The sequence below is a fragment of the Streptomyces sp. NPDC043812 genome (assembly GCF_056436245.1).
This window is the reverse complement of record NZ_JBWKCY010000001.1, coordinates 195,951-253,621: the sequence shown is the minus strand read 5'-3', so window position 1 is coordinate 253,621 and position 57,671 is coordinate 195,951. Positions and strand designations below refer to the sequence as shown.

The 57,671-nt window shown below is 70.4% G+C and carries 45 protein-coding genes and 1 tRNA gene (2 of these 46 cut by a window edge); 25 read left to right on the top strand and 21 right to left on the bottom strand.

The window, feature by feature from the left end:
• The 3 genes from AC067Z_RS01195 to AC067Z_RS01185 all read right to left on the bottom strand — a co-directional run.
• A protein-coding gene (locus AC067Z_RS01195; protein WP_478787304.1) for an ADP-ribosylglycohydrolase family protein crosses the window boundary here: on the bottom strand, positions 1-1,028 show its 5' portion. The gene continues 169 nt to the left of window position 1, outside the view; 1,028 of the gene's 1,197 nt are visible here — the first part of the coding sequence; it begins with the start codon at positions 1,026-1,028; the stop codon falls past the left edge of the window.
• A 75-nt stretch (positions 1,029-1,103) separates the two neighbouring features.
• Entirely contained in the window at positions 1,104-2,273 is a 1,170-nt protein-coding gene (locus tag AC067Z_RS01190; RefSeq protein WP_478787303.1) for an ADP-ribosylglycohydrolase family protein, read from the bottom strand.
• Positions 2,270-3,322, bottom strand: a complete 1,053-nt coding sequence (locus AC067Z_RS01185; RefSeq protein ID WP_478787302.1) for an ADP-ribosylglycohydrolase family protein — start codon at positions 3,320-3,322, stop codon at positions 2,270-2,272. Before AC067Z_RS01185 ends, AC067Z_RS01190 begins: the two co-directional genes overlap by 4 nt.
• Before the next feature lie 215 nt (positions 3,323-3,537).
• Between AC067Z_RS01185 and AC067Z_RS01180 the strand changes: the two genes are divergently transcribed.
• The 10 genes from AC067Z_RS01180 (at position 3,538) to AC067Z_RS01135 (ending at position 15,898) form a co-directional block, all read left to right on the top strand.
• Positions 3,538-4,266 (top strand): VIT1/CCC1 transporter family protein, encoded by a 729-nt coding sequence (locus AC067Z_RS01180; RefSeq protein WP_478787301.1) that lies wholly within the window; start codon positions 3,538-3,540, stop codon positions 4,264-4,266.
• 424 nt (positions 4,267-4,690) lie between these two features.
• Positions 4,691-9,265, top strand: coding sequence for a glutamate synthase large subunit (gltB, locus tag AC067Z_RS01175; protein ID WP_478787300.1), 4,575 nt, complete (start codon positions 4,691-4,693; stop codon positions 9,263-9,265).
• Positions 9,258-10,718 carry a glutamate synthase subunit beta gene (locus AC067Z_RS01170; protein WP_478787299.1) on the top strand — a complete coding sequence of 487 codons (1,461 nt, stop codon included), beginning with the start codon at positions 9,258-9,260 and terminating at the stop codon, positions 10,716-10,718. Before gltB ends, AC067Z_RS01170 begins: the two co-directional genes overlap by 8 nt.
• Before the next feature lie 247 nt (positions 10,719-10,965).
• Positions 10,966-11,682: a vWA domain-containing protein gene (locus AC067Z_RS01165; RefSeq protein ID WP_478787298.1), complete on the top strand. Its 717-nt coding sequence runs from the start codon at positions 10,966-10,968 to the stop codon at positions 11,680-11,682.
• On the top strand, positions 11,679-12,242 hold the full coding sequence (locus AC067Z_RS01160) for a HutD/Ves family protein (RefSeq protein ID WP_478787297.1): 564 nt from the start codon (positions 11,679-11,681) through the stop codon (positions 12,240-12,242). The genes AC067Z_RS01165 and AC067Z_RS01160 overlap by 4 nt, the downstream gene beginning before the upstream one ends.
• Positions 12,243-12,376: 134 nt before the next feature.
• Positions 12,377-12,850, top strand: a complete 474-nt coding sequence (locus AC067Z_RS01155) for a pyridoxamine 5'-phosphate oxidase family protein (protein WP_478787296.1) — start codon at positions 12,377-12,379, stop codon at positions 12,848-12,850.
• A gap of 236 nt (positions 12,851-13,086) precedes the next feature.
• The gene (locus AC067Z_RS01150; RefSeq protein ID WP_004985680.1) at positions 13,087-13,290 is read left to right on the top strand and encodes a cold-shock protein; all 204 of its coding nucleotides are present in this window, start codon (positions 13,087-13,089) and stop codon (positions 13,288-13,290) included.
• Positions 13,291-13,379: 89 nt separating this feature from the next.
• On the top strand, positions 13,380-14,915 hold the full coding sequence (locus AC067Z_RS01145; protein ID WP_478787295.1) for a DEAD/DEAH box helicase: 1,536 nt from the start codon (positions 13,380-13,382) through the stop codon (positions 14,913-14,915).
• Positions 14,916-15,080: 165 nt separating this feature from the next.
• Complete coding sequence (locus AC067Z_RS01140; RefSeq protein ID WP_478787294.1) at positions 15,081-15,473, top strand: guanyl-specific ribonuclease; 393 nt, start codon at positions 15,081-15,083, stop codon at positions 15,471-15,473.
• A gap of 38 nt (positions 15,474-15,511) precedes the next feature.
• On the top strand, positions 15,512-15,898 hold the full coding sequence (locus AC067Z_RS01135) for a barstar family protein (RefSeq protein ID WP_478787293.1): 387 nt from the start codon (positions 15,512-15,514) through the stop codon (positions 15,896-15,898).
• A gap of 11 nt (positions 15,899-15,909) precedes the next feature.
• On the opposite strand, the gene AC067Z_RS01130 is transcribed toward AC067Z_RS01135, so the two are convergent.
• Positions 15,910-17,472 carry an ankyrin repeat domain-containing protein gene (locus tag AC067Z_RS01130; RefSeq protein WP_478787292.1) on the bottom strand — a complete coding sequence of 521 codons (1,563 nt, stop codon included), beginning with the start codon at positions 17,470-17,472 and terminating at the stop codon, positions 15,910-15,912.
• Between the two features lie 23 nt (positions 17,473-17,495).
• Entirely contained in the window at positions 17,496-18,404 is a 909-nt protein-coding gene (locus AC067Z_RS01125) for a hypothetical protein (RefSeq protein ID WP_478787291.1), read from the bottom strand.
• Between the two features lie 247 nt (positions 18,405-18,651).
• Here AC067Z_RS01125 and AC067Z_RS01120 point away from each other — a divergent pair, with 247 nt between their 5' ends.
• On the top strand, positions 18,652-19,374 hold the full coding sequence (locus tag AC067Z_RS01120; RefSeq protein WP_478787582.1) for a S1 family peptidase: 723 nt from the start codon (positions 18,652-18,654) through the stop codon (positions 19,372-19,374).
• Positions 19,375-19,431: 57 nt separating this feature from the next.
• On the opposite strand, the gene AC067Z_RS01115 is transcribed toward AC067Z_RS01120, so the two are convergent.
• On the bottom strand, positions 19,432-21,195 hold the full coding sequence (locus tag AC067Z_RS01115; RefSeq protein ID WP_478787290.1) for a glycoside hydrolase family 35 protein: 1,764 nt from the start codon (positions 21,193-21,195) through the stop codon (positions 19,432-19,434).
• A gap of 116 nt (positions 21,196-21,311) precedes the next feature.
• Between AC067Z_RS01115 and AC067Z_RS01110 the strand changes: the two genes are divergently transcribed.
• The 6 genes from AC067Z_RS01110 (at position 21,312) to AC067Z_RS01085 (ending at position 29,348) form a co-directional block, all read left to right on the top strand.
• A complete protein-coding gene (locus tag AC067Z_RS01110) occupies positions 21,312-22,199 on the top strand; it encodes a helix-turn-helix domain-containing protein (RefSeq protein WP_478787289.1) in 888 nt (295 codons plus the stop codon).
• Between the two features lie 11 nt (positions 22,200-22,210).
• Positions 22,211-22,540: a chorismate mutase gene (locus AC067Z_RS01105; protein ID WP_478787288.1), complete on the top strand. Its 330-nt coding sequence runs from the start codon at positions 22,211-22,213 to the stop codon at positions 22,538-22,540.
• Positions 22,541-22,728: 188 nt separating this feature from the next.
• On the top strand, positions 22,729-25,218 hold the full coding sequence (pepN, locus tag AC067Z_RS01100; RefSeq protein WP_478787287.1) for an aminopeptidase N: 2,490 nt from the start codon (positions 22,729-22,731) through the stop codon (positions 25,216-25,218).
• 427 nt (positions 25,219-25,645) lie between these two features.
• Positions 25,646-27,025, top strand: coding sequence for a pyridoxal phosphate-dependent decarboxylase family protein (locus AC067Z_RS01095; RefSeq protein WP_478787286.1), 1,380 nt, complete (start codon positions 25,646-25,648; stop codon positions 27,023-27,025).
• The gene (locus AC067Z_RS01090) at positions 27,022-28,479 is read left to right on the top strand and encodes a lysine N(6)-hydroxylase/L-ornithine N(5)-oxygenase family protein (protein WP_478787285.1); all 1,458 of its coding nucleotides are present in this window, start codon (positions 27,022-27,024) and stop codon (positions 28,477-28,479) included. The genes AC067Z_RS01095 and AC067Z_RS01090 overlap by 4 nt, the downstream gene beginning before the upstream one ends.
• A 200-nt stretch (positions 28,480-28,679) precedes the next feature.
• The gene (locus AC067Z_RS01085) at positions 28,680-29,348 is read left to right on the top strand and encodes a hypothetical protein (protein ID WP_478787284.1); all 669 of its coding nucleotides are present in this window, start codon (positions 28,680-28,682) and stop codon (positions 29,346-29,348) included.
• Positions 29,349-29,408: 60 nt separating this feature from the next.
• Here AC067Z_RS01085 and AC067Z_RS01080 read toward each other — a convergent pair whose 3' ends face one another.
• Positions 29,409-31,214, bottom strand: coding sequence for a bifunctional metallophosphatase/5'-nucleotidase (locus AC067Z_RS01080; RefSeq protein WP_478787283.1), 1,806 nt, complete (start codon positions 31,212-31,214; stop codon positions 29,409-29,411).
• 156 nt (positions 31,215-31,370) lie between these two features.
• Between AC067Z_RS01080 and AC067Z_RS01075 the strand changes: the two genes are divergently transcribed.
• Complete coding sequence (locus AC067Z_RS01075; RefSeq protein ID WP_478787282.1) at positions 31,371-32,084, top strand: SIMPL domain-containing protein; 714 nt, start codon at positions 31,371-31,373, stop codon at positions 32,082-32,084.
• A 148-nt stretch (positions 32,085-32,232) separates the two neighbouring features.
• Positions 32,233-33,666 (top strand): pyruvate kinase, encoded by a 1,434-nt coding sequence (pyk, locus tag AC067Z_RS01070; RefSeq protein WP_478787281.1) that lies wholly within the window; start codon positions 32,233-32,235, stop codon positions 33,664-33,666.
• A gap of 10 nt (positions 33,667-33,676) precedes the next feature.
• On the opposite strand, the gene AC067Z_RS01065 is transcribed toward pyk, so the two are convergent.
• Together AC067Z_RS01065 and AC067Z_RS01060 are read right to left on the bottom strand one after the other, a co-directional pair.
• Positions 33,677-34,462, bottom strand: a complete 786-nt coding sequence (locus tag AC067Z_RS01065) for a helix-turn-helix domain-containing protein (protein WP_478787280.1) — start codon at positions 34,460-34,462, stop codon at positions 33,677-33,679.
• Between the two features lie 84 nt (positions 34,463-34,546).
• A tRNA-Leu gene (locus AC067Z_RS01060) sits at positions 34,547-34,629 on the bottom strand.
• A gap of 92 nt (positions 34,630-34,721) precedes the next feature.
• On the opposite strand from AC067Z_RS01060, the gene AC067Z_RS01055 reads away from it, so the two are divergent.
• Complete coding sequence (locus AC067Z_RS01055; RefSeq protein WP_478787279.1) at positions 34,722-35,378, top strand: ANTAR domain-containing response regulator; 657 nt, start codon at positions 34,722-34,724, stop codon at positions 35,376-35,378.
• 65 nt (positions 35,379-35,443) lie between these two features.
• On the opposite strand, the gene AC067Z_RS01050 is transcribed toward AC067Z_RS01055, so the two are convergent.
• The 9 genes from AC067Z_RS01050 to AC067Z_RS01010 form a co-directional block, all read right to left on the bottom strand.
• On the bottom strand, positions 35,444-36,160 hold the full coding sequence (locus tag AC067Z_RS01050; protein WP_478787278.1) for an ABC transporter ATP-binding protein: 717 nt from the start codon (positions 36,158-36,160) through the stop codon (positions 35,444-35,446).
• The gene (locus AC067Z_RS01045; RefSeq protein WP_478787277.1) at positions 36,157-37,179 is read right to left on the bottom strand and encodes an ABC transporter ATP-binding protein; all 1,023 of its coding nucleotides are present in this window, start codon (positions 37,177-37,179) and stop codon (positions 36,157-36,159) included. The genes AC067Z_RS01050 and AC067Z_RS01045 overlap by 4 nt, the downstream gene beginning before the upstream one ends.
• A gap of 3 nt (positions 37,180-37,182) precedes the next feature.
• Positions 37,183-39,009: a branched-chain amino acid ABC transporter permease gene (locus AC067Z_RS01040; protein WP_478787276.1), complete on the bottom strand. Its 1,827-nt coding sequence runs from the start codon at positions 39,007-39,009 to the stop codon at positions 37,183-37,185.
• A gap of 5 nt (positions 39,010-39,014) precedes the next feature.
• Positions 39,015-39,944 carry a branched-chain amino acid ABC transporter permease gene (locus tag AC067Z_RS01035; protein ID WP_478787275.1) on the bottom strand — a complete coding sequence of 310 codons (930 nt, stop codon included), beginning with the start codon at positions 39,942-39,944 and terminating at the stop codon, positions 39,015-39,017.
• Between the two features lie 91 nt (positions 39,945-40,035).
• Positions 40,036-41,268 (bottom strand): branched-chain amino acid ABC transporter substrate-binding protein, encoded by a 1,233-nt coding sequence (locus AC067Z_RS01030; RefSeq protein ID WP_478787274.1) that lies wholly within the window; start codon positions 41,266-41,268, stop codon positions 40,036-40,038.
• A gap of 280 nt (positions 41,269-41,548) precedes the next feature.
• A complete protein-coding gene (locus AC067Z_RS01025; RefSeq protein ID WP_478787273.1) occupies positions 41,549-42,142 on the bottom strand; it encodes a Tat pathway signal sequence domain protein in 594 nt (197 codons plus the stop codon).
• Positions 42,139-42,546: a hypothetical protein gene (locus AC067Z_RS01020; RefSeq protein ID WP_478787272.1), complete on the bottom strand. Its 408-nt coding sequence runs from the start codon at positions 42,544-42,546 to the stop codon at positions 42,139-42,141. The genes AC067Z_RS01025 and AC067Z_RS01020 overlap by 4 nt, the downstream gene beginning before the upstream one ends.
• Before the next feature lie 77 nt (positions 42,547-42,623).
• Positions 42,624-43,082, bottom strand: a complete 459-nt coding sequence (locus AC067Z_RS01015) for a PaaI family thioesterase (RefSeq protein ID WP_478787271.1) — start codon at positions 43,080-43,082, stop codon at positions 42,624-42,626.
• 51 nt (positions 43,083-43,133) lie between these two features.
• Complete coding sequence (locus tag AC067Z_RS01010; protein WP_478787270.1) at positions 43,134-45,413, bottom strand: FdhF/YdeP family oxidoreductase; 2,280 nt, start codon at positions 45,411-45,413, stop codon at positions 43,134-43,136.
• Positions 45,414-45,535: 122 nt separating this feature from the next.
• Between AC067Z_RS01010 and polA the strand changes: the two genes are divergently transcribed.
• Positions 45,536-48,247: a DNA polymerase I gene (gene polA / locus AC067Z_RS01005; RefSeq protein WP_478787269.1), complete on the top strand. Its 2,712-nt coding sequence runs from the start codon at positions 45,536-45,538 to the stop codon at positions 48,245-48,247.
• A gap of 65 nt (positions 48,248-48,312) precedes the next feature.
• On the opposite strand, the gene AC067Z_RS01000 is transcribed toward polA, so the two are convergent.
• On the bottom strand, positions 48,313-49,131 hold the full coding sequence (locus AC067Z_RS01000; RefSeq protein WP_478787581.1) for a DUF4184 family protein: 819 nt from the start codon (positions 49,129-49,131) through the stop codon (positions 48,313-48,315).
• Positions 49,132-49,423: 292 nt separating this feature from the next.
• On the opposite strand from AC067Z_RS01000, the gene AC067Z_RS00995 reads away from it, so the two are divergent.
• The 3 genes from AC067Z_RS00995 to pgfA all read left to right on the top strand — a co-directional run bounded on the left by AC067Z_RS00995 (position 49,424) and on the right by pgfA (position 52,436).
• Entirely contained in the window at positions 49,424-51,112 is a 1,689-nt protein-coding gene (locus AC067Z_RS00995; protein ID WP_478787268.1) for a lytic transglycosylase domain-containing protein, read from the top strand.
• Between the two features lie 145 nt (positions 51,113-51,257).
• A complete protein-coding gene (locus AC067Z_RS00990) occupies positions 51,258-51,395 on the top strand; it encodes an SPW_0924 family protein (RefSeq protein ID WP_478787267.1) in 138 nt (45 codons plus the stop codon).
• 12 nt (positions 51,396-51,407) lie between these two features.
• The gene (gene pgfA / locus AC067Z_RS00985) at positions 51,408-52,436 is read left to right on the top strand and encodes a cell envelope lipid trafficking protein PgfA (protein ID WP_478787266.1); all 1,029 of its coding nucleotides are present in this window, start codon (positions 51,408-51,410) and stop codon (positions 52,434-52,436) included.
• A 78-nt stretch (positions 52,437-52,514) separates the two neighbouring features.
• Here the strand turns inward: pgfA and AC067Z_RS00980 are convergent, their stop codons facing one another.
• Together AC067Z_RS00980 and AC067Z_RS00975 are read right to left on the bottom strand one after the other, a co-directional pair.
• Positions 52,515-55,229 carry an ATP-dependent RNA helicase gene (locus AC067Z_RS00980; protein WP_478787265.1) on the bottom strand — a complete coding sequence of 905 codons (2,715 nt, stop codon included), beginning with the start codon at positions 55,227-55,229 and terminating at the stop codon, positions 52,515-52,517.
• 172 nt (positions 55,230-55,401) lie between these two features.
• Entirely contained in the window at positions 55,402-56,205 is an 804-nt protein-coding gene (locus AC067Z_RS00975; RefSeq protein WP_478787264.1) for a class I SAM-dependent methyltransferase, read from the bottom strand.
• 354 nt (positions 56,206-56,559) lie between these two features.
• On the opposite strand from AC067Z_RS00975, the gene rpsA reads away from it, so the two are divergent.
• Positions 56,560-57,671: the 5' portion of a 30S ribosomal protein S1 gene (rpsA, locus tag AC067Z_RS00970; RefSeq protein WP_478787263.1), read on the top strand. 391 nt of this gene lie beyond the right edge of the window; the window shows 1,112 of its 1,503 coding nt (coding positions 1-1,112); it begins with the start codon at positions 56,560-56,562; its stop codon lies off the right edge, out of view.

Genomic DNA, 57,671 nt, shown 5'->3' with positions numbered 1-57,671 from the left:
TCACCGTGCAGCGCACCGACGATCGCCCCGGCCATCGTCGCGATCGAGTCGCAGTCACGGCCGTAGTTGACGCAGGACAGGACGGTGCGGCGGAAGTCGCCGTCGCCGACGATCAGCATGCCGAGTGCGATCGGCAACTCCTCGATCGCGTGCAGGCGTGAGGGGCGACGTGCGCCGAGCGAGGGTGTGCGGTAGTCGGGGCCGACCGTGTCGAACGGCGCCACCGCCGCGCGCAGCGGGCCGAGCGCGGACTCGAAGTCCGAGTGGCGGGCGGCGGTTTCGGCGACCGCCTCGATCGCCGCCTGTGTGCCGTCCTTGGCCAGCGTGAGTGCCGCGTCCACGACGGTCGTCGGTGTGGCCTCCGGCAGGCACGCGGCCGCGACCGCCGCCGCGAAGACGCCCGCCGCCTCCCGTCCGTACGAGGACTGGTGGGCGCCCGCGATGTCCAGGGCCTCGTGGTAGGCGGCGGTCGGGTCGGCCGCGTTGACCAGGCCGACCGGTGCCATGTACATCGCCGCGCCGCAGTTGACGATGTTGCCGACGCCCGCCTCGCGCGGGTCGTTGTGCCCGTAGTGCAGCCTGTGGACGATCCACTTCTCGGCCAGGAAGACCCGGTGCAGCGGGAGTGTCTCCGCCTCCAGCTCGGGGATCCAGCGGGGCGTGGAGATCAGGTCGGGTACGAGGTGGTCGGCGACGGCGTAGGCGTCGAGGTGGTCGCGCACGGTGGTGTAGACACGGACCAGCGCGTGCGTCATCAGGGTGTCGTCGGTGATGTGGCCATGGCCCTTGTGGTACGGGGCGATGGGGCGCGCGGTGCGCCACTCGTCCCCGTTCCAGGGGCCGACGATGCCGTCGATCCGGCCACCGTGCCGTTCGACGATCTGCTCCGGGGTGTAGCCCTCGACGGGTCCGCCGAGTGCGTCGCCGACCGCGGCGCCGACGAGGCTGCCCGTGAACCTGTCGTCGAGCGTGGGGCCCGGGGGAGTGGGTCGTGCTGCCATCGTTGCGTGTGCCGTCGCAGTCGTCATGTCCGGATTGTCCACCTGGTGTGGTCGTTGACGGAGTACCTTCCGCCCGGATGCGGCCGTTACCCCTCGGCTGCCCTACAGCGTGTTCGCCGCGAGCAGCGCGGCGAGTTCCACGAGGTCCGTGCCGGCGAGATGGGGAAGAGCGCAGCCCGCAAGGGTGCGGCACGCGTCGCGCCACGTGGCGGGTACGGAGTCGCCACCGCCGAGGACCCCGGTCAGCGCGCCTGCCAGGGCCGGGGCCGAATCGGCGACCCGGGAGAGGCACGCCGCCGCGGGCACCGCCTCGGCGACCCGGCCGCGGGCGGCGACGGTGAGGGCGAGGGCGACGGGGACGGTCTCGGCGGCTGCGATGCCGTAGCTGTAGACGTGGTCGACGATCTGATGCTCCAGCAGGGGCACGAGCTCGAAGGCTCCGGTGGCGTCGCGGGCGAGCTTCACCGCGTGGCGGGCGTTGCGGCCGATCTCGGTGGAGTCGGGAAGCAGGCCCAGCGCGGCGTCGACGGTCTCGTCGACGGACGCGCCGCCGAGGGCAGCGGCGACGGCTGCCGCCATCGCGCGGGCGCCGTGCACTCCGTCGCCGTCCTGGGTGTAACGGGCGTCGAACTCGGCGAGTTCGGCCGCTGCGGCCGGGTCCCCGGGATGCATGACGGCGAGCACTGCGGCCCGTACGCAGGCGGCGTCGTCGAAGTAGTGCGGATTGTCGTGGCCGGTGGCGGGCGGCCGCAGCCCGGTGGCGAGATTGCCGAGCCCGGCGCGTACGGAGATCCGGGCACGCAGGGGCAGGATGGCGGACTCGACCTCGGGCGCGCGGTCGGCGGCCGCGGCGACCTGGCTGGCGAGGGAGTTCCAGGCGAGGTCGACGGCGGCACGGATCCGGCGGCCGGGTGTGAGCCCGCGGAAGTGGTCCCCGCAGGCGGTGAGTACGGTCCCGGCGGCGAACGCGGCCCACTCGGCGTCGTCGGACGGGCCGAGGCGGAGCGGCTCCGGAGGCTGGTTGAGGGCGACGGGGACGGGGAGCGTGGTGGTGGCGTTGTGCTCGGCGAAGGTGTCGAGCTCGCGGGTGAGCCGGCGGGTCCACTCCGGCATGCGGCTCGCGCGGTGCCGGGCGGCGGGCCAGCCGGCGGCGTCGCCGGCGGCGAGGCCGAGGAGCAGGCCCTCCAGGGGCCGGGCGCATGTCCCCGCGGGGGGCAGGCCGAGGTGGCCTCCCGAAACGGGCACGGCACCCGCTGCGCGCGGGGGCGTCATCGGGGGGTGTCCGTCAGGAGGGCCGCCACGTCCAGGACGTGGTGGCCGCGCATCGACGGGAGGCAGCTGCCGCGGACCGGGCCGATCGCCGCGGCCCATTCCTCGGGGATCGCCCCGGCGCCGGAGACCGCCCCCGCCAGCGCTCCCGCGACCGCCGCCGTCGTGTCGGCGTCGCGGCCCATGTTGACCGCCGTGAGCACCGAGCCGCAGAACTCGCCGCGCGCCGCGGCGAACGCGCCGAAGGCGAGGCCCACCGCCTCCGGTGCCAGGTCCGTCCACGGGTAGCCGCCGATGACCACCGTGGAGCGGATGCCGCGTTCCATGGACAGGACGTCCGGGTACGTGCGGCCCGCGGCCACCACCGCGCGACGCATCGAACGGGCGGTCCAGGAGTCCATCGGGACCACCGACAGCGCCGCGCCGATCACGCCCGCGGGCCCTGCGCCGCCCATCGCCGCGGCAACCCCGGCCGCCACCGCCCGGCCCCCGTGGATGCCCTCACCGTCGTGGCTGACGCTGCCGTCGATGGTCACGAGACGGGCCGCTTCCGCCGGCCGCCCGGCCGCGAAGACGCCGAAGGGTGCCGCCCGCATCGCCAGGCCGTCGCTCCAGGCGTGCCGGTGCTGGGCCGAGACCGGCGCCGCGAGGCCGCGGCGCAGGTTCTCCAGGGTGCCGCGCTCGCTGAAGCCCGCCCCGCGGAAGGGGCCTTCGTCCAGATCGGCGATCCATTCGTGCCATGCCGCCTCGACGTGGCCGACGGTCAGTTCCGAGCCGTGCCGGGCGAGCAGCAGGCCCGAGAAGATCGCGTACTCGGTGTCGTCCGTGCCTGCGGGGTCCTCGCTCACGAAGCCCTCGATGCGGCCCCAGCGGCGACGGATCTCCGAGGGCCGCATGTTTTCCGCGGGGGCGCCGAGCGCGTCGCCGACGGCGAGGCCGAGCAGTGCGCCCCGGGCGCGGTCGCGGAGGTCCGCGGGCCGGGGGCAGGAGGCGGGGCCGGACGCCGGTGCCGAGGACGCCGGGGCTGTGTACGACTCGGTCAGCAACTCCATGAGGGGCCCTTTCGCGCGCGCGAGCCTGCTCCGGCATGTGTGCCACGTGCCGCCGGGCACGAGTCAAAGAAACGTTTCTGTCACCCGACTTGCCGCATCTTCCACGCCAGGTAAGTAAAGCCTGCCTTGCTGGCGCGCCCCTTACATCGCGCGTATTTTCGTGGGTGTCGAGGGGGAGCGGAGCACGAAGGCCCGCTGCTGGAGAGGGGAGAGCTGTGTCCATCATCGAAACCGAGGCCACGCTTCACGAGGCGCACCGTGACAACCACACGCACCGTGACGTGAACGGTGGTTGGCTGCGCCCGGCCGTGTTCGGCGCGATGGACGGACTCGTCTCCAACCTGGCGCTGATGACCGGTGTCGCCGGCGGTGCCGTCTCGCAGCAGACGATCGTCATCACGGGTCTCGCCGGTCTTGCCGCGGGAGCCTTCTCGATGGCGGCCGGCGAGTACACCTCGGTCGCCTCCCAGCGCGAGCTGGTCCAGGCCGAACTGGACGTCGAGCGGCGGGAGTTGCGCAAGCATCCGGTCGACGAGATGGAGGAGCTGGCCGCGCTCTACGTCGCCCGTGGCGTGGAACCCCCGCTCGCCCGCGAAGTGGCGATGCAGCTGTCGAGGGACCCCGAGCAGGCGCTGGAGATCCACGCCCGCGAGGAACTGGGCATCGACCCCGACGACCTTCCGTCGCCCACCGTCGCCGCGATCTCGTCCTTCTCCTCGTTCGCGCTGGGTGCGCTGCTGCCGTTGCTGCCGTATCTGCTCGGCGCGAGCGCCCTGTGGCCCGCGGTGCTGCTCGCGCTCCTCGGGCTGTTCGCCTGCGGCGCGCTGGTGGCGCGGGTCACCGCTCGCGGCTGGTGGTTCAGCGGGCTGCGCCAGCTCGTCCTGGGCGGTGCGGCGGCCGCGGTCACGTATGGGCTCGGCATGCTCATCGGCGCCGCGGTCTGACGACATCGCCGGGCGCCCACACCATCGCACCGGTCCCGGTCAAGGGGTCGGTGCGATGGCTTTTTCGCGCTTCGTGCCCGACCCTGTGATGAACGTCCCCTCCGCGGACCCGAGCCGGAGTGAGACACTATGCACGGCACAACATAAGTAGCCGTTACTCGGCGGTTTCAATCCGGCAATCGCCGGGCATGAGCCGTAAACGCTGTGGGCAACGTGGCCTGCTCTGCGACGGTCCTCCGGATACCGATATGTCTGGTCTGTTCGGTTGTGACCCCACCTTCACCGCCTTCGGCGGTGTCCGCATGCTGGAATGACCTATCCGCTTTTCGAGAAGCACTCCATCATGTAACCTGCACGAAATTTCGCGGAGGGCCAACGTCGTCCCTCGGCACTGCTAGATGCCACGACGACGACGGGAGAGCCGATGCGTTCCGACGCCTGGTCGCCCATGGACGGTCGCCCCGCCCCCCAGGGGATGTACGACCCCCGTAACGAACACGACGCCTGCGGTGTCGGGTTCGTGGCCACCCTCACCGGTGTTGCCAGCCATGAGCTGGTCGAGCAGGCGCTGACCGTACTGCGGAACCTCGAGCACCGCGGCGCCACCGGCTCCGAGCCCGACTCCGGCGACGGTGCGGGCATCCTCATGCAGGTGCCCGACGCGTTCCTGCGCGAGGTCGCCGGATTCGAGCTTCCCGAGGCCGGCTCGTACGCCGTCGGCATCGCCTTCCTCCCGGCCGACGACCAGGAGGAGACCGCCGAGGCCGTCTCACAGATCGAGACGATCGCGGCCGAGGAGGGACTGAACGTCCTCGGCTGGCGCGAGGTCCCCGTCACCCCCGACCTCCTCGGCAACGGCGCCCGCGCCACCATGCCCGTCTTCCGTCAGCTCTTCGTCGCCGACGGCAGCAGTGAGGGCATCGCGCTGGACCGCAAGGCCTTCGTGCTGCGCAAGCGCTCCGAGCGCGAGGCCGGGGTGTACTTCCCCTCGCTCTCCGCCCGCACGATCGTCTACAAGGGCATGCTGACCACCGGCCAGCTGGAGCCCTTCTTCCCGGACCTGTCCGACCGGCGCTGCGCCACCGCCGTCGCGCTCGTCCACTCCCGGTTCTCCACGAACACCTTCCCGAGCTGGCCGCTGGCCCACCCGTACCGCTTTGTCGCGCACAACGGCGAGATCAACACGGTCAAGGGCAACCGCAACTGGATGCGCGCCCGTGAGTCGCAGCTCGCCTCCAAGCTCTTCAACTCCGGCGCCGGCAAGATCGACCGGATCTTCCCCGTCTGTACGCCCGACGCCTCCGACTCCGCGTCCTTCGACGAGGTCCTGGAGCTGCTCCACCTCGGCGGCCGCTCGCTGCCGCACGCGGTGCTGATGATGGTCCCCGAGGCGTGGGAGAACCACGACTCCATGGACCCGGCCCGGCGCGCCTTCTACCAGTACCACTCCACGATGATGGAGCCCTGGGACGGCCCGGCCTGTGTCACCTTCACCGACGGCACCCAGGTCGGCGCGGTCCTCGACCGCAACGGGCTGCGCCCCGGCCGCTACTGGGTCACCGACGACGGCCTCGTCGTCCTCTCCTCCGAGGTCGGCGTACTCGACATCGACCCCGCGAAGGTCGTCCGCAAGGGCCGCCTGCAGCCGGGCAGGATGTTCCTCGTCGACACCGCCGAGCACCGCATCATCGAGGACGACGAGATCAAGTCGGCCCTCGCCGCCGAGCAGCCCTACCAGGAGTGGCTGGAGACCGGTGAGATCGAGCTCGAGGACCTCCCCGAGCGCGAGCACATCGTCCACACCCACGCCTCGGTCACCCGCCGCCAGCAGACCTTCGGCTACACCGAGGAAGAGCTGCGCGTCATCCTCGCGCCGATGGCCCGCACCGCCGGCGAGCCGCTCGGCTCGATGGGCACCGACTCGCCGATCGCCGCGCTGTCCGAGCGCCCGCGGCTGCTCTTCGACTACTTCACCCAGCTGTTCGCGCAGGTCACCAACCCGCCGCTGGACGCCATCCGCGAGGAGCTCGTCACCTCGCTGCACTCCTCGCTCGGCCCTCAGGGCAACCTGCTGGAGCCGACGGCCGCGTCCTGCCGCAGCGTCACCCTGCCGTTCCCGGTGATCGACAACGACGAGCTGGCCAAGCTCATCCACATCAACGCCGACGGCGACATGCCGGGCATGAAGGCCGCCACCCTCGCCGGCCTGTACCGGGTCTCCGGCGGCGGCGACGCCCTGGCCGCCCGTATCGAGGAGATCTGCCACGAGGCCGACGCCGCCATAGAGAACGGCGCCCGGCTCATCGTCCTCTCCGACCGGCACTCGGACGCCGAGCACGCGCCGATCCCGTCGCTGCTGCTCACCTCCGCCGTGCACCACCACCTCATCCGCACCAAGCAGCGCACCCAGGTCGGCCTGCTGGTCGAGGCCGGCGACGTCCGCGAGGTGCACCACGTCGCGCTGCTCATCGGCTACGGCGCCGCCGCGGTCAACCCGTACCTGGCGATGGAGTCGGTCGAGGACCTGGTCCGCGCCGGCACCTTCATCGAGGGCCTCGAGCCCGAGAAGGCCATCCGCAACCTGATCTACGCGCTCGGCAAGGGCGTCCTCAAGGTCATGTCCAAGATGGGCATCTCCACCGTCGCCTCCTACCGCGGCGCGCAGGTCTTCGAGGCCGTCGGCCTGGACGACGCGTTCGTCGACAAGTACTTCAACGGCACCGCCACCAAGATCGGCGGCGCCGGCCTGGAGGTCGTCGCCAAGGAGGTCGCCGCCCGGCACGCCAAGGCGTACCCGGCCTCCGGCATCCCCTCCGCGCACCGCGCGCTGGACATCGGCGGCGAGTACCAGTGGCGCCGCGAGGGCGAGCCGCACCTGTTCGACCCGGAGACGGTCTTCCGCCTCCAGCACGCCACGCGCAACAAGCGGTACGACACCTTCAAGAAGTACACGGACCGGGTCAACGAGCAGTCCGAGCGCCTGATGACCCTCCGCGGCATGTTCGGCTTCACCTCCGACCGCGAGCCGATCTCCATCGACGAGGTCGAGCCGGTCTCCGAGATCGTCAAGCGCTTCTCCACCGGCGCCATGTCGTACGGCTCCATCTCCAAGGAGGCGCACGAGACCCTCGCCATCGCCATGAACCAGCTGGGCGGCAAGTCCAACACCGGTGAGGGCGGCGAGGACCCGGAGCGCCTGTACGACCCGCAGCGCCGCTCCTCCATCAAGCAGGTCGCCTCCGGCCGCTTCGGTGTGACCTCCGAGTACCTGGTCAACGCGGACGACATCCAGATCAAGATGGCGCAGGGCGCCAAGCCCGGCGAGGGCGGCCAGCTGCCCGGCCACAAGGTCTACCCGTGGGTAGCCAAGACCCGGCACTCCACCCCGGGTGTGGGTCTGATCTCCCCGCCGCCGCACCACGACATCTACTCCATCGAGGACCTGGCCCAGCTGATCCACGACCTCAAGAACGCCAACCCCGCGGCACGTATCCACGTGAAGCTGGTGTCGGAGGTCGGGGTCGGCACGGTCGCCGCAGGTGTCTCCAAGGCGCACGCGGACGTCGTCCTCATCTCCGGCCACGACGGCGGTACGGGCGCCTCCCCGCTGACCTCGCTGAAGCACGCGGGCGGCCCCTGGGAGCTCGGCCTCGCCGAAACCCAGCAGACCCTGCTGCTCAACGGACTGCGCGACCGCATCGTCGTGCAGACCGACGGCCAGCTGAAGACCGGCCGCGACGTCGTCATCGCCGCGCTGCTCGGCGCCGAGGAGTTCGGTTTCGCGACCGCGCCGCTCGTCGTCTCCGGCTGCGTCATGATGCGCGTCTGCCACCTGGACACCTGCCCGGTCGGCATCGCCACGCAGAACCCGGTGCTGCGCGAGCGGTTCTCCGGCAAGGCCGAGTTCGTCGTCAACTTCTTCGAGTTCATCGCCGAGGAGGTCCGCGAGCTCCTCGCCGAGCTGGGCTTCCGCAGCATCGAGGAGGCCGTCGGCCACGCCGAGCTGCTGGACACCGACCGGGCCATCGACCACTGGAAGGCACAGGGCCTCGACCTCGCCCCGCTCTTCCACGTGCCCGAGCTGCCCGACGGCGCGGTGCGCCACCAGCTCATCGAGCAGGACCACGGCCTGGAGAAGGCCCTCGACAAGGAGCTGATCGAGCTCGCCGCCGAGGCGCTGGGCGCGGCGACCGTCGAGGACGCCCGGCCGGTGCGTGCCCAGGTCGCGATCCGCAACATCAACCGCACCGTCGGCACCATGCTGGGCCACGAGGTGACGAAGAAGTTCGGCGGCGCGGGACTGCCCGACGACACCATCGACATCACCTTCACCGGCTCCGCCGGCCAGTCCTTCGGCGCCTTCGTGCCGCGCGGCATCACTCTCCGGCTGGAGGGCGACGCCAACGACTACGTCGGCAAGGGCCTCTCCGGCGGCCGCGTGATCGTCCGTCCGGACCGCGGCGCGGACCACCTCGCCGAGTACTCCACCATCGCGGGCAACACCATCGGCTACGGCGCGACCGGCGGCGAGATGTTCCTGCGGGGCCGCACCGGCGAGCGGTTCTGCGTCCGCAACTCGGGCGCCACGGTCGTCTCCGAAGGCGTGGGCGACCACGGCTGCGAGTACATGACCGGCGGCCACGCGGTCGTCCTCGGCGAGACGGGCCGCAACTTCGCGGCCGGTATGTCCGGCGGCGTCGCGTACGTCGTCGACCTCGACCGGGACAACGTCAACCCCGGGAACCTGGGGGCGATCGAGGCCCTGTCCGACGCCGACGAGCAGTGGCTGCACGATGTCGTGCGCCGTCACTTCGAGGAGACCGGCTCGACCGTCGCCGAGAAGCTGCTCGCCGACTGGTCCGTGAACGTGCAGCGGTTCAGCAAGATCATCCCGACCACGTACAAGGCAGTGCTCGCCGCCAAGGACGCCGCTGAGCTCGCCGGTCTCTCCGAGCAGGAGACCACCGAGAAGATGATGGAGGCGGCGACCAATGGCTGACCCCAAGGGCTTCCTGACCACCGGGCGCGAGGTCGCCGAGACCCGTCCCGCGGCCGAGCGCGTCAAGGACTGGAACGAGGTCTACGTTCCCGGTTCCCTGCTGCCGATCATCAGCAAGCAGGCCGGCCGCTGCATGGACTGCGGCATCCCGTTCTGCCACAACGGCTGTCCGCTCGGGAACCTCATCCCCGAGTGGAACGACTACGCCTACCGCGAGGACTGGTCCGCCGCGTCCGAGCGGCTGCACGCCACCAACAACTTCCCGGAGTTCACCGGGCGGCTGTGCCCGGCGCCCTGCGAGGCCGCGTGCGTGCTCGGCATCAACCAGCCGGCCGTCACCATCAAGAACGTCGAAGTCTCCATCATCGACAAGGCATGGGACTCCGGCGACGTGACCCCGCAGCCGCCGGAGCGCCTGTCCGGCAAGACGGTCGCGGTCATCGGCTCGGGCCCCGCGGGCCTGGCCGCCGCGCAGCAGCTCACCCGGGCCGGCCACACGGTCGCGGTGTACGAGCGCGCCGACCGCATCGGCGGGCTGCTGCGGTACGGCATCCCCGAGTTCAAGATGGAGAAGGTGCACATCAACCGGCGCATCGAGCAGATGCGCGCGGAGGGCACCAAGTTCCGTACCGAGGTCGAGATCGGCCGTGACCTCGACGCGACGAAGCTGCGCCGGCGCTACGACGCGGTCGTCATCGCGGCGGGTTCCACCGTCTCGCGTGACCTGCCGGCCCCCGGCCGCGAGCTGAACGGCATCCACTTCGCGATGGAGTACCTGCCGCTCGCCAACAAGGTGCAGGAGGGCGACTTCGTGGCGCCCCCCATCACCGCCGAGGGCAAGCATGTCGTCGTCATCGGCGGCGGCGACACCGGCGCGGACTGTGTCGGCACGGCCCACCGCCAGGGCGCGGCATCCGTCACGCAGCTGGAGATCATGCCGCGGCCGGGCGACGAGCGGAACGCCAACCAGCCCTGGCCGACCTTCCCGATGCTCTACAAGGTCACCTCGGCCCACGAGGAGGGCGGCGAGCGGGTCTACTCCGTCTCCACGACCCACTTCGAGGGCGACGAGGACGGGAACGTGCAGTTCCTGCACCTCGTCGAGGTGGAGTTCAAGGACGGCAAGCTGGAGCAGAAGCCGGGCACGGAGCGGAAGATTCCCGCTCAGCTGGTCACCCTGGCCATGGGCTTCACCGGCATCGACCGGTCCAACGGCCTGGTCGAGCAGTTCGGCCTCGAGCTCGACGACCGCGGCAACGTGGCGCGCGACGCGGACTTCGCGACGAACGTCGACGGTGTCTTCGTGGCCGGTGACGCGGGCCGCGGCCAGTCGTTGATCGTCTGGGCGATCGCCGAGGGCCGCTCGGCGGCACGCGGTGTCGACCGCTTCCTGACGGGCGCGAGCGCGCTGCCGGCCCCGATCCGCCCGACGGACCGTGCGCTGACCGTCTGACCGCGCACGACAAAGACGTCCCGTACAACGGCGTACGGAACTGAACACGGCGCCTGCCTCGTCCCCGACCGGACCTGGGCAGGCGCCGTGGCATGTGCGCGCCCTCAGTGGCGCCGAGGCACGTGCGGGCCCGCAGTGCGAAACCGGTGGCCCCGAGCGCCCCGAACCCGCTCCCGCACCCCGGTGTTGCGCCCCGCCCGCGGGATATCGTCGGACCGATCCACCCCGTCCGACGAACGGAACGCGTATGCCCGTCAGCCTCTCGAAGCTCCAGCAGCGCGCCCCCGCGCTCGTCAGCCTCTACAAGAGCGCGGGCGTCTCCCTCAAGAAGCACGGTCTGCACGGGCAGCGGGCCGCCGTCTATCTCGTGGTCGACTACTCGGGGTCGATGAAGGAGTACTACAAGGACGGCAGCGTGCAGGCCCTCGCCGACCGGGTCCTGGGCCTGTCGGCCAACCTCGACGACGACGGCACCGTGCCCGTCGTGTTCTTCTCCACCGACGTGGACGCCGTCACCGACATCGCCCTGGAGAACCACCACGGCCGGATAGACGAGATCGTCTCGGGCCTCGGACACATGGGCAAAACCAGCTACCACCTGGCCATGGACGCCGTCATCGACCACTACATCGACAGCGGGTCCACCGCGCCCGCGCTCGTCGTCTTCCAGACCGACGGCGGACCGATCAGCAAGCACGCCGCCGAGCGCTATCTGTGCAAGGCCGCACGGCTGCCCCTCTTCTGGCAGTTCGTCGGCTTCGGCAACAAGCGCAGCTCGCAGTTCGACTTCCTGCACAAGCTCGACGAGCTCGCCGTCCCCGCCAAACGCCCCGTCGACAACGCAGGGTTCTTCCACGCGGGGCTCGACCCCCGTCAGGTCCCCGACTCCGAGCTGTACGACCGGCTGGTCGGAGAGTTCCCCCAGTGGCTGGCGGCAGCCCGCGCCCAGGGCATCGTGCAGTGACCGCACAGGTGCTGCGTGCGGCGGACCGCATCGCCGTGCCGTGGAAGAACGGCGGCGGCGTGACCAGGGAGATCGCCGCTTCCCCCGAGGGCGCGCCGATGGACGCCTTCGACTGGAGGATCAGCCTCGCGGATGTCGCAGCGGACGGTCCGTTCTCCGCGTTCCCCGGAGTCGACCGCACCCTCACGGTCGTCGAGGGAGCGGGTATGGACCTCACCGTCGGGGACGAACGGGTGCTGGTCGACGAGCGGTTCCTGCCACGTGACTTCCCCGGTGACCGCGAGACCCACGGCCGGCTGCTCGGCGGCCCGGTCGTCAACTTCAATGTGATGCACCGTCGGGGCCGTGCGGCGGTCATCACCTCGATCGTCCGGGGCAGCCTGCCCGTCGTCGTCCCGCACCGCTCGCTCGTGGTGATCGTCGCCCTGCGCGGCACCACCGCCCTCCCGTCGGAGGGCATCACACTCGGCCGCTACGACGCTGCCGTCGTGGACGACTGGCCGGGCATCCTGCGGACGGACGGGGACGCGGCGATGGTCACGATCCGCGTGCCGGCCTGAGCACAGCCGCGCCGCGGCCCAGGGTGGTCCGGCGCTGCAGGGGAGCCGGGTCCGCTTCCGGGCTTCCCCGCCGACCTGTCCTCCTCGTGGAAAACCGGACAGCAGATGTCGGGATGACGCAGTTGGATGAGGTCATGACCTCATCCTCATGGGACGCGTTCCACGCCTCGGAGCCCGAGTTCGCGGAGATCGTCCGGCGCCGCTTCGAGAAGTACCGGCACCATGTCCTCGCCACGCTCCGCAAGGACGGATCGCCCCGCGTGACCGGCCTGGAGGTGACCTTCCGCTTCGGCGAGCTGTGGCTCGGCATGATGCCGTACTCCCGCAAGGCGCAGGACCTGCTCCGTGACCCGCGCTTCGCCCTGCACACGAACCCGGGCGCCGACGACTCCATGGACGGGGGCGACGTGCGGATCTCCGGACGTGCCGTCGAGGTGACCGATCCGGAGCAGGTGGCCCGTTTCGTCGCGGACATCGAGCCGCCGGAGCCGTTCCACCTCTTCCGCGTCGAGCTGGGGGAGGTCGTGCGGACGTACGTCGACGGGGACGAGCTGGTCGTACGGTCCTGGCGGCCCGGGGCGGCCGTCCGCACCCAGCGCCGACGCTGACACGCGCGAGATCCTGCCCCCGGCTCGCAGGCCGTGGCGTGGAACACACGCATCCGTGGTCATTCGTGCTACGGTGACTGCGTTGCAGTTTTGGTACCCATGAACTTTGTGTGCGCCTGACGGAAATGCTTCGTCAGGTGCACGTTTTGTTTCCGGACTCTCCGGATGGGGTCAATGCAGCGACAGGGAATTCACGCAGTGTGGATTCTCGGCTTGCCCCGTTTTAGGAGAATGACATGGCAACTGGCACCGTGAAGTGGTTCAACTCGGAAAAGGGTTTCGGCTTCATCGAGCAGGACGGCGGCGGCGCTGACGTCTTCGCCCACTACTCGAACATCGCCACCTCCGGCTTCCGTGAGCTGCAGGAAGGCCAGAAGGTCACCTTCGACGTCACGCAGGGCCAGAAGGGCCCGCAGGCGGAGAACATCGTCCCGGCCTGATCGCTGGACGCACTTTTCAACGGCCGGGGTCCGCACCTTCACGGTGCGGGCCCCGGTTCGTTCCGTCCGCAGGCCAGGAAGGCTTCCGAATGAACCGCTCCGAACGTCCGGCACGAAAGCGCCCGGCGAGTTCCCGCGCCCAGGCCCCCGGCAAGGCCCCCAACAGGTCCGGCAAGGGGTCCGCCAAGGCCGGTGCGAACCGGTCGGCGCCGCCGCAGGAATTCACCCTGCCGGAAACGATCACGCCGGCGCTGCCCGCCGTCGAGGCGTTCGCAGAGTTGGACATGCCGGCCGCCCTGCTGAAGACCCTCGCGGCGCAGGGCGTCACCGACCCCTTCCCGATCCAGGGCGCGACACTTCCGAACTCACTCGCCGGACGCGACCTCCTCGGCCGCGGCCGCACCGGCTCGGGCAAGACGCTGGCCTTCGGCCTCGCGCTGCTCGCCCGCACCGCCGGCCGTCGCGCCGAGCCGAAGGCGCCGCTCGCCCTCGTACTCGTACCGACGCGCGAACTGGCCCAGCAGGTCACCGACGCGCTCGCCCCGTACGCGACCTCCGTGCAGCTGCGCCTCGCCACGGTCGTCGGCGGACTGTCGATCAACAAGCAGTCGGGCACGCTGCGGCGCGGCGCCGAGGTACTCGTCGCCACGCCCGGCCGGCTGAAGGACCTCATCGAGCGCGGGGACTGCCGGCTGGACGACGTCGCGATCACCGTTCTGGACGAGGCCGACCAGATGGCCGACATGGGCTTCATGCCGCAGGTCACCGCGCTGCTTAAGCAGGTCAGGGCGGACGGCCAGCGGATGCTGTTCTCGGCGACCCTGGACAAGAACATCGACCGGCTCGTCCGGATGTTCCTCACGGACCCCGTCGTGCACTCCGTCGACCCGTCGGCGGGCGCCGTCACGACGATGGAGCACCACGTGCTGCACGTCGCGGACGAGACCGACAAGAAGGCCGTCGCCGTCCGTATCGCCGCCCGCGACGGGCGCGTGATCCTCTTCGTCGACACCAAGCGCACGGCCGACCGCTTCGCCAAGCGGCTGCTCGCCAGCGGCGTACGGGCCGCGGCCCTGCACGGCGGGCGTTCCCAGCCGCAGCGCAACCGCACCCTGGACCAGTTCAAGAACGGGCAGGTCACCGCGCTGGTCGCGACCAATGTCGCGGCTCGCGGCATCCACGTCGACGACCTCGACCTCGTCGTCAACGTGGACCCGCCCGTGGACCACAAGGACTATCTGCACCGCGGCGGGCGCACGGCCCGCGCGGGCGAGTCCGGCAGCGTCGTCACGCTCGTGCTGCCCGAGCAGCGTCGTGAGATGACGCGGCTGATGACGGACGCCGGGATACAGCCCCGAACGGCGCGCATCAAGTCCAGCGACGAGGAGCTGGCCCGCCTCACCGGCGCGCGCGAGCCCTCGGGCGTCGCCGTGACCATCGAGGTGCCGCAGCCGCAGATCCCGCAGCAGCGGACGTCCCGCGGCCGTGACCGGACCCCTGGACGCCGCGGCACGGGCCGCCGTGGCCAGAGCGCCGCCTCCCGCGGCGAGTCCGGCGCGCCGAAGGCCGCGCCCGCGGCCGCCACCCGCCGCCGCGGAGCGGGCGGGCGCCGCACGGCGGCATGACGCGATGACGCCCCGGCCGCGTGGCCGCACCGATGGTGTGCGGCTCGCGGCGGGGGAGCGGAGAGCGGGTGAAGATGCGCGGGGCGTGCCCGGAGGCGGTTAACTTCCGGGGAATTCCCCTTGATTGACGTTGACGCGTCAAGTTCTACGCGCATCAATGGGTGTATGCGATTCCCCCCACGAATAGCCGCCGTCGCCGGCGCCGCAGCCCTTCTGTCGACGCTCGTCATCGGCGGCCAGGCCGCCACCGCCGCCCCCGCGTCCCTTCTCGCGGTCGGTGACATCTGCTACTCCGACCTCCCGTCCCAGGCGCACGACACCCTCGACCTGATCGAGCAGGGCGGGCCGTTCCCGTACGAGCAGGACGGCACCGTCTTCCAGAACCGCGAGGGTCTGCTGCCACCGCACTCGACCGGCTACTACCACGAGTACACCGTCATCACGCCGGGTTCCCCCACACGCGGCGCACGACGGATCGTCACCGGTGACTCGGCGCAGGAGGACTACTACACCGCCGACCACTACGAGTCGTTCGACCTCGTCGACCACACCTGCTGATCCGCCGACCCGCAACCCCGACAGGTATCCTCCGCCCCGTGACGACCACCTATGTGATCGACGGGGCGGAGGTCACCGACCTGGAGAGCTTCTGGACGGTGATCGGCGCAGCCGTCAACGGTCCCGGCGGCTACTTCGGCAGCAACCTCGACGCCCTCGCCGACTGCCTCGGCGGCGGCATGGGCACGCCCGACGACGGCGACTTCGTCTTCGAGTGGCGCGACCACGACCTCTCCCGCAGTGCGCTCGGCCGCGAGGAGACCGTACGGCAGCTGAGCCTGCGGGCGCAGCGCGTGCACCCGGACAACCGTGCGGAGATCCTGGACCGTCTGGCGCGTGTCCGCGCCGGGGAGGGCCCCACCGTCTTCGACTGGCTCGTGGACGTCTTCGAGCAGCGCGTACCGGGCAGGCTGCGGCTCGTGTGACCCCGCTGTCCCTACGGCCTGCGCGGCACCGTTCCCTCCAGGCGCCGCCGCATCCGCTCGTCGTCGAGGTACCGCACGGCGTCCGCCGCCGTGTCGTGTGCCGGGCTCTGCGGGTCCTCGTCCGCCAGAAGCCTGGTCAACACCCTCTCCGCCCGGGGATCCTGACGGATCGCCAGACCACGCGCCGCCTCGGCCGCGGTGTCCGCGTCGGGATCGTCCAGCCGCGCGGCGAGCGCCGCTCGGATCTCCGGGGTGTCGGCGTCCGTACCGGCCAGCGCGGTCGTCGCCCAGTCCCTGACCTCACTTTCCACATCCCGGCTGAGCGCGATGAGCGCCTTCGTGCCCGCGGTGTGGTCGCCGGGGACCAGCCCGCACAGTGCGAGAGCCACCCGATGGCGGACCGACGCGTCCGGATGACCGGCGTGCCGCACGATGTCGTCCAGCGCCGACGGGTCCCCGTGGTGGCCGAGCCCCAGGACCGCCGACTGGATGAGCTCGGGATCCTTCGCCTCCCGCGAGAGTTCCCGCAGCAACGGCAGGGCGCGCGCCGCGAACGGCCGGACGATCCCGTCGCCGCGCCGCACCTCCGCGTCACCCTCCCGCGCCTGCCCGCCCTCCTCCGGCTCACCGCCGTAGGTGAAGCCCAGCTGCGCCAGCACGTCCGCGGCGAACGCCTGGCGCAGCGGATCGTCGCTACTGCACCAGGCGGCCGCGGCCTGGAACGTCTCCTCGTCGCCGCGCCGCCACAGCACACCCACCGACTCGATCCAGTCGTCCCGCTCCGGGTCGCCGCCGCGCAGCGCCCTTTCGGCCAGGTCCGCGTACGCGGTACGAATGCCCAGTTCCTCCTCCAGGAGCGTGGCGATCGCGCCGTGCCCGGTCTGCTGCTCGTTGCCCGCTGCGGGCCGGCCGTCGCGCAGCACCTCGACGACGACCGTCACCCCGCCGTCCTCCTCGATGAGCCGCGAGACGGTCTCCGCCCCCGGCTCGAACGCGAGCAGCGCGTCGCGCAGATGCTGCTCGACATCCATGGTCAGCCAGGTGCGCGCCTCGTCCAGCGCCTCGGCCCGTGCGCTCGCGCCGTGCCGCAGCAGCGCCCTGACCGTCGAGGGCGAACCCCGGCGGGCCGCCACCACGAGCGGCGGCTCCCCGCTCGGGGAGGCGAGATCGGGGTCGGCGCCGTGCTCGAGCAGCGCCTCCACGGTGTCCGTGTGGCCCTGCTTCACCGCCCAGGACAGCGCGGTGAAGCCGAGCATCTCCGGTTCGTCCGGGCGGGCGCCGGCGGCGAGCAGGGCACGCACCACCTCGGTGTGGCCGCCGACCGCGGCGCCGCACAGCGGCAGATCGCCGCCCTCGGGACCGGACGCCCGGCCTGGGTCGGCACCCGCGGCCAGCAGGAGCCGTACGATGCCGGGCTCGCCCTCGACGGCTGCCAGATACAGCGGTGTCTGGCCGTCCTCGTCCGTGCTCTCGGCCGGTGCACCCGCGCGCAGCTGCTGCACGACGCTGTCCTCCGCGCCGGTGTACACCGCATCGAACAGCTCCTGCACGGTGGCCGCGTGTTCTTCGCTCATGGAACGACCCTACGGACGACCGGTCAGGTGTCGCATTCGAGAATCGTCCGGCACAGGCCGCAGCGGGCCCGCACCCTGCCCCGGACGGGGAGCCGGATGCGCTGGTGGCAGGTGGTGCACGGGAACGACACCCGCAGACCGCCGTCGCCGTGCTCGAAGGTGTAGGCGCCCCGGCCCGGGTGCTGCTGCCCGGGGTTCTCCAGGGCGTGGCGGCGGTCCTTGGCGTAGCGGTGGCGGCCGATGCGGCCCGCTGTGGTGAGCGGGGGCTGCCGGGCGTCGTGCAGTGCCTGGGTGCGGCCGGCGGTGTACGCGCGGTAGCCCTGCACGGAGGTGAACCACGGCGACGGGTCCTCGTCGAAGGCCAGCGACCGCTCCGCCAGGACGTAGCCGAACTCCTCGGGCGTGAGATAGCCCAGCTTCTGGCTCGACACCCCGTCCTCGCGGAACGCGTCCAGCAGCAGCCAGCCCGCGCCGAGGTAGGTCGTCACGGTGTCGGTGAGAATCTCGTTGTCGCGGGTGCCGGGGAAGGCGAGCCCGAGCCGGTGCAGCAGCACATGCGTGATCTCGTGGGCGAGGGCGGCGCCGATGTCGCGCCGGTGGGTGCGGAAGCGGTCGTTCAGCTCGATGAAGTACTCGGGTCCCGCCGTCAGTTCCACGCTCGCCGCGTGCTTCATCTCGCGGAAACTCACGATCATCCGGGCGTCGGGCAGATGCAGATGCTGGACCAGGGCGCGAGCCACGCGCTGGGCGCCAAGGTGCAGGTCGTCCGCGTCGGCGAAGGCGACATCGGCGGGCAGCACGCTCGGGGCGTAGGAGTGGACGCCTTCGGGGGAGAGCCGACGGTACAGGGCCGTCACCGCCGAGCGCACCGTGTCGAGGTGCGGGAATCCGTGCACCACCTCGCTGCCGTTCGCCACGTCCCGTACCCCCATGCACGACAGTCGGCCGCTCCCACTCTACGGCGGTACCCGTGGCGCCCCGCGTCAGGAATGGCCGAAAGGCGCTCCTTGTGGCGCCCCTGACCCGCTGTCCATAATCCGGACCACGCCTTTGTCGAGCGCATGTCATCACCCGAACTGCCGCGTGCGTCCGGCACGGCGAACGAAGCAACCCCCCACGAAAGGCAGTCCGTTGAAGCTTCTCCGTGTGCTCCAGAGATGCGCCGCGGCCGGCGCCGTCATGCTGGCCGCGATCAGCCTCCAGCCCAGCTCCGCATCGGCCGCCACCCCGCCCGTCGTCGGCGGCACCCGCGCCGCCCAGGGCGAGTTCCCCTTCATGGTCCGGCTCTCCATGGGCTGCGGCGGCTCGCTGTACGCCAAGGACATCGTCCTGACCGCCGCGCACTGTGTGAACGGCTCCGGCAACAACACCAGCATCACCGCCACCGCCGGCGTCGTGGACCTGCAGAGTTCCAGCGCCGTCAAGGTCCGCTCCACCAAGGTCCTGCAGGCTCCCGGCTACAACGGCAAGGGCAAGGACTGGGCGCTCATCAAGCTCGCCAAGCCGATCGACCTGCCGACCCTGAAGATCGCCGACACCACCGCGTACAACAGCGGCACCTTCACCGTCGCCGGCTGGGGCGCGGCCCGCGAGGGCGGCGCGCAGCAGCGCTACCTGCTCAAGGCCCAGGTCCCCTTCGTCTCGGACGCCAGCTGCCGGCAGTCCTACGGAAACGACCTCGTCCCCGCCGAGGAGATCTGCGCCGGACTGCCCCAGGGCGGCGTCGACACCTGCCAGGGCGACTCCGGCGGCCCGATGTTCCGCCGGGACAACGCGGGCGCCTGGATCCAGATAGGCATCGTCAGCTGGGGCGAGGGCTGCGCACGGCCCAACTACCCCGGCGTCTACACCGAGGTGTCCACCTTCGCCTCCGCCATCAGGTCCGCGGCCTCCTCGCTCTGACCTCACCACAGCAATAGGGAGGGGCGGGCCGCACGGCCCGCCCCTCCCGCCGCGTCCTCAGCGCAGCACGACCGCCCGGTCCGCCCCGCTGCCCTCCAGCTCCAGCACCCACACGTCGTTCGTCCCCGCGTGCAGTACCGGACCCGGGACATACAGCGCCTGCTGCGGCCCGGCCGACCAGTAACGGCCCAGGCCGAAACCGTTCACCCAGACGAACCCCCTGGTCCAGCCGGGCAGTTCCAGCCGGCCGTCACCCGCATCCCGCACCTCGGCAACGCCCCGGAAGAGCCCTGTGCCCCCCGCGGCCGCAGCTTCCCCGGGCGCCTCCCGCCACGGCAGCCGCGCGACCGCATCCGCGTCGTCGAACGCGTCGAGCCGCAGCCCCCGCGCCCGCACACCGTGCAGAAACTGCCGCTCGTGCAGAATCCCGCCGGTGATGCCCTTCGCCTCACCCGTCCGCGGACCGTAATTGACCCGGCCCAGCGACTCCACCCACAGCTCCACCGCGGCAGGCCCCGCCACCGGCTCCGGGAGGGCCGCCCGCTCGCCGTCCAGCACGCCCGCCCGCACCCCGTCCACCAGCACCACCGCCCGGTCCCGCAGACCCACGACCCCCAGCGGATACGGCTCCCGCGGGCCCGGGACACCCACCCGGTAACGCACCAGACCACGGTCCACGTCCAACTCCTCGAACGTCGGCGGAACCGGGCCCTCCCACTCCTTGCCGCCCAGCGCCTCCAACACCCCGTCCAGCGGCACCCACTCCCCGGGCACCACCCGCCCCGGTGCGCCGACCACGGCAGGTTCGGGCGGCAGATCAGGCAGCGGCCCGTCGTGATACTCCGCGAGGATGTCGCGGAACCGCCAGAACTTCTCCGTCGGCCGCCCCGCCTCGTCGATCGGCGCGTCGTAGTCGTACGACGTCACCGTCGGCTCCAGCACCTCGTCCTGCAACGGACCCGAACGATTCGCTCCCGCCCAGCCCGCGAAACTCGTCCCGCCGTGCGCCATGTACAGATTCACCGACGCCCCGGCCTCGAGAATCTCCCGCAGCACCCCCGCCGCATCGTCCGCGTCCCGCAGGACACGGTCCTTGCCCCAGTGATCGAACCAGCCGCACCAGAACTCCATGCACATCAAAGGCCCCCGCGGCCGGTGACGGCGCAGCGTCGCGAACGCCTGCGCCGCCCCCGACCCGAAGTTCACCGTCGCCAGGATCCCCGGCACCGAGCCGCCCGACAGCATGTGGTCGGCGGGCCCGTCCGAGGTGAACAGCGGTACCGTCACCCCGCAGCCGCGCAGCAGGTCCACGAGCGCCCGCAGATAGTCCTGGTCGGAGCCGTAACTGCCGTACTCGTTCTCCACCTGGACCATGATCACCGGGCCGCCGGCCGGGAACTGGCGCTCCACCACCTGCGGCAGCAGCCGGGTGAACCAGCGTTCCACATGCTCCAGATACTCCGGGTCCTGCGTGCGCACCCGCCGCCCCAGCCGGCCCGTCAGCCAGTGCGGCAGCCCGCCGTTCTCCCACTCGGCGCAGATGTAGGGCCCCGGGCGCACGACCGCCCACAGGCCCGCCGCCTGCGCCGCGTCCAGGAACCGGCCCAGCGCCCCGTCGTCCGTGTAACGCCCCGGCTCCGGCTCGTGCAGATTCCACGGCACGTACGTCTCCACGCAGTTGAGCCCCATCGCACGCAGCATGGCCAGCCGGTGCCCCCACTGCTCCTCGTGCACCCGGAAGTAGTGCAACGCCCCCGACAGCAGCCGCACCGGCCGGCCGTCCAGCAAGAAGTCCGTCTCGCCCACGGTGAAATCAGCCACCGGCCCCGCCCATCTCTCGCTCGCTCACTCCGGAACGATCGCCCCCTGGCGTGCGGGCGGTCCATGGACAAAGATCGGCCTTCCTTGGACTCGGCACGAAGGGGGCGGAAAACGGCATGTACCACACCTGGATGCGATATTTCACCCCCAGTCCCGTCCATCACCGCCTCGGCCTGGTGTGCCTCGGCGTCGGCCTCCAGCACGGCCGGCTGCCCACCGTCGGCCCCCGCACCCTCGACCACCACGTCGCCGTGGTGATCAGCGCGGGCAGCGGCTGGTACCGCGGCACCGACGGGCGGCGCACAACCGTCACCGCACCCGCCCTGATCTGGCTCACCCCCGGCGTACCGCACCACTACGGCCCCGATCCCGCCGACGGCTGGGACGAGAGCTTCGTCGACTTCACCGGCCCCGCCACCACCACCTACACCGAACTCGGCTACATCGAACCCGATCGGCCCGTCGTGCCCCTCGCCGACGCCGCCGCGGCCCGAGCCGCCGTCGGCCGCATCGCCCGCGCCGCCCGGCAGGGCAATCCGCTCCTGGAGGTCGAGACCGGCGCGGCCGTCCACGAACTCCTCGTCGCCCTGCGCCGCGGCCGTGCCGACACCAACGCCGACGGCGACCCCGTCCTCACCGCACTCGCCCGCGACGCCTGTCGGCCGCTGTCCGTCGCCGAACACGCCGCCCGGCACGGCATGACCCCCTCGGAACTGCGCACCGCCGTGCGCCGCAGCGCCGGCTGCAGCCCCAAGGACTACCTGCTGGGCATCCGGCTCGGCCGTGCCAAGGAACTTCTCGCCACCACCGACCTGCCCGTCGCGGCCGTCGCACGCCGCGTCGGCTACGAGGACCCGGCCTACTTCTCCCGGCTGTTCACCCGCCGCGTCGGCCTCGCCCCCGTCCGCTTCCGCGAGCAGCAGGGACGCACGGTGCCCGGCGGCTGGAGCGACCGCGTCCCGGACCCTGAACACCCTCCGACCATCGCCACGCGATCGACGTAAGCTCGCTGACCATGACCACGAGGGACATCGACGAGAACGTACGCGCCGAACTGACCCGCCTGCGCGAGAGCATCGACAACATCGACGCGGCGGTCGTGCACATGCTCGCCGAACGCTTCAAATGCACCCAGCAGGTCGGCCACCTGAAGGCCGAGCACAACCTGCCCCCGGCCGACCCCGCCCGCGAGGCACGCCAGATCGAACGGCTGCGCCAGCTCGCGGCGAGCGCGAAACTCGACCCCGCGTTCGCCGAGAAGCTGCTCAACTTCATCATCGCGGAGGTGATCCGCCACCACGAACAGATCGCCGACAAGCCCCAGAACGGCCCCGACGAGACCTGACCGGGACACCCCGGGGCCTCGCCCCGCACACCCGCGACGCCATGTCGAGCACGCCCGCGAGGCCGGCACCCGCCGGCCGCGCCGCACCCTCCACCGGCAGCGGACCCCGGAATCCGGGCGCCGGTGTGCGCTGACAGCGAACCGCGCCCCCCTGTGCCGCCCCCCGCCCATCCGGCAGCATGGGCGGCATGTCCGTACTGACGCGCGACGAAGCGCAGACCCGAGCCCAGCTGATCGACGCACACCGCTACACCATCGAGCTCGACCTCACCACCGGCGACGAGACCTTCGACTCGCGGACCGTCATCCACTTCACGGCCCGCACGGCCGGGGACACCTTCGTCGAACTCAAGCCCGCCGTGCTGCGCAGCGTCACCCTCGACGGACAGCCGCTCGACCCCGCCGCGCTCGACGGAAACCGCCTCCCGCTCACCGGCCTCACCGCCGGCGAGCACGAACTGCACATCGACGCCGCCATGCCCTACTCCCGCACCGGCGAGGGCATGCACCGCTTCACCGACCCCAGCGACGGCGAGACCTACGTCTACACCCAGCTGTTCATGGAGGACGTCCAGCGCGTCTTCGCCGCCTTCGACCAGCCCGACCTCAAGGCCGTCTTCGCACTGACCGTCACCGCGCCCGAAGGCTGGACCGTCCTTGGCAACGGCATCACCACCCACGACGGCGGCGGCCGCTGGACCTGCGCCGTCACCCCGCTGCTGTCCACCTACCTCATCGCCGTCGCCGCCGGACCCTGGCACTCCGTCCGCACCGAACACGCCGGACTGCCCTTCGGCCTCCACGTCCGCCGCTCGCTCGGCGCCTACCTCGACGCCGACGCGGACGAACTGTTCGAGATCACCCGGCAGTGCTACGACCGATACCACGAGAAGTTCGAGGAACCGTACCCCTTCGACTCCTACGACCAGGCCTTCGTGCCCGAGTTCAACGCCGGCGCCATGGAGAACCCCGGACTCGTCACCTTCCGCGACGAGTTCGTCTACCGCTCCGCCGTCACCGACACCCAGCGCCAGACACGCGCCATGGTCATCGCCCACGAGATGGCCCACATGTGGTTCGGCGACCTCGTCACCCTCAAGTGGTGGGACGACATCTGGCTGAACGAGTCGTTCGCCGAGTACATGGGCTACCAGACCCTCACCGAGGCCACGCGCTTCACCGACACCTGGGTCGACTTCGGCATCGCCCGCAAGGCCTGGGGATACGACGCCGACCAGCGGCCCTCCACACACCCCGTCGCCCCCGACCCGGACGCCGTCCCCGACACCGCCTCCGCGATGCTCAACTTCGACGGCATCTCCTACGCCAAGGGCGCCTCCGCCCTGCGACAGCTGGTGACCTGGCTGGGGGAGAAGGACTTCCTGGCCGGCATCAACATCCACTTCGCCCGGCACAAGTTCGCCAACGCCACCCTCGCCGACTTCATCGACTCCCTCGCCCAGGCCACCGACCGCGACGTGCACGCCTGGGCCGAGTCCTGGCTGCGCACGACCGGAGTCGACACCCTCACCCCGGACGTCACCGAACGGGACGGCGGCTGGACCCTCGGCATCGCCCACGACGGCGGCCGCCCCCACCGGATCGCCGTGGGCACCTTCGACCTCGACCCGATCGAGCCCGGCACCCTCGTCCTGCGCGACCGCATCGACCTGGACGTACCGGTCACGGAGCACGAGCTCCACCCCGGCCGCCGCCCCGCGCTCGTAGTCCTCAACGACGGCGACACCACCTACGCCAAGGTCCGCCTCGACGAGATCTCCTGGAACACGGCGCTCGCCACCCTGTCCGGCATCCCCGACCCGCTCACCCGCGCGGTCGTCTGGAACGCGGCCCGCGACATGGTCCGCGACGGCGAACTCGCCCCCACCGCCTACCTGGAGGCCGCCCGCGCCCACCTCCCCAAGGAGACCGACCTCGCCGTCGTCCAGGGCGTGCTCGCGTTCGCCGCCGGGCAGATCGCCGACCGCTACCTGCCCGCCGCCGAGCGCCCCGCCGCACTGGCCACCCTCACCGACATCTGCCGCGCCCTGCTGCGCCGCACCGAGGACGGCAGCGACCCGGGACTGCGACTGACCGCCGTACGCCACCGCATCGACGCCGCCTCCCAGCCGGAGACCCTGCGGGAGTGGTTCACCGACGGCGACGTCCCCGGCGGCCCCGAACTCGACCCGGAACTGCGCTGGCGCATCCTTACCCGCCTCGCCGTCCTCGGCGCGGCCGACGAGCAGGAGATCGCCGCCGAACTGGACCGCGACCCGAGCGCCACCGGCCAGGAGGGCGCCGCCCGCTGCCGTGCCGCCCTGCCCACGGCCGAGGCCAAGGCGGTGGCATGGCAGCGGATGTTCGCCTCCGACGACCTGTCGAACTACCTGTTCACCGCCACCGCCCAGGGCTTCTGGCAGCCCGAACAGGCGGCGCTCGTCAAGGAGTACGTCCCCCGCTACTACCCCGACGCGGTGGCACTGGCGACCCGCCGCGGCCCGGCGATCGCGGACGCGGCCGGCCGCTACGCGTTCCCGCTGCACGCCGTGGACGCGGAGTCGCTGCGCCTGGGCGAGGAGTGCCTGCGTGCGGACAGCATGCTCCCCGCACTGCGCCGCAAGCTGGTGGACCAGCTGGACGACCTGGGAAGGGCGCTGCGGGTCCGTCAGGCGTGACGTTGCCCTCCCGCCCCTTACCAGAACCGGGCTCCGCCCGGCCCCGGTACCCGCGCTGCGCGCGGTGTCCGCACCGTCCCCTCACGGCCTGACGGCCGTGGGGGGACCACCGGACGGCCGCTGCGCGGCAACCCGCCCCGCCGGCGGGAGCACATCGTGCCCCGCCGGCGTGCGAGGCGCCGGGGTCCGCCACGCCTGCGGGGGCGTAGGGGGCGGGTCCGAGGCCGCAGCCCCCCGCATCACGCGCGAAGAACGGCACCGGACCCGGGCTCCCCCGGTTTCGGGAAAGGGCGGGGAGGGGAACCCCCTCCGCTCAGCTGCGCCACTCTCCGCACGCCGCCGCCACCCAATACCCCTTCCCCTCCGGATCGTTGAGCTTCCCGGGCGCGCACCCCGCCCCGACGACGCTCCGTCCCGAAGGACCCCCATGCCCACCCCCGCGCCCCCGCCCCTCGCCGGAGGCGGCCCCGGCCCCGACGCCCTGCGGCCCCTGCTCGGCGTCGTGCTCGAAGCGCTCCGCCAGGGCGCAGGCGACCGCGGCGGGCCGCTCCCGCGCGGCGGGCCCGACACCGTCGCGCGGAACGTGCGCGACGCCCTGGGCGACCCGCTCCCCGAACACGGGAACGGAGCCGACGAAGCCCTGCGCACCCTCGTACGCGCCGTCGCCCAGGGCTCCGCCGACCCCGCCGACCCCCTGTGCGCGGCCCATCTGCACACCCCGCCCCTCGCGCTCGCCGTCGCCGCCGACCTCGCCGCGTCCGTGCTCAACCCCTCCATGGACTCCTGGGACCAGGCCCCGGCCGCCTCCGAACTGGAGCAGCGGGTCACCCGGGCGCTCGCAGCCGAGGTCTACCCCCACGGCCCGGACGCCGACGCCCTCGTCACCACCGGCGGCACCGAGTCCAACCACCTCGCCCTGCTCCTCGCCCGCGAACGGCACGCCACACCCGTCCAGGTCGTCTGCGGCGCCGACACGCACCACTCCGTACACCGCGCCGCCTGGCTCCTCGGCCTCCCCGAACCCGTCACCGTCCCCGGCCCGGTCCACGACCCCGCCGCTCTCGACGAGACGCTCGCCGGCCTGCACGGGCCCCTCCTCGTCGTCGCCACCGCCGGCACCACCGACACGGGCCGCATCGATCCGCTCCCCGAGATCGCCGACGTCACCGCGCGCCACCGCGCCGAACTCCACGTCGACGCCGCGTACGGCGGCCCCCTGCTGTTCAGCACCGAGCGCCGCGCCCAGCTCACCGGTCTCGACCGAGCCGACTCCGTCACCCTCGACCTGCACAAACTCGGCTGGCAGCCCGTCGCCGCCGGACTCCTGGCCGTCCCCGACACGGCCCGCCTCGCGCCCCTCGCACACACCGCCGAATACCTCAACGCCGAGGACGACACCGAAGCCGGACTGCCCGACCTCCTCGGCCGCTCCCTGCGCACCACCCGCCGCCCCGACATCCTCAAGATCGCCGTCACCCTCAAGGCCCTCGGCCGCAGCGGGCTCGCCGCCCTCGTCGACCGGGTGTGCGCCACAGCCCAGGACCTCGCCGACCTCGTCGACAAACACCCCCGCCTCGAGCTCCTCGAACGGCCCACCCTGTCGACCGTCCTGTTCCGTCCGGCCGGCGCCACCGACGAGCAGACCGCCGAGATCCGCCGCGCCCTCCTCACCGACGGCCGCGCCGTCCTCGGCCGGGCCCGGGCCGGCGGCCGCGTCTGGCTCAAGGCGACCCTCCTCAACCCGCACACCACCCCCGCCCAACTGCAGGCCCTGATCGCACTCGTGGAAGGCAGCACCCCCCGATGACCGCCACGCCCGCTACCGAGGCCGCTCCGGCGGCGACCGACCTCTCCCGCAGCGCCCGGGGCGGTTGGGGGGATCCCCAGCCCCACGACCTCGTGGGCATCGGCATCGGCCCGTTCAACCTCTCGCTCGCCGCACTCGCCGACGGCGTCCCCGGCGGCCTCGCCGCCGCCTTCTACGATCAGCGGCCCGCGTTCCACTGGCACCCCGGCCTGCTCATCGAGGGCGCCACCCTCCAGGTCCCCTTCCTCGCCGACCTGGTCACCCTCGCCGACCCCGCCAGCCCCTGGTCGTTCCTCAGCTATCTGCGGTCACGCGAGAGGCTGTTCCCGTTCTACTTCGCCGAGAAGTTCCACATCCAGCGCGCCGAGTACGACGCGTACTGCCGCTGGGCCGGCGACCACGTGCCCGGACTGCACTTCGGCCACCAGGTCGACGCCGTCCGCTGGAACCCCGAACACGACCTGTTCGAGGTCGACTTCACCCGGCTCGACACAGGCAGCGAGAGCGAAACGGGCGGCCGCGCCCACACCCGCAACATCGCCGTCGGAATCGGCAGCGAACCGTACGTCCCCGAACCGCTGCGTCCGCTCGCCGAAGCGCCCGGTGTCCCCGTCATCCACTCCGCCGACTACCTCGACCACCGTGAGACCCTGCTCGCCGCCGGCCACATCACCGTCATCGGCTCCGGCCAGTCAGGCGCCGAGGTCTTCCTCGACCTGCTGCGCGCACGACCCGAAGGCGCCGAAAGACTCCACTGGCTGGCCCGCACCGAGGCCTTCGCACCCATGGAGTACTCCAAACTCGGCCTGGAGCACTTCACCCCCGACTACACGCGCTACTTCCACGCCCTGCCCGAACAGGTGCGCAACGAACTCCTCCCACGCCAGTGGCAGCTCCACAAAGGCATCGACGCCGCCACCATCGCCGCCATCCACGAAGAGCTCTACAACCGCACCCTGCACGGCGGCTGGCCCGACACCGTCCTCACCCCCGGCGTCACCGTGCGCACCGCGGGACGCGTCGCCACCACCAAGGTCGAACTGCACCTCGAACACACCCAGCAGGGCACCCGCTCCCGGCTCACCACCGACGCCGTCGTCCTCGCCACCGGCTACCGCGAACGCCCGCTCGACCGGCTGCTCGCCGGCATCGACCCGTACATGCGCCGCGACTCCGCGGGCCGCCCGGTGATCGACGAACAGTACCGGCTCGAACTCGACCCCTCGGTGACCGGATCGGTCTACGTCCAGAACGCCGAACGGCACACCCACGGCGTCGGCGCACCCGACCTCGGCCTCGCGGCCTGGCGCAGCGCGTCCATCCTCAACACGCTCACCGGCAAGGAGCCCTACCCGCTGCCCCGCCGCACCGCGTTCACCAACTTCGGCCTCGAACCGCGCGAGGCGCCCGGCATCCCCGGCCAGGCGCCCGCACTCACCCCACTCGCACGCTGACTTGCCCCAACCCGGCCTCCCCGCATACCACTTGAGGCCATGTCGGTTTCGGAATCAACTACACCTTTGCCCGTTCTTGGTGTAGCTCAGCCGTCGTCTGCGTGAGCCTCGTGCAGGCGGTGACATCAAGCCCACCGGCACCAGGGCGAAATGACGTCACCGTCCCCCCACGAACGGTGAGAGGCACCACAACGATGACGATGAAACGCATACTGCGGTACGGCGGCCGCATGACGGCCCTGACGGCGACCCTCCTCGGGACGCTCGCGGCAACAGCCCTGCCCGCCACGGCCGAAGAACAGCCCACCGGCGAGCAGATCACGGCCGACTGCGCCTCCGGGGAAGGCAAGTGCACCTTCAACTCCCCCGAGATCGGCGAGGCGTACCTCGGAGAGGCACGCCAGGTCTCCGACCTGCTCTACAACTGCACCACCTCGCCCGCCTCCCAGTCGATGAGCTGGGCCGACACCGTCGGCTCATCCCACTCGGTCGGCGGCTCGGTCACCGTCGGCGGCGGCATCGAAGGCATCATCAGCGCCAGCGTCACCGCGACGTACAACTACACCTGGCAGAGCTCGCACACGGAAACCAGCTCCTTCACCGTGACAGTGCGGCCGGGCGAAGTGGGCTGGATCTCCCGTGCCCAGGTGATGCAGCAGATAACCGGCACCTGGCAGACCCACTACGACGACCCGAAGTGGGGCCACTACTACTGGTTCGTCCCCGACGTGGTCACCGGCCCGGCCGCTAACGGCACGGACGGCAAGCACAGCGCGGTCCTGGTCAAGTCCCGCAAGATGACCGCCGCCGAGAAGAAGTCCTGCTCCACCGGAGCCACCCGAGGAAAGGTCTTCACCCGCAGCAACTGACCCCGACGGCCCCCGCGAGGCGGACGAGCCGGCCCCCCGACTCGTCCGCCCCGCAACGCCTCAGAACACCGGCGCCCCGTCACGCGTCAGCTTCCAGCCCACTGACGCGAACGAAGCCGGGTCGACCGTGCCCTTCGCCTTCACCCAGGCGATGATCGTGTTCCGGATCTCCTCCGAGTTCGCCCACAACTGCTGCGCCCCCGCCACATGCGGGAAGTTGCCGCCACCACTGGCCCGATAGTTGTTGACCGCCAGCACGAACTGCGCCGCCGGATCGACCGCCTTGCCCTCGAAGGACAGGTTCACGATCCGCGAACCCGCCGGCTTCGCGATGTCGATGTCGTACGACAGGCCCGAAACCGCGTCGTAGTTGTAGTCGGGAGTACCGTCCGCGTTCGTCAGCTTCGACGTGTCCACCGGAGCGCCCGCCGCGGTCTGCACGTAGTAGCGCGCCGAGAACTCCAGATAGTCCTTCAGCTGCGCGCCCGTCATCAGCCGCGCCTCGAGCGTATTCTCGAAGACGTACAGACCGGCCGCGTCCCTGATCGTCACCTGGCCGGCCGGGATCGCCGCCGTACGGGAGAAGCAGGACGCCTGCGACAGCACCGGCAGGGCCGCGTACTGCCCGCCGGCCAGCGCCGCCTTCACCGTCTCCGCCTGCACATGGTTGATCAGGTCGATGATCGGCTCGTCCTTCCACGGCGCGTCGGCCGTGGTCATCGCGACGGTGGACGTGCCGATGACCTGGTTGACATACGCGACGACCTTCTCGTGCTCGTCGCCCAGCAGCCGGGTAATCTTCTCGTCCTCGGCGACCGTGTTGGAGTTCAGGACCTTCGCCCCGACCTTCTCCACCGTCCAGCGGCCCTTCTCCCACACCAGGTCGAAGTCGAACAGCGTCAGACGCTGCCCCCACTTCAGCGGCTCGGACAGCACGACCTGCTTGCCCGACTCCTTGTTGGTGACGAAGTACTCCGGGATCTCGGTGTGCGCATGGCCCACCAGGATCGCGTCGATGCCCGGCACCTGCTCGGCGACCAGACCCGCCGCGTTCTCGATGTACGGCAGCTGGTCACCGTACGACGACGTGCCGCTGGACCCCGAGTGCGCCGAGACGATCACGACGTCCGCACCCATCGACCGGAGCCTCGGCACCCACTTCGCCGCCTGCTCCTCCAGGCCCGGGAAGACCATCTTCCCGCCGACATTCTGCTTGTCCCAGATGGCGATGCCAGGATTGGTCAGACCGAGCACCGCGACCCGCACATCACGCCCGCACGGCGTACGCAGACGGTGCATGCTGTAGGGCGCGAACGCCGGACGCAGCGTCTTCGCATCCAGCGCGTTCGCACCCAGCAGCGGGAAGTCGCACTGCTCCTCGAACTTGCGCAGCACCGGAATGCCGTAGTTGAACTCGTGGTTGCCGAGCGCCGCGGCGTCGTAGCCGATCGCGTTCATCGCCTGCGCCATCGGATGCACCGGACCGCGCTTCGCGGTGATCGGGTCGACCTTGGCGTAGTAGTACGACAGCTGGGTGCCCTGGATCGTGTCACCCGCGTCGATGAGGAGCGTGTTGCGCCGCCCCTTCTCCTCGCGGATCTGATCCACCAGGGTCGAGATCTTCGCCAGACCCACGTCGTTGTGCGCCTTGTCGTCGAACTCCTTGTCCGTGAAATAGTCCCAGTTGAAGACATTTCCGTGCAGATCCGTCGTACCCATGACGGTGAAGGAGTACCGCTTCGGCGGACGCCCATGGCCCCGGCCCTGCTCGTCGGCCACGGCAGGCGCCACGGCACTTCCGGCGATGGCTACGCCGGCCCCGGCGGCGGCCGACCTCTCCAGGAACGTCCTACGATTCAGCGGCATTTCGTCTCCCTACGATCATCTGCACAACGCGCGTAGATTCTGGCGCAGGAGCCACACCCGGCAACACCCCTTTCGGGTTTCGATCTGGTGTCCGCCGACCGACCGCCCCCGAATGCGAGAGTGTTCCCGACGACCACCCGCGCGAGGGAGCAACACGTGACGACCGACGTACCCACGCCCGCCACACCGTTCGGCACCCCCGAGGCCCCCCGAGTCGCCGTACGAGGCGAAGCACGCCTGGAGTTCGACCCCGAGATCGCCCGCATCGGCATCCAGGTCAGCGCGCGCGGCACCGACCGGCGCACCGCCCTGGAAGACCTCACCCGACGCAACACAGCGGTCCTCGACCTGATCAAGTCCTACGGTCAGGCGGTCGAGAAGCTGGAGACCGGCGCGTTCTCCATCAGCCCCGAACTCACCCGCCACGGCCGCGGCGAACGCATCCGCGCCTACCACGGCAGCGTGCACGTCACCGCCGTACTCAGCGACTTCACCGCCCTCGGCGAACTGACCACACGCCTCGCCGACCTCGAACTGACCCGCGTAAACGGACCCTGGTGGTCCCTGCGCCCCGACTCACCGGCCCACGGCGAAGCCCGCCGCCAAGCCGTCCGGGAAGCCGTACAGCGCGCCCGCGAATACGCCGAAGCCCTCGGCGGCAGCCTCTCCGCCCTCGTCGAACTGGCCGACCTCGGCGCCGAGAACGCCGTCCCCTACGGCGCACCCCCGACCCCCGGCGGAATGCGCATGGCCGCTTACGACGGAACCGACCAAGCGGAAATGGCGCCCGCACTCGATCTGGAACCCCAACGCCAGACGGTTTATGCACAGGTGAATGCGCGCTTCACGATGACGCCGCCGCAACTCTGACAGCATCGTGCCCACCGCGACCCGATACGCGCTCATCGGAGCACCCGGGCGCACAATTCAACACTTGTCAATGGCCCTTCACACAAAGGTTGTTGAGTAGTCATGCCCCGCCAATTCTCTACCCACCGGTAAGCCCTAGGCTCGTCACATGCGCCGAGCAAAGATCGTCTGTACCCTGGGCCCCGCCACCGACACATACGACCAGATCAAGGCCCTGGTCGAAGCCGGAATGGACGTCGCCCGCTTCAACCTCAGCCACGGCACCTACGCCGACCACGAGGAACGCCTGCACCACGTCCGCAAGGCCGGCGACGAGACCGGCCACAGCGTCGGAGTGCTCGCCGACCTTCAAGGCCCGAAGATCCGCCTCGGACGCTTTCACGAAGGACCCGTACTTCTCGAACGCGGCGACGAATTCACCATCACCGTCGACGACATCGAGGGCGACCGCCACATCTGCGGCACCACCTACAAGGGCCTCGCCACAGACGTCACCCGAGGCGAACGCATCCTCGTCGACGACGGCAAAGTCGCACTCGAGGTCACCGACATCGACGGCCCCCGCGTGCACACCAAAGTCGTCGAAGGCGGAATGGTCTCCGACCACAAGGGCCTCAACCTCCCCGGCGTCGCTGTCTCCGTCCCCGCACTCTCCGAAAAGGACGTCGAAGACCTCCGCTGGGCCCTCCGTGTCGGCGCCGACATCATCGCCCTCTCCTTCGTCCGCAGCGGCCGCGACATCGAGGACGTCCACCGCATCATGAAGGAAGAAGGCCGCTTCCTCCCCGTCATCGCAAAGGTCGAGAAGCCCCAGGCCGTCGAGAACATCGACGACATCGTCGCCGCATTCGACGGAATCATGGTCGCCCGCGGCGACCTCGGCGTCGAAATGCCCCTGGAACAGGTCCCGATCGTCCAGAAGCGAGCCATCAAACTCGCCAAGCGCAACGCCAAGCCGGTCATCGTCGCCACCCAGATGCTCGACTCGATGATCGACAACAGCCGCCCCACCCGCGCCGAGGCATCCGACGTCGCGAACGCCGTCATCGACGGCACCGACGCAGTCATGCTCTCCGGCGAGACCAGCGTCGGCAAATACCCCGTCGAGACGGTCAAGACCATGAGCCGCATCGTCGAGGCCGCCGAGGAAGACGTCCTCGCCAAGGGCCTCCCGGCCCTGAACGAACGCAACAAGCCACGCACCCAGGGCGGCGCCGTGGCCCGCGCCGCCGCCGAGATGGGCGACTTCCTCGGCGCCAAGTTCCTCGTCGCCTTCACCCAGTCCGGCGACACGGTCCGCCGCCTCTCCCGCTACCGCTCCCCGATCCCGCTGCTCGCCTTCACCCCGGACCCGGCCACGCGCTCCCAGCTCAACCTCACCTGGGGCGTGGAGACCTTCCTCGGCCCGCACGTGGACTCCACGGACGCGATGGTGGCCCAGGTCGACGAGGAGCTGCTCAGGATCGGCCGCTGCGAGAAGGGCGACATCGTGGTCATCACGGCCGGCTCCCCGCCGGGCGTCGCCGGCTCGACGAACCTGGTGCGGGTGCACCACATCGGCGAGGACGACAGCCCGAAGTAACCGCCGCGCCTCAGTACTTCGACCCGACGTGCGCGTCCATGAGGGCGACGGACGCGCGTCGGGCGACGGAGATGTTCACCCCGCCGCGGGGGCGATCGGCCGACTTCCACTCCACGCCCACCATGTCGAGGGTGCTGGTGAAGAGGCCGGTGATGTCGCGGGACACGTTGGTGAAGAAGTACCGCGGGTACTCGTAGCGCTTGCGCTCACCGGCGACGAGGCGGGTGGTCCAGTTGGTGATGCGGCAGCCGTCGGAGTGGATCAGCCCGCGGATGAACTCCCAGGGGTGTGCTGCGACGATCTCCTGCTGCCACGGCTCGAGAACGATCCTGCGCTCATGCTTCTTGCCGGGGCCGTGCTGGGGGAAGAGGCACCAGAGGTGCTTCGAGTACACCTTCACCTCGTGACAGCCCTTCCGGAGGACCCGGCACACGGAGTTCTCGACGAGGACGGCACGCATGGCGCGCTCGCACAGGTCCGCGATGCCGGGCCATGCGTCGTCACATGTAACGGAGAGACTGGGCGCTCGCATTGCCTTGTTCTGGATGATGTGGCCATCGCCGAGATAGAGCCCGAGGAGGTAGGCGTACGCCGCCTGATCCAGCGTCCCGTCGCACCGTGGGCAGCAGGAACGATGGGCTCCGGGGCACTCATTGCGTTTCGCTCGATCCACGTGCTTCCAGTAGCTGATCGTGCCCGGGGGGACATGAAGCTTGCGGGAAACGTCCGCGTTCCGTGCCCCGCCGCGTAGGAGCGAGAGTGCTTGTCGTCGCACATCAGTGCCGTGGAAGCTCATGTGGCCACTCTGGGCAACGGAACGTGGCACCGAGTAGCAGAAAGCGGATGTTCACGAGAACGTGAACATCCGCTTCTTTGTCTGTACCGGGTGCGGGACTCGAACCCGCAAGCCCTCACGGGCAGAGGTGTTTGAGACCTCCGTGTATACCGTTCCACCAACCCGGCAGAGTGCTTGTCGGAGTGTACCTGGTGACCGCCCCCAGGTTCAGCTAGGTAGGCTGTGAACGCAGCAGATCTGCCATGTAGCGAGGAGTCCCGTGACCGCCCCCGAGTCGCCCCAGCCGATCGCCGATGACGACGACAAGTCACACGTACCGCCGCTGACGACCCGCGTCGTCATCGCCGAGGACGAGGCCCTCATCCGGCTCGACCTCAAAGAGATGCTCGAGGAAGAGGGGTACGCGGTCGTCGGCGAGGCCGGTGACGGGCAGCGGGCCGTCGAGCTGGCGCGGGAGCACCGGCCCGATCTGGTCATTCTCGATGTGAAGATGCCCGTCCTCGACGGAATCTCCGCGGCGGAGAAGATCGCCGAGGAGTCCATCGCCCCCGTCCTGATGCTGACCGCCTTCTCGCAGCGCGATCTGGTCGAGCGCGCGCGTGACGCCGGTGCGATGGCCTATCTCGTGAAGCCGTTCAGCAAGAGCGATGTCGTGCCGGCCATCGAGATGGCGGTGTCGCGGTTCACCGAACTGAAGGCGCTGGAGCAGGAGGTCGCGGACCTCTCCCAGCGGCTGGAGACGCGCAAGCTGGTGGACCGGGCCAAGAGCATTCTGCAGACGCAGTACGGGCTGTCGGAGCCCGCGGCGTTCCGGTGGATCCAGAAGACGTCGATGGACCGGCGGCTGTCGATGCAGCAGGTCGCGGAGGCGGTCATCGAGGACGCCGAGGAGAAGAAGGCGGCGAAGGGGCAGTAGCTTCGGGCGCAGAAGGAGGGCCCGCACCCTGACCGGGGTGCGGGCCCTCCTTCTGTGCGTGCGGGTCAGTCTTCGCCGAGGTACGCCTTGCGGACCGAGTCGTCGTGGAGGAGGTCCTGGCCGGTGCCGGAGAGCACGATGCTTCCGACCTCCATGACGTGGGCGTGGTTGGCGAGGGAGAGAGCCGCCTGGGCGTTCTGCTCGACGAGCAGGATGGTGGTGCCCTGCTCCCTGAGCTCGACGATGGTGGCCATGATCTTCTGCATCATGATCGGCGAGAGGCCCATGGAGGGTTCGTCGAGCATGAGCAGTTTGGGCTGGGACATCAGGGCCCGTCCCATGGCGAGCATCTGCTGCTCGCCGCCGGAGAGGGTGCCCGCGGCCTGCTTGCGACGCTCTCCCAGGATGGGGAAGAGGTCGTAGGCGCGCTTGATGTCCTTGGCGATCCCGTCGCTGTCCTTACGGAGGAAGGCGCCGAGGCGCAGGTTGTCCTCGATGGACATGCGGGGGAAGATGTGCCGCCCTTCGGGGGAGTGGGCGAGTCCGAGGGACACGACCTCGTGGGCGGGGACCTTCCGCAGTGACCTGCCGTTGAACTTGATGTGGCCCCCGAGGGGCTTGATCAGTCCGGACAGGGTGCGGAGCGTCGTGGTCTTGCCGGCGCCGTTGGTGCCGATGAGGGTGACGACCTCGCCGGCTTCGACCTTGAACGAGATTCCCTTGACGGCCTCGATCTTGCCGTAGGCGACGCGCAGGTCCTCGACTTCGAGAAGTGCGGTCATCGGTCGTTCTCCTTGCTGGCGGTCTCGTCAGACGTGTCGGGGTCCGTGGACTCGGTGGAGTCGGCGGGGTCCGTGTCGTCTGCCGTGGAGCCGGCGGGCTCCGTGTCGTCGGTGGGCTCCTCGGCCGCTTCGGGGGCGGTCTTGGTGAGCGTCGCCGCGGATGCCTCGGCTGCTTCGACCTCGGCGACCTCTGCGGCGCCGGGGTCGCCCTCGAAGGGCTCTCCGAGGTAGGCGGCGATGACGCGTTCGTCGCCCTGGACTTCGGCGGCGGTGCCTTCGACGAGCTTCTCGCCCTGGACGAGGCAGGCGACCCGGTCGCAGAGGTTGAAGATGAAGCGCATGTCGTGCTCGATGACGAGGACGGCGATGCCCTTGTCCCGGATGGCGAAGATGAGTTCTTCGGCTGCCCGGGTCTCCTGCGGGTTCATGCCTGCGGTGGGCTCGTCGAGGAGGAGGAGTCCGGGTTCGCTGGCGAGGGCGCGGGCGATCTCGAGCTTGCGCTGTTCGCCGTAGGGCAGGTTGCGGGAGAGGTGTTCCGCCTTGTGCGCGAGGCCGACGAACTCGAGGAGTTCCATGGCGCGGGCGCGGGACTTGGCTTCTGCCTTGTGGAAGCCGGGGCCGCGCAGCAGGGCGGACCAGAGGCCTTCCTTGGTGCGGGTGTGCCGTCCGACGAGGACGTTTTCCAGAACGGTCATGTTGGCGAAGAGCCGGATGTTCTGGAAGGTGCGGGCGATGCCCGCTGCCGTGACCTTGAAGGACTTCGCGGGCAGCACCGTGCCCTTGTAGCGGACTTCGCCCTCGGTGGGGATGTAGAGGCCGGTGAGGCAGTTGAAGAAGGTGGTCTTTCCGGCGCCGTTGGGTCCGATGAGACCGACGATTTCGCCTGCGTTGACGGTCAGGTCGACGGAGCGTACGGCGGTGAGGCCGCCGAATCGCATGGTGACGCCGCGGGCGTCGAGGACGGTTTCGCCGGGCGTGGCCACGGCTGTTCCCTCGGCGGTGGTGGTGTCGGTGGTCATGGATCAGGCCCCTGTCTTGCCGAGGACTGCGGGCGCTTCGGCGGATTCGTGGAATTCGAGCTGCCGGCGCCGGTTCGGGATGAGGCCTTCGGGGCGGAAGCGCATCAGGAGGACGAGCGCGAGGCCGAAGGCGAAGAGCTGGTAGTCGCCGAGGAACTGGAGCTTGGCGGGGATGAGGTAGAGCAGTGCCGCGCCGACGAGGGGTCCGCTGATGGTGCCCATGCCGCCGAGGACGACGGCTGCGAGCAGGAAGGCGGAGTTCGGCGGGACGACGTGTGCGAACTGGTACTGCTCGGGTGTCACGGTGTAGGTGACGTGGGCCTGGACGGTTCCGGCGAGGCCGGCGAGTGCGGCGCCGAGGGCGAAGGCGATCAGCTTGACGCGGAAGCCGTTGATGCCCATGGCGAGTGCCGCGGTCTCGTCCTCGCGGATGGCGATCCAGGCGCGGCCGATTCGGGAGTCTCCGCTGCGCCGGAAGACGACCACGACGATGAGCGTGATCAGCAGCATCAGGAAGAAGTAGTTCGCGAAGCGGCCGATGGTGACGCCGAGGATGCTGTGTTCGATCCCGAAGTCGAAGCCGAACATCTGGAGGTTCGGGATCGAGGAGATGCCGTTGGAGCCGTTGGTGATGTCGGGGCCGGAGGTGCCGTCCATGTTGTTGACGGTGATCCGGAAGATCTCACCGAAGCCGAGGGTGACGATGGCCAGGTAGTCGCCGCGCAGTCGCAGGGTGGGGGCGCCGATGAGGACGCCGAAGACCATGGAGGCTGTTGCGCCGACGAGGACCGCTCCCCAGAAGGGGAGGTGGATGTCGAAGGGCGAGGACGGCGATCCGGAGACCATGGCGGCGGCGTAGGCGCCGACGCCGAGGAAGGCGACGTATCCGAGGTCGAGGAGGCCGGCGAGGCCGACGACGATGTTGAGGCCGAGTGCGACGGTGGCGAAGATCAGGATGTAGACGCCGATGGTCGCGTACTGGTCGTCGGCCTGGGTGAAGGGGAATGCGGCGGCGGCGGCGAAGGCGCCGGCCATCGTCACGTTGCGGTGTCGGGCGGTGATGGCCGAGACGCGCGCGATGAGTCCGGCCTTGGCGAGTGACGCGAAGCCGAGTCCGGCGGTGATCAGGAAGCCGATGAAGAGCTCGTCGTACTCGGTGCCGATGCCGTAGGTGAAGACGATCAGGCCGACGGCGAGGGCCGCGACGATGATCAGGATCTCGACGTACGACGGCAGGGTGCGCGCGGGCGTGGAGGTTCCGGTGGCGAGGGCGGCCTTGATGTTGGTGACGCTGTTGCCGGTGCGCTGCCTGAACTGGTCCCAGCTGCTGTCCTCGGGGTCCAGCGGGTCGGGCGCGGGGCGCTCGAACGGCAGGGCGAGGGCGCCTGTGAGGGCGATGAGGGTGGCGATTCCGGCGACGTAGCCGCCGGGCTCCAGGTTCGCGAGGCCGCCGAGGGTGACGCTGATGGCGATCAGGGTGTACCAGGCGGTCGCGAATGCGGCGATCGCGGCGAGCTTGATTGCGCTGTCGGCGCCGGCGGGGGTGAGCCAGCGCAGGCCCTTGATGCCGTAGGACGACAGTGCGAACGCGAGGGTGAGTGCACCGGCGATGAGGACGAGCCACTGGAGTCCGCCGGGGTAGCCGTAGACGGTGAGGTTGCCGGGGAAGGCAGCCGTCCAGGTCCAGGAGAGGAAGGCGGAGATGATGGTGAGTGCGGCGCCGCCGGTGGCGAGGGCCCGTGCGGCGTCGGCCGGCAGGGGGACGAGTCCGCGCTGGGGTGCGTCGGTCGTCTTGGACGGGGTGGCCGTCTTGGTGGTCTGTGTCGTCATCGGTGTCACGCCCTGTCCGCGACGCGCTCGCCGAGGAGGCCTTGTGGCCTGACGAGGAGCACGACGATGAGAAGTACGAAGGCCCAGACGTCGGCCCAGGACTGGCCGCCGAGCTGCTGCATGCCGGGGATGTCGCTGATGTAGGCCGTCGCCAGTGTTTCGGCGATGCCGAGTGCGAGACCGCCGAGCATCGCGCCGTAGATGTTGCCGATGCCGCCGAGGACGGCTGCGGTGAATGCCTTGAGGCCGAGGATGAAGCCCATGCGGAAGTTGACTTCGCCGTACTTGAGCCCGTAGGCGACGGCTCCGACTGCGGCGAACGCGGCACCGAGGGCGAAGGCGACCACGATGATGCGGTCGGTGTTGATGCCCATGAGCTTGGCGGTGTCGGGGTCCTGTGCGGTGGCCTGCATGCCGCGGCCGGTGCGGGTCTTCATGACGAAGAGCGCGAGGACGGCCATGCAGATGGGGGCCGCGATGAGGAGGAAGACGTCACCGGTCTGGATGGTGACGCTGCCGATGTGGAACGGTCCGCCGGGGATCTCGGGGAACGGACGGGAGGACTTCGCCTCGGGGTACCAGGCCCACACCGCCTGCTGGAGGGCGAGGGAGAGGCCGATTGCGGTGATGAGGGGGGCGAGTCGTGGCGCGCCGCGCAGGGGGCGGTAGGCGAAGCGTTCGGCGCCTACGGCGATGGTCGTGGCGACGATGATGGCGCCGACGATCATGAGCGGCAGGGCGAGCCACATGGTGGTGCCGGTGGGAAGGATGAGCCAGACCGTGAGGGCTCCGAAGCCACCGGTCATGAAGATCTCGCCATGGGCGAAGTTGATGAGCTGGACGATGCCATAGACCATCGTGTAGCCGATGGCGATGAGCCCGTACATGGATCCCAGTAGCAGGCCATTGACCAGCTGTTGCGGCAGTTCGTGCACCGCAGGTCCTCCGAGTCTTTCGACGGATGTGACACCGCGCGGGGCGCTTGGTTGCGGCGCCCCGCGCGGCTCATTGGTGATCGGGGGTGGTTCAGCCGGTGAAGGTGCCGGACTTGACGTCCTTCCAGGCGTCGCCCTCGTACTTGTAGACGGTGAGCTGCTTGTTGGTGGCGTCACCGAACTCGTCGAACGAGACCTTGCCGGTCACGCCGTCGAAGGAGACTCCCTGCATGGCCTCGAGGACCTTGGCGCGGGCGTCGGAGGGGAGCTTGCCGTTGTTGCCCTCGACGGCCTTCTTGACGGCCTCGATGATGGCCCAGGCGGAGTCGTAGGAGTAGCCGCCGTAGGCCTCGAAGGCCTCCTTGTAGCCGGCCTTCTCGTAGTTGGCCACGAACTCCTTGGCCGACGGGAGGGTCTCGACCGGGGCGCCGACGGAGGTGGCGAGGTCGCCCACGCCCTCCTTGCCGGACAGCTTGATGAAGTCGGCGCTGTAGATGCCGTCACCACCGACCAGCGGGATCTTGGCGCCGCCCTTCTTGAGCTGCTTGCTCAGCGGGCCGGCGACGGGGTACTCGCCGCCGTAGTAGACGACGTCGGCGCCGGAGCTCTTGACCTTGGCGACGACGGCCGCGAAGTCCTTGGTGTCCGGGTTGACGTGCTCGGTGCCGGCGACGGTGCCGCCGAGCTTCTTGAACTCGGCCGTGAAGGTGGCGGCCAGACCGGCGCCGTAGGTCTTCTTGTCGTCAATGACGAAGACCTTCTTCTTCTTGGCGTCGTTGAAGAGGTACTGCGCGGCGAACGGGCCCTGGATGGCGTCCGTGGTGGCCGTGCGGAAGTACGACTTGTACGGACGGGCCTTCTTGCCGCCGTTCCAGTCCTGTCCCTGGGAGAGGGCCGGGTTGGTGTTGGCGGGGGAGACCTGTACCAGCTTCGCGTCGTCGAAGACCTTCTGCATCGACTCGGCGACGGAGGAGTTCAGCGGGCCGACGACGCCGAGGACGTCCTTGTTGGCCTGGAATTTGGTGGCATTCTGCTGTCCGGAGGACGGCTGAGCCTGGTCGTCGAGCGCTTCGACCTTGAAAGTAACGCCTTCGACGTACTTCTTCTCGTTGGCGACCTTGGCGGCGAGGTCGACGGAGTTCTTGATGCCCAGGCCGAGGGCGGAGAGCTCACCGGTCAGCGGTGCATCGATGCCGATGACGACCGTGGTGCCGGCACCTTCGGCGCCGCCGCTGTTGTTGTCGTCGCGCGAGCCGCAGGCGGTAAGCGTGAGGGCTCCCGCAGTGAGCGCAGCCGTGATGGCTATGAGCGAACGTTGACGCACGATCAGTCCTTTCACCAGGCACGGGCAGTCCCCTCATGGGACGCACCGAGTCGAGCGCGGGAAACCGAGGTAATCCGGTGGCGCGGTGACTGGCGGTGACTCTAGGCGGCGCAATGGCACACAGAGGAGGTCTCTGGCCAAGGCGTGACGCTCTTGTTATGCCATGACGTAATGCATAGCGGAACTTCGCGGGTGGATCGGGGGAATTCCGGCCGTTTCGTCGCGTCCGCATGCTGAGAACTGGCAGGACTCTCAGCGGTTTGAGTCCTGACATCTGATCTTAGTGGCACGCCGTGTCAAGGGCCTTGCCGAGGTCCCTTGCGTACCGATCTCCCAGGATGAAGCCCTGTTTCTGTTTTGCGCGGACATTGCGCAGCGTTACATCCAGGAAAGGGAGGCTGGCATTCCGTGCCGTTTTCGCACAGTCCGACACATGGATCGTGACAAGCACTCTGCGTGGCTCGTCGGCACGTACGGTGAGCGGCGCCGCGGGAGCGGTGGTCACGCGCAGTGCCTCGGAGGTCTGGTCGATCCGTTCCACCGTGACCGGGGGCCCGGTGTGGGTGGTGAGGACGGCGGTGAAGGCGAAGGCGGAGTCCTCGTCGGGACGGGAAGCCACGCCGCTGGGGCCCGCGTAGGTGACGCTGACGGCCTGAGCGGGCCAGGGGGTGGGGGGAGGGGGCGGCGGCTGGGGGCGTCCGGCCCAGAGGTAGCCGCCGCCGGCGGCCACGGCTGCGGCGCAGACTGTCGCCACCGCGCCGCGGCGGTGACGGGCGAGGAAGCGGCCCGGCCGACTGCGCGGGGGCCGGGATGCGAACGAGGCGTCCGCCACGTAGGTGTGCTCGCCCGGCTCGACCGGGCCCACGCCGCTCATTGCCAAGGCCCCCCGGTCGGGGCTCCGCCGCTGTGGCGCTCCGCGCACCGCCGGGCGGCCTGATGGTCGATCAGATCCTCTGCGGCTGCGGGGCCTTGGCGTTCTTGTTCGTCGCGGGCTGCGACCACTACGGCGCGCAGGATGTCGTACTGCCCGCCCGACAGACCCATGGCCTGATAGTCGAGGCCGGCTGCGGAGCGGTCGTGCAGAACCTCCCGGGCCCAGTGCGCGATCAGATTCCGGCAGAGCTCTTCGGGCGGTGTCGGGCGCGGCGAGGGAGTGGCGGCAGTGGGGGAGGCAGGGTGGCTGTCGGCGGACCGGGCGGACATCCCGCAGCCGGTGAGGCCGATCGCGAACACCATGGCGAGTCCGAGCATGCAGACGCCTAAGAGCCCAGTCCTCATGGGGGAACGCTAGCCCCCGTACCCGGGCGGGACAACGGGCAGGACGGCGGCCCGCCCGGGCCGCCGCTCCCGGTCGCTCAGGCCTGTGCGTCGCGCAGCAGGCAGGTCAGGCGCGCGGTGCAGACCCGCTTGTCCTGCTCGTCGGTGATCACGATCTCGTACGTGGCCGTGGAGCGGCCCCGGTGCACCGGCGTCGCGACGCCCGTGACCTGGCCCGAGCGCACGCCGCGGTGGTGCGTGCAGTTGAGGTCCACACCCACGGCGATCTTGGAGGTGCCCCCGTGCAGCATGGAGCCGACCGAGCCGAGGGTCTCGGCCAGTACCGCGGAGGCCCCGCCGTGCAGCAGTCCGTACGGCTGGGTGTTGCCCTCGACGGGCATCGTGCCGACGACCCGCTCGGCCGACGCTTCGAGGACCTGCACGCCCATGCGGTTGCCCAGGCTCCCTGCGGAGAAGAGTGCGGGCAGGTCGACCCCGAGTGCGGCGTACTCGTCGATGACCTCTTGCGGGAACTTCACGGTGGTCTGCTCGCCCATGGGGCCGGCTCCGATCGTCTTGCGGCGTATCCCTGCTGCCTGAGCGAACGCTTAGGCGGTCGGAGATTGTTCCAGACGCACGATCACGGACTTGCTGGCGGGGGTGTTGCTGATGTCGGCGGTCGCCTCCAGCGGCACCAGCACGTTCGTCTCCGGGTAGTACGCCGCGGCGCAGCCCCGCGCGGTGGGGTAGTGGACGACGCGGAAGCCCGGCGCGCGGCGTTCCACTCCGTCCTTCCACTCGCTGACCAGGTCCACGTACGAACCGTCCGCGATCCCGAGGGCGCGCGCGTCCTGCGGATTGACGAGGACCACCCGGCGGCCGCCCTTGATGCCGCGGTAGCGGTCGTCGAGGCCGTAGATCGTGGTGTTGTACTGGTCGTGCGAGCGGATGGTCTGCAGCAGCAGCCGGCCCTCGGGCACCACGGGGTACTCGACGGGCGCCGCGGTGAAGTTGGCCTTGCCCGTAGCCGTGGGGAAACGGCGCTGGTCGCGCGGGGCGTGCGGCAGCGTGAAGCCGCCCGGCCGGGCGATCTTCTCGTTGAAGTCCTCGAATCCCGGCACCACCCGTGCGATGCGGTCGCGGATCGTGCCGTAGTCCTTCTCGAACTCCTCCCACGGCGTCAGCGACGCCGGGCCCAGCACCGCGCGCGCCAGCCGCGCGACGATGGCCGGCTCGGACAGCAGATGAGGGCTCGCGGGGGTGAGATTGCCGCGGGATGCATGGACCAGGCCCATCGAGTCCTCGACCGTCACCACCTGCCGGCCGCCCGACTGGACGTCCTTGTCGGTGCGGCCCAGCGTCGGCAGGATCAGCGCCCGGCGGCCGGTCACCGCGTGCGAACGGTTGAGCTTTGTCGACACATGGACCGTCAGCCGGGCCCTGCGCATCGCCGCCTCGGTGACCTCCGTGTCCGGTGTCGCGCCCACGAAGTTGCCGCCCATCGCGAAGAACACCTTCGCCCGGCCGTCGCGCAACGCCTCGATGGAGCGCACGACGTCGAAGCCGTGGTGGCGGGGCGGCGCGAAGCCGAACTCGCGCTCCAGCGCGTCCAGGAAGGCGGTCGAGGGCCGCTCGAAGATGCCCATGGTGCGGTCGCCCTGCACGTTCGAATGGCCGCGCACCGGGCAGACACCCGCGCCTGGACGGCCGATGTTGCCGCGCAGCAGCAGGAAGTTGACCACCTCGCGGATGGTCACCACGGAGTGCTTGTGCTGTGTCAGGCCCATCGCCCAGCACACGATCGTGCGCTTCGAGGCCAGCACCATGGCGAGCGCCTGCTCGATCTCGGCGCGTCCGAGGCCGGTGGCGGTGAGCGTCTCGTCCCAGTCCGCGGCGCGCGCGGCGGCGGCGAATTCCTCGTACCCGTGGGTGTGTTCGCGGACGAAGTCCTCGTCGACGGCGCCGTCCGTCTCCAGGATCAGCTTGTTCAACAGGCGGAACAGGGCCTGGTCGCCACCGATGCGGACCTGCAGGAACAGATCGTTCAGCGCGACGCCCTTGACCATGCCGCGGGGCGTCTGAGGGTTCTTGAACCGCTCCAGGCCGGCTTCCGGCAGCGGGTTCACCGAGATGATCCGCGCGCCGGACGCTTTGGCCTTCTCCAGGGCGGACAGCATCCGGGGATGGTTGGTGCCCGGGTTCTGTCCGGCCACGATGATCAGGTCGGCCTGGTGCAGATCCTCCAGCGAGACACTGCCCTTGCCGACGCCGATCGTCTCGGTCAGCGCGGAACCGGACGACTCGTGGCACATGTTGGAGCAGTCGGGCAGGTTGTTCGTGCCGAACTCCCGGGCGAACAGCTGCAGCAGGAAGGCCGCCTCGTTGCTCGTGCGCCCCGAGGTGTAGAACAGCGCCTCGTCGGGCGAGGACAGCGCCCCGAGCTCCTCGGTGATGATCGAGAACGCCCGCTCCCACGTCACGGCCTCGTACCGCTCGGCGCCCTCCGCCAGATACATGGGCTGCGTGATGCGGCCCTGCTGGCCCAGCCAGTAACCACTGCGGCCGGCGAGATCGCCGAGCGGGTGCGCGGCGAAGAAGTCGGGCGTGACCCGCCGCAGCGTCGCCTCCTCGGCGACCGCCTTCGCCCCGTTCTCGCAGAACTCCGCGACGTGCCGCTTGTCGCCCTCGGGCCAGGCACAGCCGGGACAGTCGAAGCCGTCTTTCTGATTGACCTGGAGCAGGGTCTGCGCCGAGCGACGCACCCCCATCTGCTGCTGGGCGATACGCAGCGTGTGACCGATGGCCGCCAGGCCCGCCGCCGCATGCTGCGGGGCCGCGACCTGCGGCGCGTCCTGGACGGGATCCCCTGTGGGCGGCTTGCTGGCCATCGCGCTCTCCTTCGAGCGTCGTCTGCTGCGTACGTATCCGATCCTGTCACGCGCCGCCGACAACGGTCCCGGCCCGGTCCGCCCGGTCAGGATTGTCGGTGGTCCGTGGCAGGATCGGGGACGTGGCTGAGACGGCATCGAAGAAGACGGCAGACAACCGACCCCGCCTGCTCCTCATGGACGGGCACTCTCTTGCGTACCGGGCGTTCTTCGCGCTGCCCGCGGAGAACTTCACCACCGAGAGCGGCCAGACGACGAACGCCATCTACGGCTTCGCGTCGATGCTGGCGAACACGCTGCGCGACGAGGCGCCCACGCACTTCGCCGTGGCCTTCGACGTGTCCCGCAAGACCTGGCGCTCGGCCGACTTCCCCGAGTACAAGGCGAACCGCTCCAAGACCCCTGACGAGTTCAAGGGCCAGGTCGAGCTGATCGGCGAACTGCTGGACACGATGAACGCGGTGCGCTTCGCGGTCGACGGCTTCGAGGCCGACGACATCATCGCCACCCTCGCCACCGAGGCGGAGGCCGCGGGCTTCGAGGTGTTGATCGTCACCGGTGACCGTGACTCGTTCCAGCTGGTCAGCGAGCACACCACCGTGCTGTATCCGACCAAGGGCGTCTCCGAGCTGACCCGCTTCACCCCGGCCAAGGTCGAGGAGAAGTACGGACTGACCCCGCAGCAGTACCCCGACTTCGCCGCCCTGCGCGGCGACCCGTCGGACAATCTGCCGGGCATCCCCGGTGTCGGGGAGAAGACCGCCACGAAGTGGATCAGCCAGTTCGGCTCGTTCGCGGAGCTGGTCGAGCGCGCCGACGAGGTCAAGGGCAAGGTCGGGCAGGCCCTGCGCGACCACCTCGAATCGGTGAAACTCAACCGCCACCTCACCGAGCTCGTGCGCGACGTGGAACTGCCGAAGACGGTCGCGGACCTCGAGCGCGCCGCGTACGACCGCACCGCGCTCAAGGGTTTCCTGGAAGTCCTGGAGATCCGCAACCCGAGCCTGCGTGAGCGGCTCCTCGCGGTCGACCCGGGTGCCGAGGAGGACGAGGCCCCTGCCCCGGCCGCGGGGGTAGAGCTCGACGGCACGGTGCTGGGCGCAGGCGAGCTGTCGGCATGGCTGGAGCAGCACGGCGGGCAGCCGCTCGGCGTGGCCACCGTGGCCGTCTGGGCCCTGGGCGTCGGCAGCGTCAGCGAGATCGCGCTGGCCGCCGCCGGGGGGGAGGCGGCCTGGTTCGACACCACGCAGCTGGACGAATCGGACGACCGCGCCTTCGCCGCGTGGATCGCCGACCCGGCCCGGCCCAAGATCATGCACAACGCCAAGGAGGCCCTGCGGGTCTTCCCGGAGCACGGCTGGAACATCGCCGGCGTCACGATGGACACCGCGCTCGCCGCGTATCTCGTCAAGCCCGGCCGCCGGTCCTTCGCGCTCGACGCGCTGTCCGTCGAGTACCTGCACCGCGAGCTGGCCCCCGCGGCCGCCGACGGCCAGCTGGCGTTCGGCGCGGAGGACGAGCAGGCCGAGGCGGATGCGCTGATGGCGCAGGCCCGTGCGGTCCTCGACCTGGGTGACGCCTTCGGAGAAAAGCTCGGCGAGGTGGGGGCCACCGAGCTGCTGCACGACGTGGAGCTGCCCACCTCCCTGCTGCTCGCACGGATGGAGCGGCACGGCATCGCCGCCGACCGCGCCCATCTGGAGGCGATGGAGCAGCAGTTCGCCGGAGCGGTGCAGCAGGCGGTGAAGGAGGCGCACGCCGCGGTCGGCCACGAGTTCAACCTCGGCTCGCCGAAGCAGCTCCAGGAAGTCTTCTTCGGCGAGCTGAACCTCCCCAAGACGAAGAAGACCAAGACCGGCTACACGACGGACGCGGACGCGCTCGCCTGGCTCGCCGCCCAGACCGACCACGAGCTGCCGGTCATCATGCTGCGCCACCGCGAGCAGGCCCGGCTGCGTTCCACCGTCGAAGGTCTGATCAAGACGATCGCGGCCGACGGACGAATCCACACGACGTTCAGCCAGACCGTCGCGGCGACCGGCCGGCTCTCCTCCACCGACCCGAACCTGCAGAACGTGCCGGTCCGCACCGACGAAGGCCGCGCCATCCGCCGTGGATTCGTCGTCGGCGAGGGCTTCGAGTCCCTGATGACCGCCGACTACAGCCAGATCGAACTGCGCGTCATGGCGCACCTGTCGGAGGACGAGGGTCTCCTCGAGGCCTTCACCTCGGGCGAGGACCTGCACACGACGGTCGCCTCGCAGGTGTTCGCCGTGGAGCGCTCCGCGGTCGACGCCGAGATGCGCCGCAAGATCAAGGCCATGTCCTACGGCCTGGCGTACGGGCTCTCCGCCTTCGGCCTCTCGCAGCAGCTGAGCATCGAACCGGCCGAGGCGCGGGTTCTGATGGACACGTACTTCGAGAGGTTCGGCGGGGTCCGCGACTATCTGCGCCGCGTCGTCGACGAGGCGCGGGCGACGGGATACACGGCGACCATGCTCGGCCGTCGCCGCTATCTGCCCGACCTGAACAGCGACAACAGGCAGCGCCGTGAAGCCGCGGAACGGATGGCGCTCAACGCACCGATCCAGGGCACGGCCGCGGACATCGTCAAGGTCGCGATGCTGAACGTGGACCGCGCACTGACCGAGGCGAAGCTCACGTCCCGGCTGCTGCTCCAGGTCCACGACGAAGTCGTGCTGGAGGTCGCCCCCGGCGAACGGGAGGAAGTGGAGTCCCTGGTACGCCAGGAGATGTCCGCCGCAGTCTCGCTGCGAGCCCCGCTGGACGTCTCCGTCGGTGTGGGCCCCGACTGGGAGTCGGCGGCCCACTGAACCACCCGGGGGCCGGGACGGCGCGAAGCCGGACCGGCCCCTTTTGGCCCGCCGCTATGCGCTCGTCACAGCCGTGACGACCCGGCCACCCGGACCCGCACCGCCGCCCCGTAGAGCACCAGGCCCGCCGCCAGCCCCGCTCCCGCCCCGAAGCACGCCGTCGGGATGATGTCGAGCGGCGTCTCGATACGGCCCCAGTACTGGTACCAACGCACACAGCGGTGCATGACGCCGGCAAGCACGCACACCACGAGCACCACCGCGGCCGTGCGCCGCTCTGCGCGGCCGAGCCGGGGCAGCCCCGACGCGGACGGCAGCGCCACCGGCTCCGCGCGCCGCAGCGCCGATGCGAGGAACCACGTCAGAGCCACGAGTGCGACGGCCGAACTCCCGTACTGCGTATACGTGTAGAGGGGGAAGCTTGCGACGCTCTCGTTGAGGACGGGAAGCATCCGCACACCCCAGCGGTCGAAATGGGTGAACGCGTCCCACACCACGTGCGTCGTCGCACCGAGGACGGCGGAGACGTAGAACCAGAACGCCACGGTCAGCGGCGGCCGGCTCCGCCACGGGACACCCCGTACCACCGCCAGCACTTTGCCCTGCCACCGGTGCGGCAGCAGAGCCACCAGCGGGTCACGCACCATCAGCCACAGTCCGAGGAGCGCCGCCGTGACGACGACGTCGACCGTGAGAACGCCCAGCGGTCCGTGCGTGACGCTCCCGAACTCCATCGCGCCCGGCACGAAACTCGCCGCGAAGTACGTCATGTCCGGCGCGAGCGAGCCCAGGACGAGCCCCGACGCCAGCAGCGGACCACGTGCGGTCCCGTCCCGCCTGACGGCGGGCAGCACCGCCGCGGCGTGGCTCAACGTGAACGGCATCGTGTCGCGCCCCCTGTGACCCTTGACCCCTGTGACTTCGATCTGCAGTCCGTCGACCGTGGGCCGTGCGCGCTCGCGCCGCCCGTTGTCGATCAGTGCCGCGTTGATCAGTGCCGCCCAGTATGCGTGACGGCCCTGTCCGCCAGGGATCCGGAATCGTGCCGACCGGTAGGTGGCGAACTGGTGAACACCGGTCAAGGGCCGGTGTTCCGGGGCCCGTCGTTGCATTAGGGTCACGTGAGACCACGTGCTGGGGAGCACGGGGAGCCGCTGACGGGGAGGGACCAGACGTATGGCAGCGCAATTCGGCCGCCGGCTGCGCAGGGGAGCGACAACCACGGCTGTCGCCGCGGCCGCCGTGGCGGCCCTCTCCGCGTCCCAGGCGCCGGGCATATCGCCCGCGACCTCGGGCGGCAGCCATGAAGCGGCCGACACGCCACCGCCGCCCGGCACACCGGTCACCGGCAACTCGCCGTACTACACGGACCTCCCTCCACTGAACACCCCGGACAAGCCCGGCACTTCGGTGGAACTGCCCGTGGGTGCGGGCGAAGCGGGCATACCCGCGACGGTCCTCGCCGCGTACAAGCAGGCCGAGCAGACCCTCGCCGAGACCGACCCCGCCTGCCGGCTTCCCTGGCAGCTGCTGGCAGCCATCGGCAAGGTGGAGTCGGGTCAGGCACGTGGCGGCCGCGTCGACGCGAACGGCACCACGCTCTCCCCGATCCTCGGCCCCGTTCTCAACGGCGTCGGCTTCGCGAACATCTCGGACACCGACAACGGTGCCTACGACGACGACACCGTGCACGACCGGGCCGTCGGGCCCATGCAGTTCATCCCCTCCACGTGGGAGACCTGGGGTCAGGACGCCAACGGCGACGGCCGCAGGGACCCGAACAACATCTACGACGCGGCGCTCGCCGCCGGCCGCTACCTCTGCCACGGCGGCCGTGACCTCGGCGTCCAGGCCGACCTGGACAAGGCGATCCTCGGCTACAACCACTCGCGCGAGTACCTGCGTACGGTGATGTCCTGGTTCGACTACTACAAGCGTGGCTCCCACGCCGTTCCCGACGGCACCGGTGTGTTGCCCGTCGGCGACGGGCCGGGCAGCGCAGGGCCCCTCCCGACGCCCACTCCCACGCCGACCCCAACGCCCAAGCCGAAGCCGTCCGCACCGGGCACGCCGAGCCCGGGCCCCTCCGAGCCCGGTGGCGGATCCGGCGAGACGCCCACTCCGACGCCTCCGCCCACACCGGCACCCGTCTCGCGCATCGAGGACGCCGGTACCGGCCGGATGACGGCAACGGCCGGGCAGGACTTCACGGTGCGTGCGAAGGTCCGCGTAAAGAACGCCAAGGGCGCCTCCGTTGCCCGGCAACCCGTGCGCTTCGCCGTCATCGGTGACACCGATGCCCGCTTCCCGGACGGCAGGACCAGCGTGGTCCTGCTCACCGGTGTCGACGGCACCGTCACCGCGCCTGCTCTGCGCGCGGGCGAGAAGACCGGGACGTTCACCGTCCGCGCCACCGTCGACGGACTCACCCTCGCCCCCGTGGACTTCATCGCGACCGTCACCCAGCGCATCGCGGACACCGTTGCGAGGACGGACGAGAAGGCGCTGACGGCAGCGCCCGGCACCGAGTTCGCCGACGCCGTCACGGTGAAGGCCACCTGCAAGGGCGCTGCCGCCCCCGGCGTCGCGGTCACCGCCACGATGATCAAGTCGGCCGAGGACGCGACCACCAACGACAAGGGTCCCCACTTCAAGGACGCCGACGGCAAGGTGGTCCGAAGCCTCACCGGTCTGAAGACCGACGCCGACGGCATGCTGACGCTTCCGAAGATCTACGCGGACGACACCGAGGGCACCTTCGTCCTCCGCCTCACCACGCCCGGCGGCGGATCGGTGGACATCGAGCTGAAGGTCGCCGTCCCGGCCGATCCGACGCCTGCGCCCTCCCCGAGCCCGGCCGGCTGATCGCACAGCAGTCCCTTCACCGCCCCTCCGCCCGCCCGGGCCGAGGGGCGGTGCCGTATGCGTTTGCTGTTCTCATCTCACGCCCGCGTTGCTACGGTGCCCCCTCCCTGACGATGTATCAGATTCAAGTTCCGGGAGGCCGAGCATGCGTGCCCTCGTCGCCGCCGCTGTCGGACTGGCCGCCGCCCTCGCCCTCGTCCTCACCGTGACGGCGGTCGGCGCACCGGCCGGCGAGACCTCGCCGAAGCCCCTGCTGACCACCGTCCCCGGCCCCAAGAAGTAGGGGAGACGGACCATGCGCCGCAGATCAGGACTCGTGCTCGTCGCCCTCGCCGTGTTTCTCGCCGCTCTGGCCCCGCTGCTGCGCTGGTACGCCTTCCCCCGGCTCGCCAAGATCCCGGCCGGGCAGTACCAGGAGATGGTTCTCGAAGCGAGGCCGGCAACACTGCTCGACTACGGGACGCTCCAGGCCAAGCAGGTCGAGAAGGTCACCATCGTCCAGACCCTCAAGGGCAACGTGGAGGAGTCGGAGAAGATCGAACGCAGTGCCGGCCGCGATGTCGTGGTCTGGGACTCCCTCTCCTATGTGGCCGGACCCGACGGCAAGATGGTCTCCCAGATCCCCGAGCGCTACATCTTCGACGCCCACAGCCAGGAGCCCGTTCACGCCACCGGCGAGTCGGTCGACGGCGATTCGGTGCGGCGCGAAGGCATCGAGTTCAAGTGGCCGTTCCTCACCGAGAAACGGGACTACGTGTACTTCGACGCCCAGGCCCGCAAGTCCGCTCCCATCCACTACAAGGGCACCCGCACCTTCCGCGGACTGGAGGTCTACTACTTCGAGCAGACCATCCCGTGGACCAAGGTGCCGTACCCGAAGAAGATGCCCATCCCCGGCGTCGACGCCACCACGCTGGAGAAGCAGACCGGCACCACACGCTGGTACACGACCAAGCGCATGTTCTGGGTCGACCCCGTCACCGGCGCACCCGTGAACGGCGAGGAGATCCACAAGGAAGAGCTGCGCGGCGGCACCCTGCTCGGCGGCCGGGACCGCGTCACGGCGTTCTCCGGCCATGTGAAGATGCGCGAGGACTACCTCGACCACACCGTCGACCTCGTGACCTCCCAGCGGCAACTGGTCCTGTTGATGACCTCCTATCTCCCTTGGGGCTTGGCGGCATCGGGTGCCGGACTGCTCGCGGTCGCGCTGATCCTCGAGGCACGGGGCCGTCGGCCGGGCGGCGCGGGCTCCGGCCCCCGGGCCCCGCGACCCGGTCCGGAGCCCGCGCTCCTCCCTTCTGTCCCCGACCCTCGCGCCTGACGCACGCTCACGGCCCGTGGTCTCGCGCCCCCTCACGGGCAACGGTCCTGCTCCCGCACGCGACCGCGAGCCGCACTCCTACGGGGCCGGACGCGCCGACCGTGCCTTCGTGTGACGGGTGGGCTCGGCGGTCGCGGGATCCTCGGGCCACGGGTGCTTGGGGTAGCGCCCGCGCAGCTCCGCCCGCACGGAGCGGTACCCGTCCCGCCAGAACGACGCCAGGTCTGCCGTGACGGCGGCCGGACGCCCGGCGGGGGACAGCAGATGCACCAGCACCGGTACGCCCGCGACCGTCGGTGTCTCGCGCAGCCCGAACAGCTCCTGCAGCTTCACGGCCAGCACTGGCTGCTCGCGGCCGTACTCCACCCGTATCCGTGACCCACTGGGCACCTCGATGCGCTCCGGCGCGAGCTCGTCGAGCTTTGCCGCCTCACCCGTCGCCCAGGGCAGCAGACGCTGCAGCGCAGAGCCTGCCTGGATCCGGGCGAGGTCTGCTCGCCGCCGGGCCCTCGACAGCTCCGGCTCCAGCCACTCCCCGCTGCGCTCGAGCAGGGCACCGTCCGAGACGTCGGGCCAGGGAGCGCCGAGCACACGGTGCAAAAACGCCAGCCGGTCCCGCAGGCCGTGTGCTTCGCGTGTCCAGTGCAGCAGTCCCAGCCCCTCACGCCGCAGCCCGTCGAGCAGGGCCTGCCGCACCAGAGCGGCATCGGCGCGCCCGAGCGGACGTACGGACAGCTCCACCGCACCCAGTCTTTCCACGCGCCGCGCGACGACGTCGCCGTCCTCCCAGTGCACCTCCTCGCTCTCGGTCCGCAGATGCGAGGCGGCAGCACGCGCGGTCTCCTCGTCGACGACCGCGGCGAGCCGCACCCGTGCGGACGCCGCCTGTACGGGCCGGTCGGCCACCGCCACCGCCAGCCAGGGTGCCTGCCGCAGGTGCGACCCTTCGCCGAGCTCGGCCCTGGTGCCGGACACCATGAGGAACGACTGCTCCCCGCGGGCCCGCGCCACCCGCTCCGGGAACGCGAGCGCGGCGACAAGCCCGGCAGCGGCGTCATGACCGGGGGAGTCGGCCTTGTGGCCGCTGCCCGCACCGCCCCGCTGCGACGGCGTTCCGGGTGCCGAGGTGCCTGGAACGCCGGCTGCCGTCCCCTCGGCACCGCCCGTGGCCACCGCCCTCATGCCCGTGTCGGGGCCGTCGCCCGCCGTGCCCGCTCCTGTGACCTCGGCTCCGGCATCCGGCCCCGGCAGGACCTCCCCGGACCCCGACACGGCGGACAACGACGACCTCAGCCGGCTTGCTTCGGCACGCCACCGCGCGCCGTATGCGTCGCCGCCGCGCCGCGCCGTGCGCCAGGCAGCAGCCAGGTCGTCGCCGTAATCACGCGGTGGTTCCTCGCTGAGCAGTGCCACGATCTCCGCTGCCCGGCGGGCACCCACCTCGGGTGCGCCGTCCAGCAGCGCCCGGGCCAGCCGCGGATGCACACCGAGGCGGGCCATCCGTATCCCGCGTGCGGTCGCCCGCCCCGCGTCGTCCACCGCCCCGATCGCGCTCAGCACGGACCGGGCCGCCGCCATCGCCCCCGCCGGGGGCGCGTCCAGCAGGGCCAGGCCACTCGCGTCCGGATCGCCCCAGCACGCCGTCCGCAGGGCGAAGCCCGCCAGATCGGCGATCCGGATCTCGGGTGACGGGAACCGCGGCCGCCGCACGTCGTCCGCCTCCGACCAGCAGCGGTACACCGTGCCGAAGGCCTCGCGACCCGCCCGGCCGAGCCGCTGGGTCGCGCCCGCGACCGACACCGCGACCGTCGCCAGCGAGCCGAGTCCGCGCGCATGGTCCACGCGCGGCTCACGGGCGAGACCGGAGTCGACAACGATCCGTACACCGGGCACGGTCAGGCTCGATTCCGCCACCGACGTCGCGAGAACCACCCGCCGCCAATCACCGCCGCCGCGCAGCACCGCCTCCTGCACGCCGGCCGGCGCCCGCCCGTGCAGCTGCAACACCTCGGCATCGACGTCCGCGAGCATCCCCGCCGTGCGGGCGATCTCGCCCGTGCCCGGCAGGAAGCACAGAACATCCCCCTCATGACGCTCGAGCGCGAGGCGCACGGTCGTCGCCACATGCCGCAGCAGCTGCGGATCCACCCACGTCCCGTGCGCCGGGCGGATTCCGGCGGGCGGCGGTGCGAAGTGGATGCGGACCCCGTGCCCCTGGCCCTCGCTGCGCACGACCGGGGCAGGGCCTGAGCCGTCGAGCACGGTCAGAAGCTGCGACCACGCGTCGGCGTCGCCGGTCGCCGACGCCGCGATCAGCCGAAGCTCCGGCCGTAGCGTCGCCCGCACATCCACCAGGAAGGCGAGCGCGGTGTCCGCGTCCAGATGGCGCTCGTGGCACTCGTCGAGCAGGACGACATCGACGCCGGGCAGCTCGGGGTCGCGCTGCAGCCGCTGCAGCAGCACGCCTGTGGTGACCACCTCGACGCGAGTGGCAGGCCCCGTCCTCCTCTCGCCGCGCACCGAGAACCCGACGCCCTCCCCGACCCCCTGGCCGATGATCCAGGCCATCCGGCGCGCCGCGGCCCGCACGGCCATCCGGCGCGGCTCGGCGACCAGCACCCGCCGCCGCGGGCCGTCCCCTATGAACCCGGCCAGGGCCAGCGGCACCAGCGTGGTCTTGCCGGTCCCGGGCGGGGCATGGAGGACGGCCGTGCCGCGGTCGTCGAGCGCGGCAAGGAGCTCGGGCACGGCATGGCGGACGGGCAGACGGTCGATTGCGTCGGTTCGGATCACGCCATCAGTTTCGTACGGACCGGCAGGCAGCCGTCTCCGGTTGTCCACAGATCAGCAGGTGCGGTGCGTTCATATGACCGCAGCGGCCTGTTGCTCCGCCGGCACACGCCGCGCCGGTGGCCAGGCGTCCCCGGCGGACACCGGCGCCGTGAGCGCCCCCGACCGCCGTTGCTCAGTCGCGCTCACAGACGAAGATCGCTGTTCCCGGGATCAGGTTCCCCCTCAGGGGAGACCAGCCACCCCACTCCTGACTGTTCCAGGCCGGCCACTCCGGCTCGACCAGATCCGTCAGACGGAATCCGGCGGCCACCACGTCCCGTACCCGGTCGCCGAGCGTGCGGTGGTGCTCGACGTAGACCGCGCGGCCGTTCTCGTCCTGCTCGACGTACGGAGTCCGGTCGAAGTACGAAGCGGCGACCGACAGGCCTTCGGGGCCCGGCTCGTCGGGGAACGCCCAGCGGATCGGATGCGTCACCGAGAACACCCACCGTCCGCCCGGCCGCAGGACCCGCCTGACCTCGCGGAACACGCTTGCCGGATCGGCGACGAAGGGCACGGCGCCATAAGCGGAGCAGGCCAGATCGAACGAGCTGTCCCGGAACGGAAGCGTCCCCGCGTCGGCCTCGACGAGCGGTACGTCCCCGCCGATGCGCAGTGCGTGCTGCAGTTGGCGGTGGGAGAGGTCGAGCGCGACGGGGCGGGCGCCCTGGGCGGCGAGCCAGCGAGAGCACTGGGCGGCTCCTGCGCCGATCTCCAGGATGTCGAGCCCTTTCAGCGAATCCGCGGGACCGAGCAGGCCCGCCTCTGCCTCGTCCAGTCCTTCGGGCCCCCAGACGAACCGGTCGTCGCCCAGAAACGCGCCGTGGTCCTGTTGGTACTCGTCGGCGTTCCGGTCCCACCAGCCGCGGCTCGCCCGGCTGCTCTCCGCCTCCCCCGTCGTGCGGCGTGTCGCTTCCGGTTCGAAATCTTGGCTCATCGTCACCGTCGTTGTAGTTTGCGTATCGCGCGCCGTTGGCGGGCCGGAACGAGGCCCATCGTGGCCTCGGCAAACATTAGTTGTGCCGGGATCGTGTCGTTCTGCCCCGGGTGTGCGGCTTCGCGCATTGACCGTGTCCGGCTGCCCCCGTATGCTACAAGTTGCGCTGCGAGCCTGCGCGCCTCAGACAGAGCAGGCCGCGCTCGTATCTGTATGCATGTCCCCTCGGTTCACGAGGCGCCTCCAGATTCCTGGTCGGCGCTTCCTAAGCTGTCCGGCTTCTGCAGCTGCGATACCGGCTCTCGGCGTAGCAGTACCTACGACTTCAATGTCCGCACCGGAGCCCTTTCCCACATGACGAGCAGCACCGAGACCACCGCCACCACCCCGCAGGTTGCGGTCAACGACATCGGTAACGAGGAAGCCTTCCTCGCCGCGATCGACGAGACGATCAAGTACTTCAACGACGGCGACATCGTCGACGGCGTCATCGTGAAGGTCGACCGGGACGAGGTCCTGCTCGACATCGGTTACAAGACCGAAGGTGTCATCCCGAGCCGCGAGCTCTCGATCAAGCACGACGTCGACCCCAACGAGGTCGTCAAGGTCGGCGACGAGATCGAGGCCCTTGTTCTCCAGAAGGAGGACAAGGAAGGCCGCCTGATCCTCTCGAAGAAGCGCGCCCAGTACGAGCGTGCCTGGGGCACCATCGAGAAGATCAAGGAAGAGGACGGCATCGTCACCGGTACCGTCATCGAGGTCGTCAAGGGTGGTCTCATCCTCGACATCGGCCTCCGTGGCTTCCTGCCGGCTTCCCTCGTCGAGATGCGCCGCGTCCGCGACCTCCAGCCCTACGTGGGCAAGGAGCTCGAGGCGAAGATCATCGAGCTGGACAAGAACCGCAACAACGTGGTCCTGTCCCGCCGCGCCTGGCTGGAGCAGACCCAGTCCGAGGTTCGCCAGACGTTCCTCACCACCCTGCAGAAGGGTCAGGTCCGCTCCGGCGTCGTTTCCTCGATCGTCAACTTCGGTGCCTTCGTGGACCTGGGTGGCGTCGACGGTCTCGTGCACGTCTCCGAGCTGTCCTGGAAGCACATCGACCACCCGTCCGAGGTTGTCGAGGTCGGCCAGGAAGTCACCGTCGAGGTTCTCGACGTCGACATGGACCGCGAGCGTGTCTCCCTGTCGCTGAAGGCGACGCAGGAGGACCCGTGGCAGCAGTTCGCCCGGACCCACCAGATCGGTCAGGTCGTCCCGGGTAAGGTCACGAAGCTCGTTCCGTTCGGTGCGTTCGTGCGCGTCGACGAGGGCATCGAGGGTCTGGTCCACATCTCCGAGCTGGCCGAGCGCCACGTGGAGATCCCGGAGCAGGTCGTCCAGGTCAACGACGAGATCTTCGTCAAGGTCATCGACATCGACCTCGAGCGCCGCCGCATCAGCCTCTCGCTGAAGCAGGCCAACGAGTC

Bases quoted from the DNA above. Each gene is read 5' to 3' on its own strand.
- AC067Z_RS01065 (WP_478787280.1), bottom strand. From the start codon at position 34,462: ATGAGCTTCCACGGCACTGATGTGCGACGACAAGCACTCTCGCTCCTA.
- AC067Z_RS01155 (WP_478787296.1), top strand. From the start codon at position 12,377: ATGACCTCATCCTCATGGGACGCGTTCCACGCCTCGGAGCCCGAGTTC.
- AC067Z_RS01165 (WP_478787298.1), top strand. From the start codon at position 10,966: ATGCCCGTCAGCCTCTCGAAGCTCCAGCAGCGCGCCCCCGCGCTCGTC.
- AC067Z_RS01025 (WP_478787273.1), bottom strand. From the start codon at position 42,142: ATGAGCGGCGTGGGCCCGGTCGAGCCGGGCGAGCACACCTACGTGGCG.
- AC067Z_RS00995 (WP_478787268.1), top strand. From the start codon at position 49,424: ATGGCAGCGCAATTCGGCCGCCGGCTGCGCAGGGGAGCGACAACCACG.
- AC067Z_RS01120 (WP_478787582.1), top strand. From the start codon at position 18,652: ATGCTGGCCGCGATCAGCCTCCAGCCCAGCTCCGCATCGGCCGCCACC.
- AC067Z_RS01170 (WP_478787299.1), top strand. From the start codon at position 9,258: ATGGCTGACCCCAAGGGCTTCCTGACCACCGGGCGCGAGGTCGCCGAG.
- AC067Z_RS01185 (WP_478787302.1), bottom strand. From the start codon at position 3,322: ATGGAGTTGCTGACCGAGTCGTACACAGCCCCGGCGTCCTCGGCACCG.
- AC067Z_RS01145 (WP_478787295.1), top strand. From the start codon at position 13,380: ATGAACCGCTCCGAACGTCCGGCACGAAAGCGCCCGGCGAGTTCCCGC.
- AC067Z_RS01190 (WP_478787303.1), bottom strand. From the start codon at position 2,273: ATGACGCCCCCGCGCGCAGCGGGTGCCGTGCCCGTTTCGGGAGGCCAC.
- pyk (WP_478787281.1), top strand. From the start codon at position 32,233: ATGCGCCGAGCAAAGATCGTCTGTACCCTGGGCCCCGCCACCGACACA.
- pepN (WP_478787287.1), top strand. From the start codon at position 22,729: ATGTCCGTACTGACGCGCGACGAAGCGCAGACCCGAGCCCAGCTGATC.
- AC067Z_RS01130 (WP_478787292.1), bottom strand. From the start codon at position 17,472: ATGAGCGAAGAACACGCGGCCACCGTGCAGGAGCTGTTCGATGCGGTG.
- AC067Z_RS01085 (WP_478787284.1), top strand. From the start codon at position 28,680: ATGAAACGCATACTGCGGTACGGCGGCCGCATGACGGCCCTGACGGCG.
- AC067Z_RS01095 (WP_478787286.1), top strand. From the start codon at position 25,646: ATGCCCACCCCCGCGCCCCCGCCCCTCGCCGGAGGCGGCCCCGGCCCC.
- AC067Z_RS01050 (WP_478787278.1), bottom strand. From the start codon at position 36,160: ATGACCGCACTTCTCGAAGTCGAGGACCTGCGCGTCGCCTACGGCAAG.
- AC067Z_RS01110 (WP_478787289.1), top strand. From the start codon at position 21,312: ATGTACCACACCTGGATGCGATATTTCACCCCCAGTCCCGTCCATCAC.
- AC067Z_RS01020 (WP_478787272.1), bottom strand. From the start codon at position 42,546: ATGAGGACTGGGCTCTTAGGCGTCTGCATGCTCGGACTCGCCATGGTG.
- AC067Z_RS01045 (WP_478787277.1), bottom strand. From the start codon at position 37,179: ATGACCACCGACACCACCACCGCCGAGGGAACAGCCGTGGCCACGCCC.
- pgfA (WP_478787266.1), top strand. From the start codon at position 51,408: ATGCGCCGCAGATCAGGACTCGTGCTCGTCGCCCTCGCCGTGTTTCTC.
- AC067Z_RS01000 (WP_478787581.1), bottom strand. From the start codon at position 49,131: ATGCCGTTCACGTTGAGCCACGCCGCGGCGGTGCTGCCCGCCGTCAGG.
- AC067Z_RS01080 (WP_478787283.1), bottom strand. From the start codon at position 31,214: ATGCCGCTGAATCGTAGGACGTTCCTGGAGAGGTCGGCCGCCGCCGGG.
- AC067Z_RS01040 (WP_478787276.1), bottom strand. From the start codon at position 39,009: ATGACGACACAGACCACCAAGACGGCCACCCCGTCCAAGACGACCGAC.
- AC067Z_RS01125 (WP_478787291.1), bottom strand. From the start codon at position 18,404: ATGGGGGTACGGGACGTGGCGAACGGCAGCGAGGTGGTGCACGGATTC.
- AC067Z_RS01010 (WP_478787270.1), bottom strand. From the start codon at position 45,413: ATGGCCAGCAAGCCGCCCACAGGGGATCCCGTCCAGGACGCGCCGCAG.
- AC067Z_RS01140 (WP_478787294.1), top strand. From the start codon at position 15,081: ATGCGATTCCCCCCACGAATAGCCGCCGTCGCCGGCGCCGCAGCCCTT.
- AC067Z_RS01150 (WP_004985680.1), top strand. From the start codon at position 13,087: ATGGCAACTGGCACCGTGAAGTGGTTCAACTCGGAAAAGGGTTTCGGC.
- gltB (WP_478787300.1), top strand. From the start codon at position 4,691: ATGCGTTCCGACGCCTGGTCGCCCATGGACGGTCGCCCCGCCCCCCAG.
- AC067Z_RS00975 (WP_478787264.1), bottom strand. From the start codon at position 56,205: ATGAGCCAAGATTTCGAACCGGAAGCGACACGCCGCACGACGGGGGAG.
- AC067Z_RS01105 (WP_478787288.1), top strand. From the start codon at position 22,211: ATGACCACGAGGGACATCGACGAGAACGTACGCGCCGAACTGACCCGC.
- AC067Z_RS01015 (WP_478787271.1), bottom strand. From the start codon at position 43,082: ATGGGCGAGCAGACCACCGTGAAGTTCCCGCAAGAGGTCATCGACGAG.
- AC067Z_RS00990 (WP_478787267.1), top strand. From the start codon at position 51,258: ATGCGTGCCCTCGTCGCCGCCGCTGTCGGACTGGCCGCCGCCCTCGCC.
- AC067Z_RS01090 (WP_478787285.1), top strand. From the start codon at position 27,022: ATGACCGCCACGCCCGCTACCGAGGCCGCTCCGGCGGCGACCGACCTC.